We start from the raw sequence: 56,130 nt of genomic DNA, 5'->3' as shown, positions 1-56,130 counted from the left end.
CCGGCTGATACGGCGACGGCTCGAAGCCCGGGTGCCGGCGCTTCTGCACGATCATGATGACCAGACCCACGACGACACCCAGGATCGACGCCCACACGTTCGTGCGGAGGCCGAGGAAGACCTCGCTCGGGTCGATGCGGATGGACTCCCAGACGATGCGGCCGGCGGAGTACCAGATCAGGTAGAGGCCGAACAGTCGACCCCACTGCAGCCGGAACCGGCGACCGGCGGCAGCGATGATGATGACACCCATGACGTTCCAGATGACCTCGTAGAGGAAGGTCGGGTGGAAGAGCGTGCCTTCGGGCAGACCGGCGGGCCACGCGGGGTTCGGGTAGCTGATCTCGAGGCCCCACGGCAGATCGGTCGGCAGACCGTAGAGCTCCTGGTTGAACCAGTTGCCGAAGCGGCCGAACGCCTGCGCCAGCAGGAGGGCCGGAGCCAGCGCGTCCGCGAAGGTCCAGAAGCGGATGCCGCTCCACTTGCAGCCCAGCCACGCGCCGACCGCGCCGCCGATCAGGGCGCCGAAGATGGCGATGCCGCCCTCCCAGATGCGGAAGATCGCCCAGAGGTCCTTGTCCTCCCCGAAGTAGAAGCCGGGGTGCGTGACGACGTGGAAGATGCGTGCGCCGATGATCGCGAGCGGGACCGCGAGCAGGGCGATGTCGATGACGACCCACGGCTCCGCGCCGCGCTTGGTGAGGCGGCGGTTGGTCCAGAACGTGGCCACGACGATGCCCGCGAGGATGCACAGGGCGTAGAAGTGGATCGTCAGCGGGCCGAGCTGGAACGAACTGATCGGCGGGCTGGGGATGCTCGCGACGACGGAGAGGGCTGCAGAAGTCACGACGGCGAGTCTACGCGGTGACCGGCTGGGGTCCCGCGCCGCGGGACAGCTCCCGCGTCGTGGCGGCCAGGCCGTCCACCCCGCCGTCGCGGAGCGCGCGCACCAGGGCCGTGCCCACGATCGCGCCGTCGGCGTAGTCGAGGACACCGTCGACCTGATCGGCGGTCGAGATGCCGATGCCCACGCAGGCGTTCTCCACCCCGTGCGCACGGAGACGCTCGACGAGGGCGCGCGCCGCGGCATCCAGTTCGGCCCGCTCCCCCGTGATGCCCATCGTCGAGACGGTGTACACGAACCCGGTGGAGTGCTCGGCGATCATCTTGATGCGGTCGTCCGTGGACGACGGGGCGGCGAGGAAGATGCGGTCGAGCCCGGTCCGCTCGGAGGCGGCGATCCAGTCAGCCGCCGCGTCGGGCGTGATGTCGGGGGTGATGAGCCCCGCGCCGCCGGCGGCCGCGAGGTCGTCGGCGAAACGGTCGACGCCGTACTGGAACACGGGGTTCCAATACGTCATGACGACGATCGGCACGTCGACGCGCTCGGCGATCGCACGGACCGCGGTGAAGGTGTCGCGGAAGCGGAACCCCGCGGCCAGCGCAGCCTGCGTCGCCTCCTGGATGACGACCCCGTCCATCACCGGGTCGGAGTAGGGCGGACCCAGCTCGAGGATGTCGGCGCCGTTCTCCGCGAGGGCGACGGCGGCGTCGATGCTGGTCTGCAGATCCGGGTAGCCGATGGGCAGGTAGCCCACGAACGCTCCGCGACCGGACTCCTTGGCCGCGGCGATCGCGGCCGCGACGCGCGAGGTCACAGCTCCACTCCCTCACCGCTGCCGTGCTCAGGATCGGCCGGGACCTCGACCGGCTCCTTGTCGGCGTCGTAGAGCTCGAACCAGCGCGCAGCGGTGTCCATGTCCTTGTCGCCCCGTCCGGAGAGGTTGACGGCCAGGACCGCGTCCGGACCGAGCTCGCGACCGATGCGTAGCGCACCCGCCAGGGCGTGGGCGGATTCGATCGCAGGGATGATCCCCTCGGTGCGGCTGAGCAGACGCAGGGCTTCCATCGCCTCGGTGTCGGTCGCGGGGATGTACTGCGCGCGGCCGATGCTCGCGAGCCACGCGTGCTCCGGGCCGACGCCCGGGTAGTCGAGCCCGGCCGAGATCGAGTGCGACTCGGTCGTCTGCCCGTCCTCGTCCTGCAGCACGAACGTCTTCGCCCCGTGGAGGATGCCGGGACGGCCGCGCTCGATGGATGCCGCGTGCTTGGGCGTGTCGACGCCGTCGCCGGCCGCCTCGACGCCGTACAGAGCGACGCCCTCATCGTCGAGGAACGCATCGAACATGCCGATCGCGTTCGACCCGCCGCCGACGCACGCGATGACCGCGTCAGGGAGGCGCCCGGTCTCGTCGAGGAGCTGCTGACGCGCCTCCTCACTGATGACCTTCTGGAAGTCGCGCACCATCGCCGGGAACGGGTGCGGGCCGGCCGCGGTGCCGAAGATGTAGTTCGTCGTGTCGACGGAGGCGACCCAGTCGCGGTACGCCTCGTTGATCGCGTCCTTCAGCGTGCGCGACCCGGTCGTGACCGGCACGACCTCGGCACCGAGGAGCCGCATCCGCGCCACGTTGAGAGCCTGTCGCTCCGTGTCGACCTCACCCATGTAGATCGTGCACTCGAACCCGAAGAGCGCGGCCGCCGTCGCGGTGGCGACGCCGTGCTGACCCGCGCCGGTCTCGGCGATGACCCGGTTCTTGCCGAGCTTCTTCGTGATGAGCGCCTGGCCGAGCACATTGTTGATCTTGTGGGACCCGGTGTGGTTGAGGTCCTCACGCTTGAGGAAGACGCGCGCACCACCGGCGTGCTCGGCGAACCGCGGCACCTCGGTGAGCGCGGACGGACGCCCCGCATAGACGTTGAGCAGCCGTGCGAACTCGGCGGCGAAGGCGGGGTCGGTCTTGGCGTCCTCGTAGACCGCTGTCAGCTCGTCGATCGCGGCGATGAGCGACTCGGGCATGTACCGCCCGCCGAACTCGCCGAAGAAGGGACCGTTGGCTTCGCGAAGACTCATGAGCCTGCTTCCAGGAACGCGGCGAGGGTCGACACGGGGTCGCTCGTGACGAGGGCCTCGCCGATCAGGACGACGTCGGCGCCGGCGCCGCGGTAGTGCGCGACGTCGGCGGGTGAGAGCACGGCCGACTCGGCGATCTTGATGACGCCGTCCGGGAGCTCGGGAGCGAGCCGGCCGAAGAGGTCCCGGTCGAGCTCGAACGTGGAGAGGTTGCGTGCGTTCACGCCCACCAGGCGTGCGCCGATGTCGTTCGCACGAGCGACCTCCTCGGCGGAGTGCGTCTCGACGAGCGGCGTCATGCCGAGCTCGACGACGAGGTCGTACAGCTCGGCGAGCACCCGTTGCTCGAGACCGGCGACGATGAGGAGGACGAGGTCGGCGCCCGCCGCCCGGGCCTCGAACACCTGGTACGGCGTCGCGATGAAGTCCTTGCGGAGCACCGGGAGGGTGACGGCCGCGCGGACCGCTTCCAGGTCGGCGAGCGAGCCCTTGAACTTGCGCTGCTCGGTCAGCACCGAGATCGCGGACGCTCCGCCGTCCTCGTATCGGCGCGCCTGGAGCGCGGGGTCGGGGATGTCGGCGAGGTCGCCACGCGACGGGCTCGCACGCTTGACCTCCGCGATGATCTTGACGCGGTCGGCGGGGGCGAGGGCGGCCAACGCATCCATGGCCGCGGGCTGCGCGAGGGCGAGCTTCTCGACCACGGCCAGGGGGCGGACGGACTCCCGCTCCCGTGCATCCTCCACCGCGCCGGCCGTCAGGTCGGCGAGCACGTCAGTGCTGCTTCGAGACGGTCTTGGATCCGCCGACGCCGTAGCCCGCCTTGGTCATGATGTAGCCGACGACGAGGCCGATGACCAGCAGGACGACCGAGAGCCAGACCATGAGCGGCATCTCGAGGAAGAAGAAGACGGTGCCGATCGTCAGCGCGATGAGCATGATGACGACCGTCGTCCATGCCGCCGGGGAGTGTCCGTGGCCGGGGTCCTCGATGCCGCTCATTGTTCTCCTTCGCATGCAGGTTCGGGGGCGACCGGAGCCGCCTCACCAGTCTAGCGGGGTGGACACGCTCCCCCGCCCCGGACGCTCAGCTGGTCGGGTCCTCGCCGCGGGACAGATCGTCCCAGGAGTCGATGCTGTCCCGAGGGCCGGTCCCGGCGGTGCGCTCCGTGCGGTATCTGCGCCCGGATGCGCTCCACCGGTGGGCGGTCGCGAGGACGACCATGCCGCCCAGCACGATGAGGACGGATGTCACGGCCGTCACCGCAGGCCAGGGAGTCGCCGTGATCTCGGACACGATGCCGGCGATGCCCTGCTCGCCGCTGAGACCTGTGGCATCCGTCACCGGTCCCGCCACGGCGTCGACGGGACGCTGCGACGCAATGCGGAACGAACTCCAGCCGAGGCCGGCGCCCAGCCCGATCGCGATGACCGCGAAGGCGTACCGGAGCACCCGCCCGACGATTGTGAGCGCGAGGCCGAGGGCGAGCGCGGCGAGGCTTAGCGGAGCGAGCACAGCGAGGGCGTCCGCGCCGGGGACGGGGACCGCGAGCTCGGAGCCGTCGTTGAGCGTGGCGTTCAGCCAGGTCTGGGTCGACCCGATGATGCCGACAGCGCCGCCGAGGAGGATCGCCAGCACGGCGGACAGCCGCATCCGCCGGGCGGAGGCGTCGGTCACGAGAACTCGCCGACCACGGGGTCGAGGTCGTCGGCGTCGAAGCAGGTGCGGTCGCCGGTGTGGCAGGCAGCACCCACCTGCTCGACGGACACCAGGAGCGTGTCGCCGTCGCAGTCGAGGCGCAGGCCGCGCACGTACTGGGCGTGGCCCGACGTGTCGCCCTTGCGCCAGTACTCCTGTCGCGAGCGGGACCAGAACGTCACGCGTCCTTCGGTGAGCGTGCGACGGAGGGCTTCGGCGTCCATCCACCCCAGCATGAGCACCTCGCGCGTGTCGTGCTGCTGCACGATTGCAGGCACGAGTCCGTCCGCGTTGTAGACGACGCGTGCCATGCGCTCCTCGATCGACCGGGTCATCGCCGCACCTCCACACCCGAGGCCGTCAGGGCCTCTTTGACGTCTCCGACCGTCAGCTGTCCCGAGTGGAAGACGGATGCTGCGAGCACCGCATCCGCCCCGGCTTCGATCGCCGGCGCGAAGTGCGCCGCGTCACCCGCGCCGCCCGAGGCGATGACGGGAACCGACGAGACCTCGCGCATGAGGGCGACGAGCTCGAGGTCGAAGCCGTCCTTCGTGCCGTCCGCATCGATCGAGTTCACCAGCAGCTCCCCGGCGCCGCGTTCGATGGCCTCGCGCGCCCAGGCGAGGGCGTCGAGGTCGGTGAGCGTGCGGCCGCCGTGGGTCGTGACGGCGAAGCCCGACGGCGTGTGCGGCGCGCGCTTCACGTCGAGGGAGAGGACGAGGACCTGGGCGCCGAAACGGTCGGCGATCTCACCGAGGAGCTCGGGGCGGGCGATCGCGGCGGAGTTCACGCCGACCTTGTCAGCACCCACGCCGAGCAGTCGCGCGACATCCTCCGCGGATCGCACGCCGCCGCCGACGGTCAGCGGGATGAAGACCTGCTCCGCCGTGCGCTGGACCACGTCGTACGTCGTGTCGCGGGCGTCGACCGTCGCGGTGACGTCGAGGAAGGTGATCTCGTCCGCGCCCTGCTCGTAGTAGCGGCGCGCGAGGTCGACGGGGTCGCCCATCTCGCGCAGGTTCTCGAAGTTGACGCCCTTGACCACCTTGCCCGCGGCGACGTCGAGGCACGGGATGACCCGGCACACGAGCGACACGTCAGAGCCTCGCGTTGTGGATCGCCGTCACGAGGATCGCACGGGCGCCGATCTCGTACAGCGCGTCCATCACCTGGTTGACGGTCTTCCGCGGGCTCATGACGCGCACCGCCACCCACTCCGGGTCGCGCAGCGGCGAGATGGTCGGCGACTCGATGCCCGGCGTGAGCGCGACCGCCTGGTCGACGAGGTGCGCCGGGAGGTCGTAGTCGATGAGGACGTAGCGACGGGCGACCATGACGCCCCGCAGGCGCCGCAGCAGTGTCTCGGTGCCGGGCGCCTCGGTCGGGGCGCCGATGAGGACCGCTTCGGATTCGAGCAGGACCGGGCCGAAGATCTCGAGCCCCGCCTGCCGGAGCGTCGTCCCCGTCGAGACGACGTCGGCGACGGCATCCGCCACACCCAGCTGCACGGCGGACTCGACCGCGCCGTCCAGGGGCACGAGGTCTACGGCCACACCGTGCTCGTCGAGGTATCCGTCGACGAGGCCCGGGTAGGCGGTCGCGACGCGCAGGCCGTCGAGGTCGGCGAGCTCCGTGAAGCGTCCGGGAGGACCGGCGAAACGGAAGGTCGAGCCGCCGAAGCCGAGCTGCTCGATCTCGCGGGCACCCGGCATCCGCGCGTCCAACAGCAGGTCGCGGCCGGTGATCCCGACGTCGAGGGCACCCGAGCCCACGTAGGTGGCGATGTCTTTGGGACGGAGGTAGAAGAACTCGACGTCGTTGACGGGGTCGATGACGTGGAGGTCCTTGGGGTCGCGTCGACCGGTGTACCCGGCTTCGGCGAGCATCCCCGCCGTGGTCTCGGCGAGCATGCCCTTGTTGGGGACGGCGATGCGCAGCATGGGACGTCTTTCGGTGTGGAGGTGTGCGGACGGCGGGAGGGACCGATCAGAGATGTCGGTACACGTCCTCGAGCGTCAGTCCCTTCGCGAGCATCAGCACCTGCAGGTGATACAGGAGCTGCGAGATCTCCTCGGCCGTCTCGGCATCCGACTGGTATTCGGCGGCCATCCAGACCTCTGCGGCCTCTTCGACGATCTTCTTGCCGATGGCGTGGACGCCCCGGTCGAGCTGTGCGACGGTTCCGGATCCCTCGGGACGGGTCGCCGCCGTCTCGGTCAGCTCGGAGAACAGTCCGTCGAAGGTCTTCACACCCTCCAGGGTACCGGGCCGCCGCCCGCCGCCGGTTCCCGTGACGACGTGGTCAGTGCCGGTGAGCGGATGCCGCAGCAGAGCGGAGCGCGCTGATCGCCGCGCCGGGGTCGTCGGCCCCGAAGACGGCGGAGCCCGCCACGAAGGTGTCGGCACCGGCCTCCGCGGCCTGCGCGATCGTCGCCTCGCCGATGCCGCCGTCGACCTGCACCCAGACCTGCGAACCGCGGCGGCGTGCCTCGTCGGCGAGCCGGCGGAGCTTCGGCATCTGGTCGGCCATGAAGCTCTGCCCACCGAAACCGGGCTCGACCGTCATGACGAGGATCTGGTCGAACTCGTCGAGCACGTCGAACAGCTGCTCCACCGGGGTCGCCGGCTTGACCGCGACCCCGGCACGGGCACCGATGTCGCGCAGTCGTCGAGCGAGAGCGACAGGCTCAGCGGCGGCCTCGAGGTGGAAGGTGACGGATGCCGCGCCGAGCTCGGCGTACCCCGGCGCCCACCGGTCGGCGTCACTGATCATGAGGTGGACGTCGAGCGGGACCGGGCTCGTCGCCTGGATGCGCTCGACCATCTGCGGGCCGAACGTCAGGTTGGGGACGAAGTGGTTGTCCATCACGTCGACGTGGACGAAGTCCGCAGAGGCGATACGGGCGAGCTCCGCCTGCATGTTCACGAAATCGGCGGCGAGGATGCTGGGGTTGATGCGTACGTCGGAATCGGCCACGTGAGCCATTATCCCGGCGCGGGATCACGTTCGACGCCGGGTCAGGAGCGACGCAGCAGCCAGACGGACATCGCGTCGGTCGCGTGACGGTGCGGCCACAGCTGCGCGCGGCCGGATCCATCGGCCGGGACGGCGAGGTCGATGTCGCCGCCGGAGATCCCCCGGATCACCTCGCGCGCGTCGAGCTGGGTGAGGTCGGTGCCGAAGCGGCGCTCGATCTCGGCGACCACGCCCGCCGTCTCGGCGAGGTGAGGGGAGCACGTGACGTACGCGACGACGCCGCCCGGAGCGAGCGCCTCCACCGCAGCGGACAGGAGTTCGGCCTGCAGCTGGGTGAGCTCGGGGACGTCAGCCGGAGCCTTGCGCCAGCGCGCTTCGGGCCGCCGTCGGAGTGCGCCGAGTCCTGTGCACGGCGCGTCGACGAGGATGCGGTCGTAGACTCCCCGGCCGGCGCGCGTGCGGCCGTCCTCCTCGGACACGGGCACGTCGATCGGAACCGCCGCGACGGACTGGCGGACGAGTTTCGCCCGCGCAGGCGAGAGCTCGTTCGCCTCGAGCTGCGCCCCGTGGGCGGCAGCCTCTGCGGCAAGGACCGCGGTCTTGCCGCCGGGCGCCGCGCACAGGTCGAGCCAGCGCTCCCCTGCGCGCACCGGCAGCGCGCGCGACAAAGCGAGGGCCGCGAGCTGAGAGCCCTCGTCCTGCACGCGGACGGCGCCGCCCGACGCGCGCACGACGCGGTCGGGATCGCCGCCCGCGAGCCGGAAGCCGAGCGGGGAGAAGGGTGTGCGCTCGGCGTCCGCCGGGATCTCGCCGACACCGGGAAGGGCCGACAGGGTGACGGTGGGAGCGGCGTTGTCCGCCGACAGCAGATCGAGCAGCTCCGCCGCACGCCCTTCGGCCGCCAGCGCTCGCCGGAACGCCCGGATGATCCAGACGGGGTGCGCATACCGCACCGACAGTTTCTCGTCGTCGGACCGTGCGGCATCCTCGATGCGGGTGAGCCACTCCTCCTCGTCGCGCTCCGACACACGCCGCAGGACGGCGTTGGCGAATCCGGTCGCCCGACGCCCGGCGACCCGCCCCACCAGGTCCACCGTCTCGTGGACCGCGGCGTGCGCGGGGACCCGGGTCGCGAGGAGCTGATGAGTCCCGAGACGAAGCGCGTCGAGGACGGCGTCGTCGATCGTGGACACGGGGCGGGACGCGGCGATCTCGATCACAGCGTCGTACGTTCCGACACGGCGGAGGGTGCCGTACGTCAGCTCGGTGGCCAGGGCAGCGTCCGCAGTCGACAGCCGGGCACGCTCCACTTCCCGAGGCAGGAGGAGGTTGGCATACGCATCGTCCGCTCCGACGGCGTGGATGACGGCGTAGGCGACATCGCGCGCCGCGGTCACGACGACGCTCCCGGCAGGTCGGCACGCGGATCATCGGCCCGCAGGCCCCGCCACCAGTCCGCGGCGGGCATGGCACCCTTCCCCGCGGGCTGCACCGTGCGCAGGAGAACCGTCCCCTCCCCCGTCCCGACGAGGACGTCGCGTCCGACGAGCGCCAGCCTGCCGGGCTCGAGGTCGGTATCGGGCCCTCGCAGCGCGGAATGGACCTTGACCCGGGCCCCGGCGACGCTGAGGTGCGCCCCCGGCTCGGGTGTCGTGCCCCGGAAGCGGTCCACGACGCGGTCGGCGGGCTGTGTGACGTCCAGGGCGCCGTCCGCCTGTGTGAGCTTCGGCGCCAGTGTGGGCTCGCCGTGCTGGGGGGCCGCGACCGCCGTGCCGTCCGCGATCGCGTCGACGACACCCGACACGAGCTCCGCGCCGGAGACTGCGAGGTCGGCGAGCACATCGCCGGCGGTCGCCCCGCGCGGGACGTCGTACCGGAGCTCGGCGAAGACGTCACCGGCGTCGAGGGCCGGCACCAGCTGGAACACCGCGGCGCCCGTGACTCGGTCTCCCGCGATCAGTGCGTGCTGGACGGGCGCCGCCCCGCGCCACTTCGGGAGCAGCGAGAAATGGAGGTTGATCCAGCCGTGCCTCGGCGCAGAGAGCAACGGCTCGCGCACGAGTCCTCCGTACGCGACGATGACTCCGAGCTCGGCGTCGAGCGCGGTGATCGCGGCCGTCGCCGCGTCGTCCAGGCGATCGGCCTTGATGACCGTCAGACCCAGTTCCTCTGCCGCGACCGCGACGGGCGAAGGCGTCAGAACGCGCTTGCGGCCGAGCGGCGCGTCACGACGGGTGACGACTCCGACGACCTCGTGGGACGAGGCCGCGAGGGCGCGGAGCGAGGGGATGGCCGGTTCGGGTGTTCCGGCGAAAACGACGCGCATGGAGGTCCTCACAGATCGAGCTCGGGCACATCGAGCCGAACCCTGAGTGTAGTCCGCGGCCCCGGCCCCCGACGCCGACCGCGGACGGCGTCGGCGACGACCGAGGCGCGCAGCTGCTCGGCTGCCGCGCGCCCGTGCGCGTAGTCGACCCGCACGAGCGCCCGGGCGCCGTCGTCGGTCGGCACCGGCCCCAGCACGGTCATCGGGCCGAGTTCGGGGACCGCGTCGCGCAGCTCGGCGAGGGCGCGGTCGACGGACGCCGGGGCGCCCTCGACCGCGGCGATGCGGACGGTCGGCGGCATCATCAGCGGCGCACGGTCGGCGAGCTCCGCGCGGGCGTAGGCCGCTTGGGTCCAGGTCGCGAGGGCCCGCGCGACGGGCCCGGTGACACCGACCAGGTGCACGGGCGCCCCCGGGGCGGCGAGGGCGGCGGCGTTCGACCACCAGCGCAGGCACGACTCCCCGATCCGCAGTTGCTCAGCCATGAGCATCTTGTCGCCGTCGAGCAGGATGACAGCGCGGTAGCCACCCTCGGCGGGCGGCTCCGCGCCCCGGGTCGCGATGACGAGCGCCGGCCGCGCGTCGACCGAGGCGACGGGGTGGTCGCCGTCCGCGACGATGACACGGACGCCGGGGAAGGCCCGGCCGAGCTCGTCGGCGGTACGCTCGCTCCCCGAGGATGCCATGCGGAACCGCGTCCCCTGACAGTGCGCGCACGTCCAGTTCGGGGCCGATCGCCCGCACCAGCCGCAGTCGGGAGTCGCCCCGGGCCGACGGGCGCGGAGCGGACCGGAGCAGTGCCGACAGCGCGCCGGATGACGGCACTCGGCGCAGACGAGGACGGGCGAGTAGCCCGGACGCGCGACCTGGACGAGCACCGGACCGTGCTGCAGAGCCTCGCGGGCGGCGGCGAACGCCGCCGACGGCACTCGCGCGCCGCGGTGCTCCGCCTCGTGCGTGGCCGACAGGACCACGCGGGGGCTGGCACGACGCTGCGCGGTCACCTCGCGGACCCACCCGACCTGCACCAGGCGTTCGACGTCCGACGTGCGCGTGTGCCCCGCGAACACGAGCGACGAGTGTTCCTCCTCCTGGCGGACGAGGGCGGCATCCCGCGCGTGCACTCCAGGGCTGAGCGGCTCTGCGAGCAGCGGGTCGCCGTCATCCCACACCAGGACCGCGCCGACGTCGTGCGCCGGCGCGTAGACCGTCGACCGGTTGCCGACCACGATGCACGGCGCGGGGCTCAACAGTCGGAGGTAGGTGGCGAACCGCTCGGGTCCGGAGCGTCGCGCGTCGTCGCGGATGACGGCATCCGCCGGGACGAGCGCAGCGAGGGCCTCGAGGATCTGCGACTGATCGCGATGGTCCGGCACCACGACGAGCGTGCTGCGGCCGGTGTCCAGGACGAGAGTCGCCAGAGACGCGAGCAGGTCCGCCCACGCGCCGCGCAGGCGACCGGGCGACGGATGCGGCGGCGCGTCGACGGCCAGCCGCTCCCCCGACAGGACGGCGTCGGCGAGCCCCGGATAGACGTCGGCCGTCGCTCTGGCGCGGGTCGCGGCATCCGGATCCACCGTCGGCACCTCGGGCGGATCGGCGGCCACCCACGCCTTCTCGGCGCGGACCATCCGTTTGGGGACCGCCAACCGCAGGATGTCACTGGCCGAGCCCGCCGCACGGTCGGCCACCCGCCGCGCGAGACGGTACAGTGCGCCGGGAAGGATCGGGACGGCGGAGACCACCGAGGTCACCTCGGACAGAGGCCGTCCGCCCGGCTCGACCTCGGCACGCTCGATGATCCACCCCTCGACGGTGCGGCCGGCGCTGCGCAATGGCACCTTGACGCGCACGCCCGGAACGGCCGTGTCGCGGAGGGCGTCGGGGACCGCGTAGTCGAAGAGCCGGTCGAGCTGGGGCAGCGGCGAGTCGATGAGGATCCGCGCGACGTCGATCACGGCGGGAGTCAGAGACCGGCGGCGGCCCGCAGCAGGTCGACGCGGTCGGTCCGCTCCCAGGTGAACTCCGGCAGCTCGCGCCCGAAGTGTCCGTAGGCCGCTGTCTGTGCGTAGACGGGACGCAGCAGATCGAGGTCGTCGATGATCGCCTGCGGGCGCAGGTCGAACACGTCGCGGATCGCGGCGGTGATCGCCTCGTCGGAGACGTGGCCGGTGCCGAAGGTCTCGACGTAGAGGCCGACCGGCGCGGCGCGCCCGATCGCGTAGGCCACCTGCACCTCGAGGCGGTCGGCGAGTCCGGCGGCGACGGCGTTCTTGGCGACCCACCGCATGGCGTACGCGGCGGAGCGGTCGACCTTGGAGGGGTCTTTTCCGCTGAACGCGCCACCGCCGTGACGGGCGGCGCCGCCGTAGGTGTCGATGATGATCTTGCGACCGGTCAGGCCCGCGTCGCCCTTCGGCCCGCCGACGACGAACGGGCCGGCGGGGTTGATGACGTACCGCACGTCCGAGACGTCGAGCCCCGTCTGCGCGAGCACGGGGTCGATGACCTCCGCCTGCACCGCCGCGCGAAGGGCCGGCAGCGAGATGTCGGGGTGATGCTGCGTGGACAGGACGACGGTGTCGACCGTGCGGGGCGTCGTGCCGTCGTACCCGAGGGTCACCTGCGTCTTGCCGTCGGGGCGCAGGAACGGCAGCGCACCGTTGCGCCGCGCGTCCGTGAGTCGCTCCGCGAGACGGTGAGCGGTCCAGATCGCGGTCGGCATGTACTGCGGCGTCTCGTTCGTCGCGTAGCCGAACATGATCCCCTGGTCACCCGCGCCCAGCGCGTCGACCGGGTCCACGGAGCCCCCTTCGCGGTGCTCGAGCGCGTTGTCGACGCCGGCGGCGATATCACCGGACTGCTCGCCGATCGAGACCGTGACGCCGCAGGAGTCGCCGTCGAATCCGGTCTCCGAGGAGGTGTATCCGATGCGGTTGACGACGCGACGGACGATGCCCGGGATGTCGACGTAGCCGTCGGTGCGCACCTCGCCCGCGACGTGGACCAGTCCGGTCGTCACGAGCGTCTCGACGGCGACGCGGCTGCCGCGGTCGACCTCGAGGAGGGCGTCGAGGATGCTGTCGGAGATCTGGTCGCAGATCTTGTCGGGGTGACCTTCGGTCACGGACTCCGACGTGAACAGGCGCAGCGCGGTCATCGGTCCTCCAGAGGGCGGATCGGGGGTGTGCAAACCATCATGCCCGCGGTCCCCGACACGGGGGACTCGCGGGCATGAGGATGACGCCGTATGGCGTCAGGGGTCACGACGTCGAGGTCACTCTGCCGCGCGCAGGCGCAGCTTGTCCTCGTGGATCTCGTGCAGAGCGATCGTCAGCGGCTTGTCCTCGACGTTCGAGTCGACGAGCGGGCCGACGTTGTCGAACAGGTTCCCCTCGTGGAGGTCCGAGTAGTAGTCGTTGATCTGACGCGCACGCTTGGATGCGTAGATGACGAGCTGGTACTTCGAGTCGACCTTGTCGAGCAGTGCGTCGATGGGCGGGTCGATGATGCCCTGGTCACGGTTGGCCATGGTGGTCCTCCAGGATCGGTGAGGCGAGAACTCTGCACGGGCGCGTGTGCGCGCGGCCCGGCATCCCCCCAGTCTACAGGGCGCGCAGTCGCTCCGCCGCGCGCGGTCAGCGGCTGAGCAGCTGGCGCTTCGAGCTCAGAACCCCGGTGTCGAAGCCGGCGAGGTGCAGGCCGCCGTGGAAGCGGGCGTGCTCGATCTTCACACAGCGGTCCATCACGACCGACAGCCCCGCGTCGGCGGCGACCTCGGCGGCGCCCTCGTGCCAGGAGCCCAGCTGCAGCCAGAGGGTCGAGGCCCCGGCATCCACCGCCTCCTGCGCGACGCCGGGCAGGTCGTCGTGCTTGCGGAAGACGTCCACGATGTCGGGGGCCACCGGGAGCTCGGCGAGCGAAGCGTAGGCGGGCTGGCCGAGGATCTCGGTCGCACGCGGGTTGACGTAGTAGACGTCGTAGGGCGAGCTTCCCCGCAGGTACGTCGCGACGAAGTAGCTCGCCCGCGCCGGGTTGTCGGAGGCGCCGACGATCGCGATCGTCTTCGCCCGGCGGAGGATCTCGAACCGCTCCTGCGCGCCGGCCGACGGCCAGGTTCGGGTCTGCTCACGGTGGGGCGCCGCGGCAGGGGCCGGGAGGGCGCACGCGTTCGGATCGCTCATCGGCTGACTCCTGTCGCTCGGGTGAGGGCCTGGTCGAGGTCCCAGATGATGTCCTCGGGGTCTTCGAGACCCACCGAGATGCGGATGAGGTCGGCGGGCACGCCGGCCGCGATCAGCTGCTCCGCACTCAGCTGCTGGTGGGTGGTCGAGGCGGGGTGGATGACCAAGGTGCGGGCGTCGCCGATGTTGGCGAGGTGCGAGGCGAGCTGCAGGGAGTCGATGAGGACCTCCCCCGCCCGCCGACCCGCGGCCACCCGTTCGGCCTCGGTCGATGCGTCGTCGCCCGCCCTCACACCGAAGGCGAACACCGAGCCCGGCCCCAGCGGCAGGTACTTCTGCGCGCGGGCGTGGTGCGGGTGTCCCGGCAGTCCCGCCCAGGTGACGAACGACACGCGCGGGTCCGCGTCCAGCCACTCCGCGACGATGCGCGCGTTCGCGAGGTGCGCATCGATCCGCTGCGGCAGCGTCTCGACGCCCTGCAGCAGCAGGAACGCCGAGTGGGGGCTGAGCGCCGCACCGATGTCGCGCAGCTGCTCGCTGCGGAGCTTGGTGAGGAAGCCGTACTCGCCGAAGTTGTCCCACCAGCGGATGCCGCCGTACGAGGCGACCGGCTCGGTCATCTGCGGGAACTTGCCGTTCCCCCAGTCGAACGTCCCCTTCTCGACGACGACGCCGCCGAGGGTCGTCCCGTGCCCGCCCAGGAACTTGGTCACGGAGTGGATGACGATGTCGGCGCCGTGCTCGAGCGGGCGTGCGAGGTACGGCGTCGCGAGCGTCGAGTCGACCACGAGCGGGATGCCGGCGGCGTGGGCCACCTCGGCGAGGCCCTCGATGTCGGCGATCTCGCCCGACGGGTTGCCGATCGTCTCGACGTAGAGGACCTTCGTCTCGGGCCGGATCGCCGCGGCGTAGTCGGCGGGATCGCTCGAGCCGACGAACGTCGTGTCGACGCCGAATCGGCGCAGGGTCACGTCGAGCTGCGTCACCGTGCCGCCGTAGAGCTGCGCCGAGGCGACGACATGGTCGCCGACACCGACGAGCGCGGCGAACGTGATGAACTCCGCGCTCATCCCGGACGCGGTCGCGACCGCGCCGATCCCGCCCTCGAGCGAGGCGAGCCGCTCCTCGAGTGCGGCGACGGTGGGGTTGCCGATCCTGGAGTAGATGTTGCCGTACTTCTGCAGCGCGAACAGGTTGGCGGCATCCGTCGCGTCGTCGAAGACGAACGAGGACGTCTGGTAGATCGGCACGGCGCGCGCGCCCGTCGCGGCGTCAGGGGTCCCCCCGGCGTGCAGGGCGCGCGTGCGGAAGCCGAAGCGGTGTTCGTCAGTCATGTGTTCTCTCTCGGCAGGGTGATGCAGCGGGTCAGGCCGCGGCGAGGGCGGCGGCGATGCGCGCGACGGCGTCGGGGTTCTGCAGCGACGTCGTGTCGCCCAGTGGTGCGGGCTCTCGGCCGGCACGACGGTCCTGTTCGGCCTCCCACAGCTGGGCGAGCAGTCGCCGGAGGATCTTGCCGGAGCGCGTCTTCGGAAGGTCGGGGACGATCACGACGTGACGCGGCTTCGCGACCGGTCCGATCTCGCGCGCGACGTGTGCGCGGAGTTCGTCGGCGGCAGGCTCCACGGGACCGGACGGGACGACGAACGCGGCGACGGCGTGGCCGGTGACGGGGTCGGCGACGCCGGTGGTCCCCGCCTCCCCCACGGACCCGTGTGCGACGAGGGCGGACTCTATCTCGATGGTCGAGAGGCGGTGACCCGAGACGTTCACGACGTCATCGAGACGACCGAGGATCCAGATGTGCCCGTCCGCGTCGCGTGTCGCGCCGTCGCCGGCGACGTAGTAGCCACCGTGCTCGCCGTGACCCGCGTAGGCCGACCAGTACGAGTCCCGGTAGCGCGCCGGGTCGCCCCAGACGGTGCGGGCCATCCCGGGCCACGGCCGCCGGACGACGAGTGTGCCGGAGCGTCCCGGCTCGACCTCGCGGCCCTCGGCGTCGACGACGGCCGCGTCGATCCCCGGCAGCGGGACGGTCGCCGAGCCGGGTTTGAGTGTCGTCACGCCGGGCAGCGGTGCGATCATCGCCGCACCGGTCTCGGACTGCCACCAGGTGTCGACGACGGGGACCTCGTCGCGGCCGAACGCACGGCGGAACCAGGCCCACGCTGCCGGGTTGATCGCCTCGCCCACCGTGCCCAGGAGGCGGATGCTCGAGAGGTCGTGCCCGGCGGGCAGGTCCTCCCCGAACCACGTCATGAAGGTGCGGATGAGGGTGGGCGCCGTGTAATACACCGAGACGCCGTAGCGCTCGATGATCTCGAGGTGACGCTCACGGTGCGGTGCGTCGGGCGTGCCCTCGTAGATCACCTGCGTGAGTCCGTTCGAGAGCGGACCGTAGATCTCGTAGGTGTGCGCCGTCACCCAGGCGAGGTCGGCGGTGCACCAGTGCACGTCGTCGGGCTTCGCGTCGAAGTGCGCCCAGTGGGCCCAGCTCGCATGGGCGAGGTAGCCGCCCGAGGTGTGGACGAGGCCCTTCGGCTTCCCCGTCGTGCCGGAGGTGTAGATGATGAAGAGCGGATGCTCCGCCTCGAACGCGGCCGCTTCGTGGACCGGCGAGGCGGTGTCGACGAGCTCGTGCCACCAGAGGTCGCGACCGGGGACCCACGCGACGTCGTGGCCGGTGCGCCGTACGACGAGGACGTGCTCGAGGGCGGAGAGTCCGCTTGCGGCGGCATCCGCGGCGGATTTCACCTCGACCGCTCCCCCGCGACGGAACTGGCCGTCGCTGGTGACGAGGAGCTTGGCGCCCGTGTCCTCGAGACGGAAGCGCAGCGCTTCGGCCGAGAAGCCGCCGAATACGAGGGAGTGGACGGCGCCGACCCGTGCACAGGCGAGGGTGATCACGACCGTCTCGACGAGGACCGGCAGGTACACCACGACGCGATCGCCTGGACGGATGCCGAGGGCGACGAGTGCGTTCGCCGCCTGCGAGACCCGATGCTGCAGGTCCGCGTAGGTGACGCTCGTGCGGTCGCCGGGCTCGCCCTCGAAGTGCAGGGCCACCTTGTCACCGCGGCCGGCATCGACGTGACGGTCGACACAGTTGGCGGCGACGTTCAGGGTGCCGCCGTCGAACCACCGGGCAGCCGGCGCGGTGAGCTCACCGTCGGCGGAGCGGACGGGTGGCCGCCAGTCGAGCGCGGTGTGCCAGGGGGTCGCCCACTCGAGGCGGTGGGCCGCAGCCTCCCAGAAGCCGACGGGGTCTGCCGCCGCATCCGCGTAGGCCGAGGCGGTCACGTTGGCGCGGGCCGCGAACGCAGCGGGCGCGGGATAGGTGCGTGTCTCGACGAGACGTAGCTCGTCGACCCCCGGCGCCGTCACGACCATCTCCGCAGCACTCGACGCTGAAGAAGCGTGACGACGGCGTTCGAGAGGACGCCCAGGCCCGCGAGGACCACGATCGCGAGGAAGATTCGGTCGACGCGCCCCGTGCTCTGCGAATCGGTCAGGAGGTAGCCGAGCCCCATCGAGGCGGAGATGAGCTCGGCGGCGACCAGGAACAGCCACGACTGCGCCAGCGCGAGACGCAGGCCCGAGACGAGCGAAGGGACGGTCGCGGGCAGCTGTACGGTGCGGAAAAGCTCCCACCCGCGCAGACCGAAAGATCGCGCCATCTCGACAAGATGCGGGTCGACATGACGAAGGGCGCCGGCAACGGTGGTGAAGACGGGGAAGAAGGCGCCGATCGCCACCAGGGTCACCTTGGGCTCTTCCCCGATACCCATCCACAGCAGCAGCAGCGGCACGAGTGCCAGCGAGGGGATGGCGCGGAACGCCGCGAGGATGGGACTCAGGAGCACGTCGCCGGAACGGGTGAGGCCGACGACTGCTGCGACGGCGAGTCCGACGATCGACCCGGCCGCGAAGCCGAGGACCACCCGCTGAACAGAGATGGCGACGTGACGCCAGAGCGTGCCGTCCTCGGCCAGACGGACCGCCGCATTCACGACGTCGAGCGGCGCGGGAAGGCGGTAGGTCGGGATCAGCCCGAACGCCGTGACCGCCTGCCAGAGTCCGAGGAGCGCGAGCGGGACGACGAGACCGCCGAGGACCCGGACGCTCGTGCGGGACCAGAACGGCCGCACCGCCGCCGCGCCCGAGGGCGCCGCGGCGGTGGAGGTCGCCTCTGCGGAGGCCGTCATGATCAGCCCGCGGCCTTCTCGGCGAACGTCGGCTCGACGATCGTGTCGAGTGCCTCATCGACGGCGGCCTGCCCGCCGGTCACCGCGTCGGAGTCGACGAGGACCGGCGCGATCTTCTTCAGCACGGTCAGCTGCGCGTCACCGGGGATGCCGCTGACGTCGAGGTTCGAGCGCTCGGTGATCACGGTCGTGGCGACCGCGGGGTCGATGCCCGCCACATCGGCGAGGAGCGCGGCGGTCTCGTCGGGGTTCGCGAGTGCCCACTCGCGGGCGTCCTCGTACGCGTCGACGACGACCTGGGCGACGTCGGCGTGGTCGGTGAGGAACTCCTCCGTGGCGTTGAGGAAGCCGTAGGAGTTGAAGTCGACGTTGCGGTAGATCAGCTGGTCACCCGACTCCACCTCTGCGGCGGCCATGATCGGGTCGAGACCCGCCCACGCGTCGACGGAGCCGCCGTCGAGGGCGGACCGCCCGTCGGCGTGCTGCAGGTTCTGGACCTCGACGTCCGAGACGCTGAGTCCCGCCGTCTCGAGGGCCTGCAGGAGGAAGAAGTAGGGATCGGTGCCGCTGGTCGCGGCGACCTTCTTGCCCTTGAGGTCGGCTACTGACGTGATGTCACTGTCGGGGCCGACCACGATCGCCGACCACTCGGGCTGCGAGTAGACGTCGATGACCTTGATCGGCGAGCCGTTGGCGCGGGCGAGCAGCGCGGCGGAGCCGGCGGTGGAGCCGACGTCGAGCGAACCGGCGCGCAGCAGTTCGTTGGCCTTGTTGGACCCCGCGGACTGCGTCCACTCCACGTCGACGTCGTCGCCGAGCGCCTTCTCGATCAGACCCTGATCCTTCACGACGAGGCTGAGCGGGTTGTACGTCGCGAAGTCGATCGAAAGCGTGTCGGTCGACCAGTCCCCCGTCTCCTCGGACGTGGATGCGGCGTTCTCGCCCGCGAGGCAGCCCGTGGCCATGAGCATCACCGCTCCCGCCACGACGATCGTGGGGGCGGTGCGGCGGATGACGGTGCTCATCGGGTCTCCTGAAGGGTCGTGCGGTGGGTGACGACGCCGAGTCCGTCGAGGAGCTCGGCGCGGAGGTCCGTGAAACCGTGAGCGGCACGGTCACGGGGGCGGGTGCCGGGGACGTCGATGACGCGGGCGACAGAGGACTCCGCGGAATCGGCGTCGATCGCGCGCAGCTGCAGCACGCGGTCGGCGAGGTAGAGGGCTTCTTCGACGTCGTGCGTCACGAGGACGACGGTCGTCGGTTCGGCGGAGTGGATGTCGAGAAGGAGGTCCTGCATGCGCAGTCGGGTGAGCGCGTCGAGGGCGCCGAACGGCTCGTCGAGCAGAAGCACCTCCGGTCCGCGGGCGAGGGCGCGCGCGAGCGATGCGCGCTGCGCCATGCCGCCCGAGACCTCGCGGGGGCGACGCGCGGCGGCGGAGGTCAGACCCACGAGGTCGAGGAGCTCGGCCACACGGGCCTTCGCCGCGGCACGCGCGGTGCCGCGCGGCATCCCGAGCTCGACGTTCTCGGCGATGGTGCGCCACGGCAGCAGACGCGGCTCCTGGAACGCGACCGCGGTGCGCTCGTCGGTGTCGCGGAGCGGTGTGCCGTCGACGGTCACCGTTCCGGCGGTCGGCGTGTCGAGACCCGCCAGCAGACGGAGGAGGGTCGACTTGCCGCACCCGGAGGGGCCGACGACGGCGACGATCTCACCCGGCTCGAGCGTCAGGTCGATGCCGCGAAGAACCGGAACCGGGCCCTTCGCCCCCGCGAAGGTCCGGTCGACGCCCGACAGCGAGACGGCACCGCGCGGAGCCGGCGGCGTCGACGCACGCTGGGCGGCGGTCAGGACGGGGGACATGCGTCCAGCTTCCCGGACCGCCGTCGTCCCGCCTCATCGGCTGTAACGGTCTGAAACGAACCGCACCCTGCGGGTGTCAGCGGGCGAGGGTCGCGACCTCGGCTGCCGCCCGAGCGACGTCGTCATTCACGACCCGGTAGTCGAACTCGCCCTGCGAGGCGAGCTCGACGCGGGCGGTCTTCAACCGTCGAGCACGCTCCTCCTCGCCCTCGGTGCCCCGACCGACGAGGCGGTTAACAAGCTCGTCCCAGCTCGGCGGCAGGAGGAACACGAGCGTCGCGTCCGGCGCCGCGGCCCGCACCTGACGGGCGCCCTGGAGATCGATCTCGAGGAGGACCGTGCGACCCTCGGCGAGGGCGGCGTCGATGGGGCGCCGCGGCGTCCCGTACCGATAGGCGTTGTGGACGGTCGCGTGCTCGAGCAGCTCGCCGTCCCGGACCATGCGGTCGAACTCCGCGTCGTCGACGAAGAAGTAATGCTCGCCCTCGACCTCCCCCGGCCGCGGCGGACGCGTCGTCGCCGACACGGACAGCAGGATCTCGGGGTGGTGCTCCTTGATGTGCGCGGCGACCGTCCCCTTGCCGACGGCCGTAGGGCCTGCGAGAACGATCAGCCGGCTGCGCTCGCCGCGGGCTCGGGGCTCGGGCAGGCGCCGATCGAGGTAGTCCTGGAGGACCTGCCGCTGACGGATGCCGAGACCGCCGATCTTCTTCACCGGCGCGATCTGCAGGTCGGCGAGGATGCGGTCCCGCTTGCCCTCGCCGATCGCGGGGATCGCCGTCAGGAACTCCGTGACCCGCATCGCCGCGGCCGCGGACTGGGGCTCCGCCCACGCGCGCCGCAGCAGATCCTGCGGACTGATGACGCGCGTCGACACGTCGCGCTTGAGCGCGGCGCGCTCGCGGCGGGCGGCCACGGCGCGTCGCGACGCGGCGGCGCGATCGACCTCGGGAGGGGTACGGGAGTCAGGCATGTCGGGCGTCCTGGAGTTCGGAGTTGTGGGTGTCGATGGCCGCGCCGATCCCGTCGGGACCGGCACCGAGGATGCTGCGGCTCGCGCTGGCAAGCACCTGGGAGGCGAGCGGACCGAACCGTTCGCCGAGGTCGCGCAGGCGGGCGCCCTGCGCGCCGAATCCCGGTGCCAGGATCGACGCGCGGAGCAGCGAGGCATCCGACAGGCCGAGATCGGCGCGTTCCACTGTAGCCCCGACGACGAACCCGACCGGTCCGAAGCGGTCGTCCCCGACGACCGCCGACGAATTGACGGATCCGGCGCGCTGCGCGACCCAGTCCGCGACCGTCTGGCCCCGCTCCGCGTCGACCACGGTCACCTCGGCGGACTGCAGACCCGCCGCCTCCGGATTGCTCGTGGCGGCGAGGACGTACACGCCCTTGCCCTCGCGGACGGCCGTCGCGATCGTGCCTCGCAGGGAATCCGGGCCCAGGTACGGGCTCACGGTGACGGCATCCGACTCGAGCGGCGATCCCGCTGCGAGCCACGCCTCGGCGTACCCGTCCATCGTCGTTCCGATGTCGCCGCGCTTGGCGTCCGCGATCACGACGAGCCCCGCGGCGCGAGCAGTGCCGATGACCTCCTCGAGTGCCGCGAACCCCGCGGACCCGTACCTCTCGAAGAACGCCACCTGCGGCTTGACCACGCCCACTCGGCTGCGCGCGGCATCCACGACACGCAGGCCGAACTCACGGACGCCCTCAGCGGATGCCGGGAGCCCCCACGCGTCCAGGAGGGACGCGTGGGGGTCGATCCCGACGCACAGCCGGCCGCGGGCGTCGACCGCCGCGGCCAGCCGCGACCCGAATGAGGTCACACCGCCGCCTTCCGGTCCGCGGTGTACTCCTGCAGACTGCGGACCGCGAACCCTTCGCGCAGCACCGGCATCGCCGAGACGGCGGCGCCGAGCACGGCCATCGTGGTGAACAACGCCTTGTCGGCGGCCACGGCGGCGGCGCGGATCTCGTACCCGTCGGCGCGGGCGATGCCGCCCGAGGGGGTGTTCACGACGATGTCGATCTCCCCCGCGTTGATGAGGTCGACGACGTTGGACTCGCCGGAGTCCTGCGTCTCGGAGTACTTCGACACGACCTCCACCCGGATGCCGTTGCGCGCGAGGATCTCGGCTGTCCCCTCGGTCGCGACGAGGGTGTAGCCGAGCTCCTGCAGCCGGTGGGCGGGGAGGATGACGGCGCGCTTGTCGTCGTCGGCCACGGAGAGGAACACCGTGCCCGAGGTCGGCATCCCGCCGTACGCCGCCGCCTGGCTCTTGGCGAACGCGGTCGGGAAGTCGCGGTCGATGCCCATGACCTCACCGGTGGAGCGCATCTCGGGGCCGAGGACCGAGTCGACGGTCCGGCCGTCGGCGGTGCGGAACCGCTTGAACGGCAGCACGGCCTCCTTGACCGCGACGGGGGCGTCCAGCGGGACCCGCGAGCCGTCCTGCTCCGGCAGCAGCCCCTCGGCGATGAGCTCGGCGATCGACGCGCCCGCCATGATGCGGCTCGCGGCCTTGGCCATCGGGATCCCGAGGGCCTTGGACACGAACGGCACGGTGCGCGACGCGCGCGGGTTCGCCTCGATGACGTACAGCACGCCGGCCGAGACCGCGAACTGCACGTTCAGCAGCCCGCGTACGCCGACTCCCTCGGCGATCGCGTGCGTCGCCGTGCGGACCCGGTCGATCTCGCCGCGTCCGAGCGACATCGGCGGCAGGGTGCACGAGGAGTCGCCGGAGTGGATACCGGCCTCCTCGAGGTGCTCCATGACGCCGCCGATGTAGAGCTGCTCGCCGTCGAAGAGAGCGTCGACGTCGATCTCGACGGCGTCGTCCAGGAAGCGGTCGACCAGCAGCGGCGCGTCGTCGCGGATGATCGCCTGGTCGGCGATGCGGACGAAGTAGTCGCGCAGGCTCTCGGTGTCGTACACGATCTCCATGCCGCGACCGCCGAGCACGAAGCTCGGGCGGACGAGCACCGGGTATCCGATCTCCTCGGCGATCGCGATCGCACCGGCCTCGTCGGTGGCGGTGCCGTGACGCGGCGCCATGAGACCGGCGCGCTCCAGCAGCTGCGAGAACTGCTCGCGCTCCTCCGCGATGTCGATAGCGGCCGGCTTGGTACCGAGGATGGTGTAGCCGGCGGCCTCGATCCCCTTCGCGAGCCCGAGGGGGGTCTGACCGCCGAGCTGGCAGATGACGCCGACGATCTCGCCGGACTGCGCCTCGGCGTGCAGAACCTCGAGCACGTCCTCGAGTGTCAGCGGCTCGAAGTACAGCCGGTCGCTCGTGTCGTAGTCGGTCGAGACGGTCTCGGGATTGCAGTTGACCATGATGGTCTCGAAGCCGGCATCCGACAGCGCGAAGGACGCGTGCACGCACGAGTAGTCGAACTCGACGCCCTGGCCGATGCGGTTGGGCCCCGAGCCGATGATGACGACCTTCCGTCCCGCGCTGGGCGTGACCTCGGTCTCACGGTCGTACGAGGAGTAGTGGTACGGCGTGAGCGCCGGGAACTCGCCCGCGCACGTGTCGACCGTCTTGTACACGGGGCGCAGTCCGAAGCCGTGGCGAATGCCGCGCACGTCCGCTTCGCCGAGCCCGCGGAGCTCCGCGATCTGGGCGTCGCTGAAGCCGTGGTCCTTGGCGAGTCGCAGGACGTCCTCGGTGAGCTCGTCGGCCTCGCGGATGTAGTCGGCGACCTCGTTGATGAGGATCATCTGGTCCAGGAACCACGGGTCGATCGCGGTCGCGTCGAAGGCCTGCTCGAGCGTCGCCCCCTTGCGGAGCGCCTGCTGCAGCACGACGATACGACCGTCGGTCGGCGTCTTCGCGATCTCGAGCAGCTCGTCGACGGAGCGCGCCTCGGGTCCCCAGTGGAAGCTGGAGCCGCGCTTCTCGAGCGACCGGAGTGCCTTCTGCAGCGCCGTCGTGTAGTTGCGACCGATGGCCATCGCCTCGCCGACCGACTTCATGGTCGTCGTGAGGGTGGTGTCGGCGGCGGGGAACTTCTCGAAGTTGAACCGCGGCACCTTCACGACGACGTAGTCGAGGGTCGGCTCGAAGCTGGCCGGCGTCGCCTTCGTGATGTCGTTGGGCACCTCGTCGAGGCGGTACCCGATCGCGAGCTTGGCGGCGAGCTTGGCGATCGGGAAGCCGGTCGCCTTCGAGGCGAGCGCCGACGAACGCGAGACGCGCGGGTTCATCTCGATAACGATGATCCGGCCGGTCGCCGGGTCGACGGCGAACTGGATGTTGCAGCCACCGGTGTCGACACCCACGGCGCGGATGATGTCGATGCCGATGTCGCGGAGCTTCTGGTACTCGCGGTCGGTGAGCGTCAGCGCGGGTGCGACGGTGATCGAGTCGCCGGTGTGGACGCCGACCGGGTCGACGTTCTCGATGGAGCACACGACGACCGTGTTGTCGGCGGTGTCGCGCATGAGCTCGAGCTCGTACTCCTTCCAGCCGAGGATCGACTCCTCCAGGAGCACCTCGGTCGTCGGGGAGTCACGAAGACCCGCGCCGCCGATGCGACGGAGGTCCTCCTCGTTGTACGCGAAGCCCGAACCGAGCCCGCCCATCGTGAAGGAGGGACGGACCACAAGCGGGTAGCCGAGCTCGGCGGCACCGGCGAGCAGGTCGTCCATCGTGTGGGCGATGACGCTGCGGGCGACATCCGCGCCGGACTCCAGGACGAGCTCCTTGAAGACCTGCCGGTCCTCGCCCTTGCGAATGGCGTCCACCTTGGCGCCGATGAGCTCGACGCCGTACTTCTCGAGGATGCCGCGGTCGTGGAGGGCCATCGCCGCGTTCAGAGCGGTCTGGCCACCGAGGGTCGGGAGGATCGCGTCGGGCTTCTCCTTCGCGATGATCGTCTCGATGACCTCGGGGGTGATCGGCTCGACGTAGGTGGCGTCGGCGAAGTCGGGGTCGGTCATGATCGTGGCCGGGTTCGAATTCACGAGGATGACGCGCACGCCCTCCTCGCGGAGCACCCGGCACGCCTGGGTGCCGGAGTAGTCGAACTCGCAGGCCTGACCGATGACGATCGGGCCGGAGCCGATGACGAGGACGCTGTTGATGTCGTCGCGCTTAGGCATTCTGGGTCGTCTCCTGAGTGGCGATCACGAGGTCGCGGAAGCGGTCGAAGAGGTAGTTGGCGTCGTGCGGACCGGCGGCTGCCTCGGGGTGGTACTGCACGCTGAACGCCGGGATGTCGAGGGCGCGCAGGCCCTCCACGACGTCGTCGTTGAGGCCGACGTGGCTCACCTCGACGCGCCCGTAGCCGTTCGGGCTGTCGACGACGCCCTCGATCGGCGCGTCGACGGCGAAGCCGTGGTTGTGCGCGGTGATCTCGACGCGGCCCGTCGTCTTGTCGAGGACGGGCTGGTTGATGCCGCGGTGGCCGAACGGCAGCTTGTAGGTGCCGAAGCCCAGCGCGCGGCCGAACAGCTGGTTGCCGAAGCAGATGCCGAAGAAGGGCAAGCCGGCGTCGAGCACCTCGCGCAGCAGCGCGACGTGGCGATCGGAGGCCGCCGGGTCACCGGGACCGTTCGAATAGAAGACGGCGACGGGGTCGACCGCCTGGACGTCGGCGAAGGTGATCGACTGCGGCAGGACGTGGACCTCGAACCCGCGGGCCGCGAGGTTGTTCACGGTCGCCTGCTTCACCCCGAGGTCGAGGATCGCGAGATTGCCGATCTTCTCGCCGACGGCGGGGGTCACCTCCGCGGCGGGCACCGAGACGTCGGCGGACAGGTTCTGCCCGCTCATCTCGGGTGCCTCGCGCACGATGCGCAGCTGCTCGTCATCGGCGAGGGCTGCGGCATCCCCCGAGAAGACGCCGCCGCGCATGGAGCCGGCCGAACGGAGGACACGGGTCACGGCGCGGGTGTCGACACCGCTGATGCCGACGATGCCGTCTCGGACGAGGGCGTCCTCGAGCGAGTGGTCGGCGCGCCAGCTCGAGACGATGCGCGAAGGGTCGCGCACGACGTAGCCCGACACCCAGATGCGGCGGGACTCGTGGTCCTCGCCGTTCATGCCGGTGTTGCCGATGTGGGGTGCGGTCTGCAGGACGATCTGACCCGCGTAGGACGGGTCGGTGATCGTCTCCTGGTAGCCGGTCATCGCGGTGGCGAAGACGACCTCGCCGAGGGTGGTGCCGCGCGCCCCGTAGGCGTGGCCGGGGTGTCGGGAGCCGTCTTCGAGGACGAGGACGGCGGGTTCGGGAGCCTGGAATCTCTGAATGCTCATGCGTCGCTTCCGGGAGTCTGCTGGGGGGAGGTGGGAGTGGGGGTGGCGGGGAGGACCTGGACGATCGCGTCGGCGAGCGAGCGGGCCGAGGTGTCCTGCGGGCGGAGGTAGCTGTCGACGAGGGTGCCTTCCGGCGTCGTCCACGCGACCCGGACGAGCCCGTCGCGCTCGACGACCCGGTCGATCGCGACCGTGGCCTGTCCTGCGGCGACGAGGCGGTCCGCACCGAGGAAGACCCGCGGCTGGCCGGTGAGGTCGAGGGCGACGCCGCGGTCGGTGACGGTGACGTCGACGCGGGACCGGAAGGCCAGCCCGCGGATGGCGAGCCGCTCGAGCGGCTCGTCGTGACGCGTCGTCGCGACGTACAGTCCCTCGGACTGAAGCCGCGTCACCGCGCCGGCCGGAGCCTCGCCGACGGGAGCGGTCAGGCCCGCATCCCGCCGGGATCGTCGTCGCCACGCGAGGAGCCCCGCGAGGATCAGCACCGCGGCGACCGCCGCCATGACGAGGACGGCGGCCTCGCGGCTCACGAGGCGACCTCGTCGACGACGGCGCCGTCGGTCACGGTCTGACGACCGCGGAAGAACGTCGCGCGGACCTCGCCCGGCAGTTCCCTGCCGAGGTACGGCGAGTTGACGCTGCGGCCGCGCAGGTCATCCGTGCCGAACGCCCGGACCGGGGCCGCGTCGTAAAGGGTGAGGGATGCCGGCGCTCCGACGGCGAGCGGGGTGCCGGCGTCGGTGAGCCGGCCGATCCGCGCCGGGGCGGTCGACATGACGCGCGCGACGTCGGCCCACTCGAGCAGGCCGGTCTCGATCATGGCGGCGTGCACGACGCGGAGCGCGGACTCGAGTCCGACCATGCCGTTCGCGGCGGCCTGCCACTCGCACGTCTTGGCCTCGGCCGGGTGCGGTGCGTGGTCGGTGGCGACGATGTCGATCGTGCCGTCGGCGAGGCCCTCGCGGACGGCGAGGACGTCCTCGTCGCGCCGCAGCGGCGGATTCACCTTGAAGCGCGGGTCGTACCCGCGCACGAGGTCCTCGGTGAGAAGGAGGTGGTGGGGCGTCACCTCCGCGGTGACGTGGATGCCGCGCTTCTTCGCCCACCGGATGAGGTCGACCGATCCCGCGGTGGAGAGGTGGCACACGTGCAGGCGGGAACCGACGTGCTCGGCGAGCAGGACGTCGCGCGCGATGATCGACTCCTCGGCGACGGCCGGCCACCCGGTGAGCCCGAGCTCGGCCGACACGGTGCCCTCGTTCATCTGCGCACCCTCGGTGAGCCGGGGGTCCTGTGCGTGCTGAGCGACGACGCCGTCGAAGGACTTCACGTACTCCAGCGCACGCCGCATGATGAGCGGATCGAACACGCAGAAGCCGTCGTCGCTGAAGACGCGGACCCGGGCGCGTGAGGACGCCATCGCCCCGAGCTCCGCCAGACGCTCGCCCCTCTGCCCGACGGTGACCGCACCGATCGGCTGCACGTGGACGTACCCGGCCGATTCGCCGAGGGCGAGCTCCTGCTCCACGACACCGGCGGTGTCGGCGACGGGCGAGGTGTTCGGCATCGCGAACACCGTCGTGTAGCCGCCCGCGGCGGCCGCACGCGAGCCGGTGAGGATCGTCTCGGACGCCTCGTAGCCGGGCTCGCGGAGGTGGGTGTGCAGGTCGACGAGTCCCGGCAGAGCGATCAGGCCGTCGGCATCCACCGTCCGTGCTCCCGCGGCGCTGAGTCCGGACCCCAGCTCGGCGATGACACCGTCCCGGATCAGGATGTCGGCGGCGATGCCGCCGTCGATCCGCGCTCCGCGGATGAGGATGGTCTCGCTCATCGGGCCTCCTCCTGTGCGTGGTTCGTGGACCGCTCCCCCGCCAGGAGCAGGTAGAGCGCCGCCATGCGCACCGACACCCCGTTCGCGACCTGTTCGAGAACGGTCGAGCGTGGCGAATCGGCGGCGTCGGCGGAGATCTCCAGACCCCGGTTCATGGGCCCGGGATGCATGACAATGCTATCGGTCGGAAGCGCGGCCATCCGCGCGGCATCCAATCCCCAGCGACGCGAATACTCCCGCTCAGTCGGGAAATAGGCCGCGCTCATGCGCTCGAGCTGGATGCGCAGCATCATGACCGCGTCGGGGGCGTCGGCGATCGCCTGATCGAGGTCGTAGACGACCGTGACCGGCCAGGCCGACACGTCCTGCGGGACGAGGGTGGGCGGCGCCACGAGGGTGACGCGGGCCCCGAGGGTCGTCAGGAGCCACACATTCGACCGCGCGACGCGGGAGTGGAGGATGTCCCCCACGATCGCGACGTGCAGGCCCGACAGATCGCGTCCCCGGCTGTCGTCGCCGAAGAAGCGCTTGCGGATCGTGAAGGCGTCGAGCAGCGCCTGCGTCGGGTGCTCGTGCGTCCCGTCGCCGGCGTTCAGGACGCCGGCGGAGATCCAGCCGCTCGTGGCGAGCGTGTGCGGGGCACCGGACGCGCCGTGGCGGATGACGACCGCATCCGCCCCCATGGCCTGCAGGGTCTGCGCCGTGTCCTGGAGCGATTCGCCCTTCGAGACCGACGAGCCCTTCGCCGAGAAGTTGATGACGTCGGCGGAGAGCCGCTTGGCCGCCGCCTCGAACGAGATCCGGGTGCGCGTCGAGTCCTCGAAGAAGAGGTTGACGACCGTCTTGCCCCGAAGCGTCGGCAGCTTCTTGATCTCGCGGGACTGCGTGTCGCGCATGTCCTCCGCGACGTCGAGGATGCGGAGGGCGTCCTCGCGCGCGAGGGTACGGGTGTCGAGGAGGTGCCTCATGAGGCGATGGTCACCTCCTCGGCGCCGTCGACGTCGGCGAGGCGGACGTTCACACGCTCGTCGCGCGAGCTCGGCAGGTTCTTGCCGACGAAGTCGGGGCGGATCGGCAGCTCGCGGTGGCCGCGGTCGACGAGGATCGCGAGCCGCACGACGCCGGGACGGCCGATGTCCTGCAGCGCGTCCAGCGCGGCGCGGATGGACCTGCCCGAGAAGAGCACGTCGTCGACGAGGACCACGGTCTTCGCGTCGATGCCGTCAGCCGGGATCTCGGTCGGGCGGGGCGTGCGCGTCGGGTTCCGGTGCAGGTCGTCGCGGTACATCGTGACGTCGAGCGAGCCGACCGGGACGGTCACACCCGTGAACGAGGCGATGAGCGCTGCGATCCGTTCGGCGAGGGTGACGCCGCGGGTCGGGATCCCGAGGAGCACGAGCCCGTCGGGGCCCTTGTTCGACTCGAGGATCTCGTGAGAGATGCGCGTGAGTGCGCGGGCGATGTCGCTGTCGTGCAAGACGATGCGCGAGGTCATCCGCCGCTCCCTTCTCCGCCTCACAGGACGGTGTTAAAGGTTGCTTGTGTGCGTCCAGTCTAGCGGCGCGCGGGCGACCGCCGCGCCCACATGTCAGGATGAGCCGGGGGGATGAGATGGCACGTGGGCGTGAGGCGATCCTGGTGACCGGGACGGTGCTCGTCGTCCTCTACGCGCAACTCATGTACCTCGTCACGCAGGTCCTGACGCCGCTGTCCACGACGCCGGGGAAGACCCTCGCTGAGATCGCCGCGGCCGCGGACGCCGCAGGCGAGCCCGTCTTCACCCCGCTCGCCGTCGCTCTCCCGCTCGGCGGGGTCGCGCTCGCGGTGGCCGTACTCGTCACCGCGCTGCGGAGCCGGGCGTTCCGGTCGGAGTGGGTCGCCCTGGCGTACCTCACACTGGTGGCCTGCGGCCTGCCCGTCTACTTCGCCCTGGCCTTCGGCGTCGGCATGTCGCTGGCCGATCTGGGCGGCGTCCTGCCCGTCACAGGTGGCGACTCCGACGTCTGGCTCGTGCTCGCTAACGCGAGCTTCGCCGCCTTCTCCCTGGCGCTGGGCGTTAGTGCCGGACTCGTCGTGCGGCGCGCCGGGCGCGGCACGAGAACCCTCGTCGGCCCGCGCCCCGCGCGGTGATCCGACGGAGCGGGCTCAGCTTCGTGCGATGCGCGCCAGGACGCCGTGGACGAACGAGCCGGAGTCGTCGGTCGAGAACTCCTTCGCGAGTTCGACGGCCTCATCGATCGCGACCGCCGTCGGAACGTCGTCGTTGTGAAGGATCTCCCACACACCGATGCGCAGGATCGCGCGGTCGACCGCCGGCATCCGCTCGAGCTTCCAGTCACGGGCGTGCGTGACGATCTGCTCGTCGATCTCGCTCTGCGTGTCGATGACACCGTCGACGATCTCGCGGGCGTACAGCCACGACGCCTCACGCGCAGGCTCGCTGGCCGCGCGCTTCGCTTCGGCGGCGAGGGTGACGGCGAGGTCGTCGCCGCGGATGTCCGACTGGTACAGGATGTCGAGGGCGCGCTTGCGCGCCTTGCTCCGTGCGCTCATCGGTCGGTCAGTTCACGCGGCCGAGGTAGTCCCCGGTGCGCGTGTCGACCTTGACCTTGGTGCCCTGCTCGACGAAGAGCGGGACCTGGATCTCGTAGCCGGTCTCGAGGGTGGCGGGCTTCGTGCCGGCCGACGAACGGTCGCCCTGCAGGCCCGGCTCGGTGTAGGTGATCTCGAGGACGACCGACGCGGGCATCTCGACGTACAGCGGGTTGCCGTTGTTCAGCGCGATCTGGACCTGCTGGTTCTCGAGCAGGTAGTTCGCGGCGTCACCGACGACCGTCGAGGACACGCTCAGCTGGTCGTAGTCCGACACGTCCATGAAGACGTAGCTGTCACCGTCGTTGTAGAGGTAGGTGAAGTCGCGGCGGTCGACGTTCTCGATCTCGATCTTCGCGCCCGCGTTGTAGGTGCGGTCGACGACCTTGCCCGAGACGACGTTCTTGAGCTTGGTGCGGACGAAGGCACCGCCCTTGCCGGGCTTCACGTGCTGGAACTCGACGACGCTCCAGAGCTGTCCGTCGATGGACAGGACGACGCCGTTCTTGATGTCTGCAGTGGATGCCATGAGAGTGCGGTTTTCCGTTCGATGAGTTCAAGGGCCAGAGCGGCCGACGATCGATTCTACGGGATGCCGCGGCATCCGCCCCGGGAAGCGGTCAGTCCCCGAGCCGCGCGACGAGCGCGCGCGTGGCCTCCGCGTACCCCGCGACGCCACGCCCGACGACATGGACCACCGCGACGTCGGCGATGTACGAGTGGTGCCGGAACGTCTCCCGCGCCATCACGTCGGAGATGTGCACCTCGGCGACGGGCAGCGCGACGCCCGCGAGCGCGTCACGGAGCACGACCGAGGTGTGCGTCAGTCCCCCGGGGTTGATGACGATGCCCGCACAGTCGGTGCGTGCGGCGTGGATCGCATCGATGAGCACCCCTTCGTGATTGCTCTGCACGGCGCGCACCTCGTAACCCGCCTCTTCGGCGGTCCGCTGCACGAGGTCCTCGACGTCGGCGAGCGTCTCCGTTCCGTAGACCTCGGGTTCGCGGACGCCGAGGAGGTTCAGGTTCGGTCCGTTGACGAGCAGCAGGCGGCGGGGGGACGACACGTCAGCACCCTATCGGGCAGGCCGGTGCATCCGGATCTCGACACCGACCTCGACCTCGGTCTCGAGGCCGGTGGGCGCGAATCCGAGCCGGGCGTAGGCCGCACGGGCGCGCGCGTTGTCCGCGTGCACGTCGAGCGTCAACCCGTTCACCCCGGCGGCTTCCGCCCACGCGGATGCCGCGTCCACCAGCGCGTCGATGACGCCGCGCCCACGGTGGTCGGCATCGACGAAGACCCCGACGAGGTCGGCCTGCGGAACGTCGACGCGGCGTCCGAGCGTGTCGGTCGCTCCCGCCGCGCGCAGAAGCACCGTGACCGAGCCCACCCAGCGGTTCGCCACGACGGCGACGAACTGAGCGGCTCCCTCACCCATCGCGGCATCCGCTGTGCGCTGCTGCCAGAAGGCGTCGTCCTGACCGAGCGCCTCCTCGACGGTGGACAGGAACGCGATGGGGGCAGCGGGATCGCGCAGTGCGCGGAGGCGGAGGTCGCGGACCTCGCGCCACTCCTGCAGGCGCACCCGCCGGATGACGGCCTCGGTCACCCGGCGATCTCCTGGTACGCCGCGAACAGCAGGGACTCGTCGGGAGCCTGCATCACGGTCGGCTTGCCGACCGCGTCGAGGACGATGAATCGGAGCATCCCGCCGCGGGCCTTCTTGTCGCGCTGCATGACACCCAGCAGGTGCTGCCAGCCGTCCATGCGGTAGCTCGTGGGCAGACCGAGGACGTCGAGTATGCGGCGATGACGCGCGACGTCGTCGTCCGACAGACGCCCGGCGAGTCGCGACAGTTCGGCGGCGTACATCATGCCGATCGAGATGGCCGCCCCGTGGCGCCAGCGGTATCGCTCAGCGTGCTCGATGGCGTGCCCGAGCGTGTGACCGTAGTTGAGGATCTCGCGGAGCCCCGCCTCGCGGAAGTCCTCGCTCACCACCCGCGCCTTCATCTCGATGGCGAGTTCGATGCAGCGGCGGAACTCGGGCGTCGTCGGGTCGACGGCGGCCTCGGGGTCGCGCTCGACGATCTCGAGGATCTCGGGGAACCAGATGAAGCCCGCCTTGACGACCTCGGCGAAGCCGGCGACGGTCTCGTTGCGCGGCAGCGTGTCGAGGACGTCGAGGTCGCAGATCACCGACCGGGGCGCCCAGAACGCACCGACGAGGTTCTTCCCCTCGGCGGTGTTGACGCCGGTCTTGCCGCCGACGGCGGCATCCACCATCCCGAGCACGGTGGTGGGGATCTGGACGATCTGCACCCCGCGCAGCCAGGACGCCGCGACGAACCCGGCGAGGTCGGTGACGGCACCGCCGCCGAAGCCGATCACGGCGTCGGAGCGGGTGAAGTCGGCCTGTCCCATCACCTGCCAGCAGAAGGCCGCCACCTCGATGCGCTTGCCGTCCTCGGCATCGGGCACCTCGGCGGTGAGCACCTCCAGCGTCCCGTCGGCGAGGAGCGTCTCGCGCAGGTCCGCAGCCTTCGCGCCGAGCCTCGGCGTGTGCACGATGAGAACTTTCTTCACCGTGGGTGCGAGGTGGTCGCGGACGCCGGCGAGAAGGCCGCGACCGACGTGGATGTCGTAGGGCGTGCTGCCGGTGACGCTGATGGTGGTGTGGCTCATGCGCGGGCTCCGGGAAGGTCGGCGGAGGGGACGGCCCACTCCGCGATGGCGGTCACGATGTTCTCGAGCGGTCCGGACGAGGTGTCGAAGGTCGCGTCGGCCACCGACTCGTAGACCGGTCGCCGCTCGGCGTAGATGCGCTCCCAGCGGGCGATCGGCGTCTCGTCCCCCGCGGTCAGCAGGGGGCGCGTGGCCGCCTCGCCCAGTCGTCGTGCGACGACGCGCGGCGCGACCGTGAGCAGAGCGACACGGTGCGGTCGCAGTCGCTCCCGAGTGGTCTCGTCGAGGACGGCTCCCCCGCCGAGCGAGACGACCCCGCCCGTCTCGAGCGCCACGGCGACCGCGTCCCGCTCGAGCGCGCGGAAATGCGGTTCGCCGTGCTCCGCGAAGATGTCGGCGATCGGACCGTGCACACGGACGATCGCGGCATCCGTGTCGGTGAACGTACGGCCGAGACGCTTGGCCACACGACGCCCGACACTCGTCTTGCCGGCCCCCATGGGACCGATGAGCACGATCGCCTGGGGGTCAGGCGAGGTCATGTGCGAGAAGTGCCGCCTCCGACGCGGGAGTCGTCTTCAGCGTCTCCGGGATCGCCGCGAGGTAGGTCTCGAGGTTGCGCCGCGTCTCGCGCACGCTGTCGCCGCCGAACTTCTCGAGCACGGCGTCGGCCAGCACGATGGCGACCATGGCCTCGGCGACGACCCCCGCTGCGGGGACGGCGCAGACGTCGGAACGCTGGTGGTGGGCGGCCGCGGTGTCGCCGGTGGCGACGTCGACGGTGCGCAGCGCGTGCGGGACCGTGGCGATCGGCTTCATGCCCGCGCGCACGCGCAGCACGGTGCCGGTGGACATGCCACCCTCGGTGCCGCCGGCGCGGTCGGAAGCCCGGGTGATGCCGTCGGCGGTCGCGAACAGCTCGTCGTGGGCGGCGGATCCGCGACGGCGGGTCGTCTCGAAGCCGTCGCCGACCTCGACGCCCTTGATGGCCTGGATGCTCATCAGCGCCTGAGCGAGCTTGCCGTCGAGACGACGGTCCCAGTGGACGTGGGACCCGAGGCCCGGCGGCAGGCCGTAGGCGAGCACCTCGACGATGCCGCCGAGCGTGTCGCCGTCCTTCTTGGCGGCATCGACCTCCGCAACCATGCGCTCGGAGGTGGCAGCGTCGAAGCAGCGGAGCGGGTCGGCATCGAGCGTGTCGACGTCGTCCGGACCGGGGAGCACGGCACCCTCGGGCACCTGCACGGGACCGATCGACAGCGTGTGGCTGACGAGGCGGATGCCGAGCTCCGACAGGAACCCGCGGGCGATCGCGCCGAGCGCGACGCGGGCCGCCGTCTCGCGCGCACTGGCGCGCTCGAGGATCGGGCGAGCCTCGTCGAAGTCGTACTTCTGCATGCCGACGAGGTCGGCGTGGCCGGGGCGGGGACGCGTCAGTGCGGCGCCGCGGCCGCGCGACCGCTCCGTCATCTCGACCGGCTCCGGGTTCATGACCTCGACCCACTTCGGCCACTCGGTGTTGCCGATGCGGAGGGCCACCGGACTGCCGAGCGACAGCCCGTGCCGCACGCCACCGGAGAGGTGGAGTTCGTCCTCCTCGAACTTCATCCGCGAGCCGCGGCCGTAGCCGAGCTTCCGGCGGGCGAGGTCGGCGCGGATCGCGTCGAGCGAGACGGGTACGCCGGAGGGCAGACCCTCCATGATGGCGACGAGTTCGGGGCCGTGGGATTCGCCGGCGGTGAGCACGCGGAGCATTGCTCTAGTCTCCCACGAGCGCGCGCCGCATGACGGCCACCACCGCGTCCTCCCGGGGCAGGGGCTCGTCGACGTCGCCGGAGGCGAAGGCGCGGATCTGCAGGACCGCCTGGTGCAGCAGCATCCCCGCCCCGCCCTGCGCGGGTGCGCCGGTGCGATCCCACGCGCGCGACAGATCCGTCGGCCAGTGGCCGTACACGACGTCCATGAGGGCGCCGCCGGCGGCGGCGAGGCGATCGGCGACGCTCTCATCGACCGTCGCCCCGCCGGGCAGGGTCGCGATCGTCACATCCACCGGAGGGAGATGGGCGGCGTCGAGTGGGACGGCGTCCACGTCGAGGTTCAGCCTCGCTCCCAGGTCGCGCAGAGCTGCGGCCGCGTCAGGACGGCGCGCGGCGACCTGCACCTGCTGTGCGCCCATCTCCGCCAAGGCGACCAGGGCAGCGGATGCGGTCGCCCCGGCACCGACGATGCGCGCCCGCTCCGCGGCCACGACACCGGCCTCCGCCCACGCGGCGACGATGCCCCCGGCATCCGTGTGGAAGGCCTGCCAGCCCGCGGACGTCTGGACGAGGGTGTTCGCCGCGCCCGTGAGGGTGGCGCGGGCGTCGCGCTTCTCGGCGGCCGCGAAAGCCGCGTGCTTCAGCGGCATCGTCAGAGACAGCCCGCGGTACTCGGACCCCAAGGACGCGAGCTCGGCCGGGAACGATGCCTCGTCCACGCGACGTCGGCCGTACGTCCATTCCCAGCCGAGCAGAGCGTAGGCCGCCGTGTGCATCGCCGGCGACAGGCTGTGCTCGATCGGATCGCCCCAGACCTCCAGGGCGACCGGCATCAGGAGCAGCCTCCGTCGGGGTTGTCCCGGCACCACTGCTGGTACTGCGCGACGGCCTTCTCATGCTCGGCGAAGGTCGCGGAGAACACCGTCTCGCCCGTCTCGAGGTTCACGGTCACGAAGTACTGCCACGGCCCCTCTGCGGGCTCCACCGCCGCCTTGATGGCGAGTTCACCGGGATTGGCGATGGGCGTCACCGGCAGGCCGGGGTTGACGTAGGTGTTCCACGGGTTGTCGTCCTCGAGCTCCTCGGCGCGCGAGCTCGTGCCGCCCTCACGGTCGGCGAACGGGTACTGCGCGGTGGAATCCATCTGCAGCTTGCCGTTCGTGTCACTGATCGACGGGTCGAGGCGGTTCTCGATGACGCGCGACACTTTGTAGAAGTCGTCCTCGTAGCGGGCTTCCTTCTCGATGATGGATGCGACGGTGAGGATGCGCTCCCGCTGGTCCACCGGGACGCCGGCGTCATCGAGGGCTTTCACCGTGCGGTCCACCATCGCCTGGACGACCTGCGTCGCCGTGACGTCAGGGTCGAAGGTGTAGGTCGCCGGGAAGAGCCAGCCCTCCAGGCTCTGCGCCGTCACACCGTAGGCGGCCGGATCCTTCACGGCGGCCTCGACGTCCTCCACGGGCAGCCCGATCCCCTCCGCGATGCGCGGGACGGACTGCGCGACGGTGAGGCCCTCGCGCAGCTGAGCCGTGTACTCCTGCTTGTTCGCGGGGTCGAGAAGCGCCGAGAACGCCGCTTCGGAGGTCATCTTCTGCTGCAGCGAGTAGACGCCGGGCTTGAGGACGTTCGGGTCCTCGCCGCTGTCGATCAGGAAGGAGTAGAACGCGCCGGAGGTCTTGGTGACGCCCGCGTCGAAGAGCGTCTGCGAGATGTCGGCGCCCGTCTGACCCGAGACGATCGTGACGCTCGCCTCGCCCTCGGCGAGGCCGGCATCGAAGTCCTTCGGCTCCTCCCAACCCATGACGGCGCGGATCTGGTCCTCGTAGGTGTTCCAGACGTAGAAGCCACCTGCGGCCAGTCCGCCGAGGATCGCGAGGATCACCACGAAGACACCCCAGGCGGCGACGCGGCTCTTGCGTCGGTCACGATCGTGTCGCTTCGTGGAGCTGGAGGGCGCTGCCAGACCCCTCTCCTCGAAGAGGGCGTCGATCGGTGCCGTGGAGGAGACGGGTGCGCGCGGGGGCGTCTGCGGACGAGTCGGGGCGGGGCCGACCGTCGGTGCGACCCCGCTCGCCCCCTGCTGCGCCTGACGCGCAGCCCTGCGCGAGGCGGGTGCGCCGTTCGGACCGGCCGCGGGAGCTCCGTCCGCGGGGGCGCCGGAATGGTCGTCGCGCGAAGGCGTCTCGGGCATCAGTGGACTCCTGCGTCTCCTACAGCGCCGCACCGGCCGGGTTACCGGTGCTCTTCTCGACGTCGATCGCCTGCTGGAGGAGGACGACCGCGGCGATCTGGTCGACAATCCTACGAGATGACTTCTGCGAACGCCCGTTCTGCCGCAGGACGGCGTTCGCCGACACGGTGCTGAGGCGCTCGTCGACGAGGCGGACGGGCACCTCCAGCGCGGACTCGAGCGCGGTCGCGAACTCTCGGGCGTCCGTCGTCGACGCGGTCTCCGCGCCGCCGAGGCTGATCGGCAGACCCACGAGCACCTCGATCGCGTCGTACTCCCGCGCGATCTCGACGATGCGGGCGACCGAGGTCTCGGAACGCGGCACCGTCTCCACGGGAACCGCGAGCAGGCCGTCGGCATCGCAGCGTGCGACACCGACCCGGGCCCGACCGACATCGATTCCGAGGCGTACCCCGCGACGGAATCCGCTCACGCGGTCGAGCCCTCCAGCGCCGACACGATGCTCTGCAACGCCGCGGGCAGAGCCGAGGCATCCGTCCCACCGCCCTGCGCGACGTCATCGCGGCCACCGCCGCCACCGCCCAGGACACCGGCCGCGGAGCGTGCCAGCAACCCGGCCTTGGCGCCGGCGGCGCGGGCCGACTCGTTCGTTGCGACGATCACGACGGGCCGTCCGCCCACCTCGCCGCCGAGGGCCACCACCCCCGCATCGCTGCCGAGACGCTCCCGCACCTGCAGCGCGAGCGAGCGCAGATCGTCGGCGGACCCGACGGTGCCGACGGACTCCGCCACGACCCGGTGCGAACCGGCCTGGACGGCGGATGCCGCCAGCGTCGGCACACGCTCGCCGAGCGCCTTCGCCTCGAACTGCGCGATCTTCTTCTCCGCGGCTTTCAGGCTCGCCTGCAGTTCGGCGATGCGGGCAGGGAGCTGGTCTCGGGGGATCTTCAGGCCCGAGGTGAGCTGCGAGACGATCGCGCGCTCGGCCGCGAGCTCACGGAAGGCGTCCTGCCCCACGAGGGCCTCGACACGTCGGTTCGAGGCGCCGACGGAGGACTCCCCCACCAGATTGATCAGCCCGACCTGTGCACTCGAGGACACGTGGGTGCCCGCGCACAGCTCGCGCGACCAGGGCCCGCCGATGTCGACCATGCGCACGCGGTCGCCGTACTTCTCGCCGAACAGCGCCATGGCGCCGGCAGCCTTCGCCTCGTCGAGCGAGAGGACACGCGTGGTCACCTCGAGGTCATCCCGGACGGCGTTGTTCGCGATCTCCTCGATCTCGCTGCGCGTCTCGGGCGAGAGCGCCTGACCCCAGGAGAAGTCGAAGCGCAGGTAGCCGGCGCGGTTGAGCGAGCCCGCCTGCGTCGCGCCCTTTCCGAGTGTGTCGCGGAGGGCGGCGTGGACGAGGTGGGTAGCGGAGTGCGCCTGCGCGGCCGCGCGGCGGTTCGCGGCATCCACCACCGTCGTCGCGGCGTGGCCGACGGCGACCTCGCCCGTCGTGACCTCGACGGTGTGGCTCACGAGGCCCGGGACGGGCTTCTGGACGTCGAGGACCTCGAGCTCGTAACCGGGACCCACGATGACGCCCTTGTCGGCGACCTGGCCACCGGACTCGGCGTAGAGCGCCGTCTCGGCCAGGATCACCTCGGCGATCTGGCCCTGCGACGCACGGTCCGCCGGGGCACCGCCGACCAGGATGCCGAGCACACGGGACTCGGTCTCGAGGTCGGTGTACCCCGTGAAGACCGTCTCGCCGAGCGCGCGGAAGTCGCGGTACACACTCGTGTCGGCCAGCTGACCCTTGCGGGAGCGGGCGTCGGCCTTCGCGCGCTCGCGCTGCTCCTTCATGAGCGTGTCGAAGCCGACGCGATCGACGCTGAGACCGGCCTCCTCGGCGATCTCGAGGGTCAGATCGATCGGGAACCCGTAAGTGTCGTGCAGCAGGAACGCCTGCGAGCCGCTGAGCGAGGTCGACTGCGTCGCCTTCGCGGACTCGATCGAGGTGTCGAGGATCTCGGACCCGCTCGCGAGGGTCCGGAGGAAAGTGGCCTCCTCGGCGAGGGCGTACTGCGACAGGCGCGCGTAATCCGCCTCGACGACCGGGTAGGACTCCTTCATCGCGTCGCGCGAGACGGCGAACAGCTCGGCGAAGGTCGGCCCCTCCACGCCGAGCAGACGCATGGAGCGGATCGCGCGACGCATGAGGCGCCGCAGGATGTAGCCGCGGCCATCGTTCGCCGGCGTGACGCCGTCCGAGAGAAGCATGAGCGACGAACGGATGTGGTCGGCCACGACCCGGAAGCGCACATCGTCGTCGTGGTCGTCGCCGTACCGCTTGCCCGAGAGTTCGACGGCCTTGTCGAGCACCGGCCGGACCTGATCGGTCTCGTACATGTTGTCGACGCCCTGCTTGATGAAGGCGACGCGCTCCAGACCCATACCGGTGTCGATGTTCTGCGCCGGCAGATCGCCCACGATGTCGAACTCGTACTTCGAGCGGACATTCGTGATCTCGTACTGCATGAAGACGAGGTTCCAGATCTCCACGTACCGGTCGTCGTCGGTCGCGGGGCCGCCGTCGACCCCGTACTCGGGTCCCCGGTCGAAGAAGATCTCGGAACAAGGACCGGCGGGTCCCGGGAGACCCGTCGTCCAGTAGTTCGTGTCCTTGCCGAGGCGCTGGATGCGCTCCTCCGGAAGCGTGGAGTGCTCCAGCCAGAGCTGGATGGCCTCGTCGTCCTCTTCATAGACGGTGACCCAGAGATCCTTGGGATCGAAGCCGAGCCCACCCTCCTCCTCCGAGGTCGTCAGCAACTCCCAGGCGTAGCGGATCGCGCCTTCCTTGAAGTAGTCGCCGAAGGACCAGTTGCCGAGCATCTGGAAGAAGGTGCCGTGACGCGGCGTCTTGCCGACCTCTTCGATGTCGTTCGTGCGGATGCACTTCTGGTTGTCCGCGGCGCGCTTGTAAGGGGCGGGGACGTCGCCGGAGAGGTAGGGGATGAACGGGACCATGCCGGCGACCGTGAACAGCAGGGCCGGGTCGTCGCTGACGAGGGATGCCGAGGGCACGATCGTGTGCCCCTTCTTCTCGAAGTAATCCAGGTAGCGCCGGGCGATCTCAGCGGTCTTCATCGTGTGTCCTCAACTGCATGCGGGATCGGTCGCGTCCGCACGGGCGCGACCGGGAGATGTGGGGGTGGTCAGTCGTCGAGCTTGGCGGCCGCGGAGCGACCCGCGGCGGCGACGCCGTCGACGAGGTCGGATGCGGCATCCTTCACGTCGCCTGCGACGTCCGTGGCGACGTCCTTCGCGTCGGCGACGATGCCGTCGATCTTCGCCTCCTGCGCCCGGTAAGCATCCGCCATCCGGTCGGTGAACTCGGAGATCCGCAGGTCGACCTCGGAGAGGAGCTCCTGACCTCGAGGGTCCTTGTTGACCAGGTGCGCAGCGACGAAACCGCCGGCGATGCCCAGCAGGAACCAGAGGACGTTCTTCATGGGATCCATGTTAGGTGCAAAGCAGAAGGGGCGCCGGGTGAACCCGACGCCCCTTCTGGCGATGCTCCGCCTCGCTCAGCGCGCGGCGTAGTACTCGACGACGAGCTGGACTTCACAGGTCACGGGGACCTCGGCGCGCTTCGGGCGACGCTCGAGACGTGCCTGCAGCTTGTCGAGCTCGACCGAGAGGTAGCCCGGAACCGGCGGCAGAACCTCGGCGTGACCGCCGGCGGCTGCGACCTGGAACGGCTCGAGAGCCTCGCTCTTGGCCTTGACGTGAATCGTCTGGCCCGGCTTCACGCGGAAGGACGGGCGGTCGACGAGCTGGCCGTCGACGAGGATGTGACGGTGCACGACGAGCTGGCGCGCCTGTGCGGTCGTGCGGGCGAAGCCCGAACGCAGCACGAGGGCGTCGAGACGCATCTCGAGGAGCTCGACGAGGTTCTCACCGGTCAGGCCCTCGGTGCGGCGGGCCTCGTTGAAGGTGTTGCGCAGCTGCTTCTCGCGGATGCCGTACTGCTCGCGCAGACGCTGCTTCTCGCGGAGGCGGACGGCGTAGTCGCTGTCCTGCTTGCGCTTGGTGCGGCCGTGCTCACCCGGAGCGTAGGGACGCTTCTCGAGGTAGCGGGCGGCCTTGGGGGTCAGTGCGACGCCGAGGGCGCGCGAGAGGCGCACCTTGCGGCGGTCCTGGGACTTCGTTGCCACGAAATCTTCCTTCCATGACGTGGCCATGTCTTTCACGGCTCACGGGCGTATCGCCTTCTCTCGCCCTTTCGGACTGCACGCCGGGGCACGCCGGAAGGTGGGAAAGAGAGAAGAGGATGCCCGAAAACACGGTTTCGAGCCGGTCAAGTCTAACAGACGAGCCGGATCATCCCCGGTCACGTGCCAGGTCGAGGGCACCAGGAGGGTAGAACGGCATCGACTCCCTCGCCGCGTCATCCACCGGGTACCACCCGACGCTCGTCTCACCGTCGAGCACCGGCAGTCGACCGCCCCGCGGGAGTGCCTCCAACTCCGCGCTCCGGACGGCGAAGACATAGGCGATCTCGTGCCCGGCACGGCCTTCGTTGTCGAAGATGTTCTCGAGCACGCCGAGGAGCCGGGTCTCGGTGACGGTCGCGCCCAGCTCCTCGAGGATCTCGCGACGGACGGCGGCTTCCGCGGTCTCCCCCGGTTGCACCCCTCCGCCCGGGGCGCGCAGGAAGGCAGGGCGCGCCGATGTGGCGGCATACTCCTCAGCGAGGACCCGACCGTCCTGGATCACGACCGCGACCGCGATGACCCGGATCCGGGGGCGCGTGTGGAGCTCATCGGCGTAGGCGCGCAGGGCGCGACCGTACAGCGGCACGTCGCCTGAGAGCGCTCCGAGCGCGGTGCGGAGGGCACGCGCAGGTTTGTCGTCGTCGAAGAGCGCGAGTGCCTCGAATCCTCGGGCGGCGGGGGCCAACGGGTCAGACGGATCGATGGCCTTCAGCACCGCGATCGCGCCGGACGGGTCACCCACGTTCCGGAGCGAACTCGCGAGCTGAATGAGGGCTTGAGTGCGGAAGGGGGCGCCCAGACCGGCATCCAGCGCCCGCCGGTAGAGCGGGACAGCCGCCGCCTCCTCGCCGAGGAAGTCTTCGACCGACGCGCGCTCGAACAGCGCTCGCGGGTCATCGGCCGCACGGTGGGACAGCACGTCCTCCATCGCCGCGCGCAGTGCCTCGGGCTGCGCGTCTGCGGCGGCGTCCCACACATCCTGGACGCGCCGTTCCCACGCATCAGGCGCCTCCGGGCCCGTGGGAGGACTGATCAGGAGCGCCCGGATGCGACGCTGCAACTGGGAGAGCCGCGCATCGTCGAGAGGAGCACGGACGAATGCGCTCATGCCGCGGAGTGCGACGCCTGCATCGCTGAGCTCACCCGTCAGCAGGTGCTCGAGGAACTCAGCATCCGGCACCTCTCTCACCGTGCCTGACTCGCCCTCCCCCCACTCCGCCGGGCCTGCGGGGGCACAGTCGGCCGCGATGAGCACATGCTTCCGGCGCGTGGAGTTGGCTCCGCTCCACTCGGAACCCGCATGGAAGACCGCCGCGGGGGCGTACCCGGTCTCCTCCCGCAGTTCGCGAAGACCCGCCTCGCGAGGCGTTTCACCAGGGTCGACTGCGCCGCCCGGGATCTCAGCAAGCATCCGGCGAGGACCGACACGGAACTGCTCAAAGAGGACCACGGTCCCGTTCGCGGTGAATGCGACGACGGCGACGGTGTCATGCTGTTCGAGGATGTCCCACTGGGTCTGCGTGCCATCCGGCATCCGATAGGCGTCGCGTCTGATGCGAGCGAAACCCTCGTACGCGACCTGACTCGACTCGCGGGTCCATTCTCCTTCAGTCACCGAGGATCTTCCGGATCTTCTCGAGACGGGCGGAGATGTCGCGCTCGACGCCGCGCGAGGTCGGTTCGTAGTAGCGCCGGCCACGCAACTCGTCGGGCAGGTACTGCTGCGTCGCGACCCCGACATCGAGATCGTGCGGGTAGACGTAGCCTTTGCCGTGACCCAGTCGTTTCGCGCCCGCGTAGTGCGCGTCGCGCAGGTGCACCGGGACACGACCGAAGCCGCCGGCGCGCACGTCGGCGATGGCGGCGTTGATCGCGGTGTAGGCGGCGTTCGACTTCGCCGTCGTCGCGAGATACGCCGTCGCCTCCGCGAGCGGGATCCGACCCTCGGGCATCCCGATGAACGCCACCGCGTCCGCGGCGGCGACCGCGATCTGCAGCGCCTGCGGGTCGGCGAGACCGATGTCCTCCGCGGCCGAGATCACCAGGCGGCGGGCGATGAAACGCGGGTCCTCCCCCGCTTCGATCATGCGGGCGAGGTAATGCATCGCGGCGTCCGGATCGGATCCACGGATCGACTTGATGAAGGCGCTGATGACGTCGTAGTGCTCATCGCCCTGCCGGTCGTAGCGGAGGAGCGCTCGGTCGACGGCCTGCGCGACGTGTTCCGCGGTGATGACAGGCGGATCGCCGCCCGGTTCGGCCATGGCCGCAGCGGCCTCCAGCGAGGTCAAGGCGCGACGCGCGTCCCCGGACGCGAGATGGACCAGGGCGGCACGGGCCTCATCGGAGAGCTCGACGGCGCCGGCGAGACCGCGGGGGTCAGTCACCGCGCGATCGATGAGCATGCCGAGGTCCGCGTCGGTCAGCGGCTGGAGCGTGAGGAGAAGGGAGCGGGACAGCAGCGGAGAGATCACGGAGAACGAGGGGTTCTCCGTCGTGGCCGCGATGAGGATCACCCAGCCGTTCTCGACACCGGGCAACAGGGCATCCTGCTGCGCCTTCGTGAAGCGGTGGATCTCGTCGAGGAAGAGGATCGTCGACGTCCCGTACAGATCTCGTTGGGTCATCGCCTCCTGCATGACCTCGCGCACGTCCTTGACCCCGGCGGTCACGGCGGACAGTTCCACGAAGCGGCGACCCGACGTGCGCGCGATGGCCTGAGCGAGCGTGGTCTTACCGGTCCCCGGCGGCCCCCAGAGGATGACCGACACGGCACCGGTGGTCGCGCGTCCCGGGTCGGCGAGGGCGACGAGCGGTGAGCCGGGACGCAGGAGGTGCGTCTGTCCGGCCACCTCGTCGAGAGACGCAGGACGCATCCTCACAGCCAAGGGCGTCGCTCCACGGAAAAGCGCGTCACTCGGGGCCATCCTCCCAGGCTAATCGCCACCACCGACATCGTGACCGCGTCGGTTTGGAACGGATGCCGCGAACTGAATAATGTGCAGGGGGCTGCGCGGCAGAGCGCGGCACGGACGAAAGGGTCGCCGTGGCAGCGGGTAGGAGCAAGGGGCGTGACAGCGCGCAGGAGCGCGAGCGCGCCCGCGTGTACGAGGCTCGCCGCCGATTCCACGCATCCGTCGATCAGCGGCGGCGACGCGACAACCTGATCGCGGGCGTCGCGGGCGGTCTGCTCATCGTCGCTTTGCTGGGTGCTCAGGTCGCGTACTACACCGTCGGACCCGGTACCCCGGAACCCGCACCGACACCCACCGCGCCCGCTTCTCCGAGCGGGACACCCAGCCCCGACGTCAGCGGATCGCCGACGCCGTCCCCCTCGCCGTCGGACACACCGACCGCCTCTCCCACTCCGTGACCGCCGTACTAGGCTGAGTCACTAATCCGACCCCCATGCGGCGCATGCCGCCGACGAGGTGACCCCCGTGAGTTCCGCCACCCCTGAATCCGCCGAGACCCAGCCGTGGGGCCGCGTCGACGACGACGGCACCGTCTCCGTCCGCGAGGGCGACCAGTGGCGTGTCGTCGGACAGTACCCCGACGGCACGTCCGAAGAGGCGCTGGCCTACTTTGAGCGCAAGTTCGCCGACCTCGCATCCGAGGTCACCCTGCTCGAAGTGCGTCACCGTCGCGGCGGGGCGTCGGCCTCCGACCTCCGTGCCACGGCCCGAGCGATCCGCGAGCGCCTGGACGGCGCCGCCGCTGTCGGTGACCTGGCCTCGCTGGAGGCTCGAGTGACCGCCTTGGAGGGTGCCCTCTCGGAGGCGAGCGCGGAAGAGGCGCAGGCGCAGCGCGCTGCGGTGGATGCCGCCGTGGCCGAGCGCGAGTCGATCGTCGCGGACATCGAGGCGATCGCCGCCAAGGACCCGCGCTCCATCCAGTGGAAGCAGACGACGGCCGACGTGGCGGCGCTGTTCGCGCGCTGGCAGGAGCACCAGAGCACCGGCCCCCGCCTGCCGAAGTCGGTCGGCCAGCAACTCTGGAAGCGGTTCCGCGACGCTCGTGCCGTCATCGACAAGAACCGTCGCGAGTTCTACTCGAGCCTCGATGAGCAGCACAAGAGCGCCCGCGACGCGAAGACGCGCCTGGTGGAGCGCGCGGAAGCCCTCGCCCCTCAGGGCGAAGACGGCATCGCCGCCTATCGATCCCTGCTCGACCAGTGGAAGTCGGCCGGCCGCGCGGGCAAGAAGGCCGACGACGCGCTGTGGGCTCGATTCAAGGCGGCCGGTGACGTCCTCTACGGTGCCCGCATCGAACGTGAGAACGCCGACGTCGAGGCATCCAAGGAGAAGATCGAGGCCAAGCGCGCCCTCCTCGAGGAGGCTGCCGGGGTCGCGAAGGAGAAGGACAACACCAAGGCGCGCACCCTCCTCACGAACATCCAGCGTCAATGGGATGAGATCGGTCGGGTCTTCCCTCGCGAGACCGAGCGGGGGCTGGACGACCAGCTGCGCAAGGTCGAGAACGCGCTCAAAGCGCGCGAGGACGAGGACTGGAAGCGGAACAACCCCGAGACCAAGGCGCGTCAGAACGACATGACGAGCCAGCTCCAGGATGCGATCTCCAAGCTGGAGGGCGAGCTCGCCGCCGCGGAAGCCTCGAAGGACAAGGCGGCGATCGCGAAGGCCAAGGACGCGCTCGAGGCTCGCAAGGGCTGGCTGCGCGCCCTGGGCGGCTGAGCACTCTCCGCACATCGTCGGAGGGTGACGCGTTCTCCACAGAACGCCGGCACTGCCGTTCGGTCACGCCTGGTTGTCGCAGACTGCCGTCATGTGGCCGTTCCTGTACTTCTCGGGCGACCGTCTGTCGACCGCGGAACTGTCAGCGGCACGGCTCGACGGCCACGTCGTCGAGATCGGTGAGGCGTACATGCCCGCCGACGCCGTCGAGACCCGCGAACTGCGCGCGGCCTCGTTCCGCGGACTCACCGGCGCCCACCGCGCCGTCTCGCATGCCAGCGCGGCTTGGGTTCATGGTGCGATCCCCGATCCTCCCCTCATCCACGCCCTGCAACGCGCAGGGCGGACCCGTGGCGCCTTCCCCGTGGACGCTCGGATCCGCTTCCGGGACGTCGAGCTGCCGGCATCCGATGTCGAGATGATCAGCGGCGTCGCGGTGACGACCCCCGTGCGCACCCTCGTCGACCTCGTCCGCGACGCCGTCACCGTTGCCGCGCCGTCACGCGTGGTCGACGACGTGCTCGCGTGGCGGCCCGAGCTTCTGGGCGAAGCGATCGCATGGCTCGAGGCCGCCGGGCCGGTCCACCACAAGCGAGCCGCCGCCGCGGAGCTGCGCCGCCGTCAGGAGGATGTGACGCGGTAGACGTCGTACACCGCGTCGATGCGCCGGACCGCGTTCAGCACACGGTCCAGGTGCACGGTGTCACCCATTTCGAAGACGTATCGGCTGAGCGCGAGACGGTCGTTCGTCGTCTGGACGGATGCCGAGAGGATGTTCACATGGTGCTCGCTGAGCACACGCGTGATGTCGCTCAGGAGGCCCGACCGGTCGAGGGCTTCGACCTGGATGTGGACGAGGAAGACGCTCTTCGACGTCGGCGCCCACGAGACCTCGATCATCCGATCGGGCTGGTCACGGAGCGCGGCCGCGTTGGTGCAGTCCGCACGGTGGACGGACACGCCGCTGCCGCGCGTGACGAAGCCCACGATCTCGTCACCGGGCACCGGTGTGCAGCACTTCGCGAGCTTGACCAGGATGTCGGGGGCGCCGCGGACGAGCACACCCGAGTCGCCGCCTCGCGGTGCCTTCGAACGGCCGACGGCAGGCAGGTCGATCGGACCGGTGGAGGTGTCCTCCTCCTCCGAGCGCACCAGGGCCGTGACCTTCTCGATCACCGACTGGGTCGATACGTGCCCCTCGCCGACGGCGGCGTACAGGGCGGTCACGTCCTCGTAGCGCAGCTGGTGCGCGACCGCGGTGAACGAGTCCTGGTTCATCAGCCGCTGCAGCGGCAGGTTCTGCCGACGCATCGCGCGCGCGATGGCGTCCTTGCCCTGCTCGACCGCCTCGTCGCGGCGTTCCTTCGTGAACCAGCCGCGGATCTTGTTGCGCGCACGGGTGCTCTTGACGAACGCCAGCCAGTCCTGGCTCGGCCCGGCATCCGGGTTCTTCGAGGTGAACACCTCGACGACGTCGCCCGAGTGCAGCTCGGACTCCAGCGGGACGAGCCGGCCGTTCACCTTGGCGCCCATCGTGCGGTGACCGATCTCGGTGTGCACGGCGTAGGCGAAGTCGACGGGGGTCGCACCGGCGGGGAGTCCGATCACACGCCCCTTGGGCGTGAAGACGTAGACCTCCTTCGCGCCGATCTCGAAGCGCAGCGAATCGAGGAATTCGCCGGGGTCGGCGGTCTCGGCCTGCCAGTCCGAGATGTGGGCGAGCCACGCCATGTCCTGGTCGATGGCCTTGGAGTCCGCCTTGCCGCCGGCGATCTGCTCCTTGTACTTCCAGTGCGCCGCGACGCCGTATTCGGCCTGCTGGTGCATCTCGTGAGTACGGATCTGGATCTCGACCGTACGCCCGCCGGGGCCGATGACGGTCGTGTGCAGCGACTGGTACAGGTTGAACTTCGGGGTGGCGATGTAATCCTTGAACCGGCCCGGGATCGGCGTCCAGCGCGCGTGGATCGCGCCGAGCACCGCGTAGCAGTCACGCACCGTGTTGACCATGACACGGATGCCGATGAGGTCGTAGATGTCGTCGAACTCGCGACCGCGGACGACCATCTTCTGGTACACCGAGTAGAGCTGCTTGGGACGACCCATGACCCGCCCGCGGATCCGAAGATCGCGCAGATCGGTCTCCACGGCGTCGATGACCGTGTGCACGTACTGCTCGCGCTGCGGCGTCCGCTGCTTCACGAGGGAGTCGATCTCGGCGTAGAGCTTGGGATGCAGCACCGCGAACGACAGATCCTCGAGCTCGCTCTTCGCGGTCTGGATGCCGAGACGGTGCGCCAGCGGTGCGTAGATCTCGAGGGTCTCGCGCGCCTTCTTGGCCGCCTTCTCAGGGGGCACGAAGCCCCAGGTGCGCGCGTTGTGGAGTCGGTCCGCGAGTTTGATGAGAAGGACGCGGATGTCCTTGGACATCGCCACGATCATCTTCCGGACGGTCTCAGCCTGTGCCGCGTCGCCGTACTTGACCTTGTCGAGCTTCGTCACACCGTCGACGAGCATGGCGACTTCGTCACCGAAGTCCGCGGTCAATTGGTCGAGCGAGTAGTCGGTGTCCTCGACCGTGTCGTGCAGCAGCGCGGCAGCGATCGCGCGCGGACCGAGGCCGAGCTCCGCGAGGATCTGCGCGACGGCGAGTGGATGCGTGATGTACGGCTCGCCGCTCTGACGCTTCTGCGAGGCGTGCGCCTTCGCCGCGGTCCGATAGGCGCGCTCGACGATGGCGATGTCGCCCTTGGGATGGTGCACCCGCACCGTCCGCATGAGCTCCTCGAGCGCATCCCTCGACGGGGCGCGGGAGAAGATCCGCGGCACCAACCGCCGCAGCGACTGACCGCCCGTCGCGGTTCCTGTGGGAGTGACCGCTTCAGCCATGCGATCTCCTCCCCTCTGTCCGCACGCGCGTGGAACTGGAGGTCAATCCTACGCCCGCGCGCATCCGGCTCAGACCGCGGCGACGGCGGCCGAACGGGCCTCGATCACGCGCTGATCCCGTGCCTTCAGCTCGGACTCGTTCTCCCGCAGCAGCGAGTAAAGCGGGGCTGCGACGAACAGCGTCGAGTAGGCGGCGACGATCGTGCCGACGAAGATCGAGAGGGAGATGTCGGTCAGCGTCTGCGCCCCGAGCCACAGGGCACCGATGAACAGGATCGCACCGGTCGGCAAGACGGCGACGACGGTGGTGTTGATCGAGCGGACGAGGGTCTGGTTCACCGCGAGGTTGACCGATTCGCCGAAGGTGCGACCCGACTTCTCGCCGTCTTCGAACGTGTTCTCGCGGATCTTGTCGAACACGACGGTCGTGTCGTACAGCGAGTAGGACAGGATCGTGAGGAAGCCGATGACCGCCGCGGGCGAGATCTCGAACCCGAACAGCGCGTAGACCCCGACGGTGACGACGAGCACGTCGACGAGACCGATCATCGCGGCGACGGACATCTTCCACGTCCGGAAGTAGAGCGCCAGGATGAGGAACGTCAGAACGAGGAAGATGACGAGGCCCCAGAGGGACTGCCGCGTCACGCTCTCGCCCCAGCTCGGACCGATGAAGGACGAGCTGACGCTCTCCTCAGACACCCCGAACGTCGACACGAGCGCATCGGTGACTTCGCGCGTTTCCAGTTCACCCAGCTGGTCGGTCTGGATGCGCAGGCTGTCGTCGCCGACCGTCGTGACGCGGGTCGCGGCATCCGGGACCACTGACTGCACCGCATCGGTCGCGCGCAGCTGATCCGGAGAGGCGACGTCGTTGACGGTGAACTGCGATCCACCGGTGAACTCGATCGAGAACTGGATGGGACGGAAGACCGGAACGAGCGCCGAGCCGATCACGAGGATCGCGGCGATGAGGAACCACAGCCGCCGGCGGCCGACGAACGGGAAGGAGACCTTCCCGGTGTACAGGTCGTTGCCGAAATCGTTCATGGAACGCATCAGTCGTCCCCCTCCCCTGCCGAGCGGGTATCGCCGCTCTGTTGCGCGAGCTTGCGCTCGGCGATCGTCTGACGGCGCACCGCCTCGCTCCGCGATCGCGAGGAGCGCTTCTCGGCCTGCGACTTGCCGCCGGCGGCGACCGGTGCGCGGAACTGCGCACGACCGCGGTACACCGCGCCGAGAGCGGTCGGGTCGAGCCCGGACAGCTTGTGCCCGCCGCCGAAGAACTTCGTCCGGGCCAGCAGCTGCAGGACCGGGTGCGTGAAGAGCACGAAGATGAGCACGTCGATCACGGTCGTGAGACCCAGCGTGAACGCGAAGCCCTTCACCGTCGCGTCGGCGAGGATGTAGAGCACGACGGCGGCGAGGATGTTGATGGACTTGGAGATGTAGATGGTCCGCTTCGCCCGCGCCCACCCGTCCTCGACGGCGCTCGTGATCGACTTGCCATCGCGGAGCTCGTCGCGGATGCGCTCGAAGTAGACGATGAACGAGTCGGCGGTGAAGCCGATCGTCACGATGAGGCCCGCCACACCCGCGAGGGACAGCCGGAAGCCCATCCGCCACGCGAGGATGCAGAGCGTGATGTACGTGAGGATGCCCATCACCGCGAGCGACGCGATGATGACGGAACCGAGCGCGCGATAGACGACGAGCGAGTACACGGCGACGAGCGCGAGACCGATGAGGCCCGCGACGAGACCGATGAGCAGCTGCTGTGAACCCAGAGTGGCGGAGATCGCGTTGCTGCTCTGGACCTCGAAGCTCAGCGGAAGGGCACCGTACTTGAGCTGGTCGGCGAGCGTCTTCGACGTGTCCTGATCGAAGTTGCCGGTGATCTGCGGCTTGCCGTCGGTGATGACGGCGTTCATCGAGGGAGCGGAGATGACCTCGCCGTCGAGCACGAAGGCGAACTGGTTCTGGGGCGACTGCAGGTTGAACAGGCGCTGGCTGATCTCGCCGAAGGTCTCGGTCCCGGCGCTGTCGAAGACGATGTTGACGGCCCACTGACCGTTCTGCGAGTTCAGACCGTTCGTCGCGTCGGAGATCGCTGACCCATCCAGCTCGACGGGGCCCAGGAGGTACTTCGCCGAACCGTCGGCGTCACACGTGATGAGCGGCTCGCCGGCCGGCTGCTGCGCAGGGTCGTTCGCGGGATTCGCACAGTCGTATGCGAGGAACTCGGCCTGGACCTCTTCGGTCGCCCAGGACAGGTCGCTGCCATCGGTCGGCGACGGTGTGGGTGTCGCGTTCAGTGAGGGGCCCGGGGTCGGATACGGCGTCTCGTTGCCGTCCTCGCCCACGAAGGTGTTGCTCGGGGCGGCCGTGTACAGCACGGCGCGCAGCTGCATCTGCGCCGACCGGCCGATCCGGTCGCGCGTCTCCTCATCCGCGATGCCCGGGAGCTGCACCACGATCTGGTTGCCCGCCTGCGTGGTGATGTCGGTCTCGCCGACACCAGAGGCATCCACTCGCTGACGGATGATCGAGACGGCCTGCTGCATCTGATCGGCGGTGGGCTGTGCGCCGTCCTCCGTCTGCGCCTGGAGGATGATCTGCGTGCCGCCCTGCAGATCGAGCGCCAGTTCCGGGACCCAGGAACTCCGCTCGAAGAGGTACACGCCGGCGGCGTTCACGCCGAAGAGGACGGCCGTGAGGGCCAGGAGTCCGATCAGAGCGCGCCACGCGCGGCGGACGGGAGTGGATGAAGCCACGGAGGGAACTTTCGTGAGGGGCCGCCGGAGCGGGGAGGTCAGGCCTTGGGCTTGTCGTCCGCGTCGGGCGTACCGTCGACGGGACGGATCTCCGCATCGGTCTCGTCGCGCGAGACGATCACGTCGTCGCCGGGAACCTGCTCGGTCTCATCGACCTCCGGCTCCTCTTCTTCGACGGCGCGCAGGATCGCCTGGCTGTGGACCTCGACGACCGTTCCCGGGGCGAGCTCGACGTGGGCGGGCTTGGAGAGGTCGGTCGGGTCGTACTCGACGATCGTGCCGTAGAGACCGCCCTGAAGAAGGACCTTCACGCCGGGCACCATCTGCAGGGCCTTCTTCTCCTGCTCCTCCTTCATCCGCTTCGTGCGACGACGCGAGCTGATGAACATGAAGACGAGCAGACCTGCCAGCAGGATGAGCAGGCCGTAGTCCGTGAAGAAGTTGCCTCCGGTTGCCTGCGTGGTGTTCTGCTGGGAGAGAAGCAACATGAACGGGTGTCCGCCTTTCGGGTGGGCACGCCGCAGCGATGCGGCGAAGAGGGTGGGAGGCCGAAGCCTTCAGCGATTATAGGTCATCGAGGGTCAGCGCCCCGTCGTGGCGGGGGATGCCCAGGTGAGCGTAGGCCTCGGGGGTCGCGACCCGACCACGGGGCGTGCGCCCCATGAACCCGATGCGGACGAGGTAGGGCTCGACGACGGACTCGATCGTGTCGGCCTCCTCCCCCACCGTGACCGCGAGGGTGTTGAGCCCGACGGGACCGCCGCGGAAGCGTCGGACCAACGCGTCGAGGACGGCGCGGTCGAGTCGGTCCAGCCCCAGGTCGTCGACGTCGTAGAGGTCGAGCGCCGCTGACACGTCCGTCGTGGTCGCCTGGGTCGACGACCCCCCGTGCACGACGACGTAGTCGCGCACCCGGCGGAGCAGCCGGTTCGCGATGCGCGGTGTGCCCCGCGACCGGCGCGCGATCTCCGCACGGGATGCCGCCGGCAGATCGACATCGAGCATCACCGCTGAACGGGCGATGACCTGCTCGAGTTCGATCGGCTCGTAGTACTCGAGGTGGGCGGTGAATCCGAAGCGGTCGCGCAGGGGGTTCGGCAGCAGCCCCGACCGCGTCGTGGCACCGACGAGCGTGAACGGTGCGAGATCGAGCGGGATGCTGGTGGCCCCGGCTCCCTTGCCGACCATGATGTCGACGCGGAAGTCCTCCATCGCGAGGTACAGCATCTCCTCGGCCGATCGCGCCATGCGGTGGATCTCGTCGATGAAGAGCACCTCGCCGGGCACCAGGCTCGACAGAAGAGCCGCGAGGTCGCCCGCGTGCTGGATCGCCGGACCGCTCGACATCCGCAACGGACGCTCGCTCTCGTGCGCGACGATCATGGCGAGGGTGGTCTTGCCGAGACCCGGAGGCCCGGAGAGCAGGATGTGGTCCGCGGGCCGCTGCTGGATGCGAGCGGCGTCCAGCAGCAACTGGAGCTGTCCGCGCACCTTCATCTGGCCGATGAACTCGGCGAGCGATCCGGGGCGCAGCGCGCCTTCGACGGCGAGCTCGGTCTCGTCCTCGGGCAGACGCTGGTCGCGGGCGTCAGACACCGGTGCGCTCCGCCCGCGCCGGGCCGAGGTGGGCGAGCGCCAGCTTCAACAGCGCCGGCACGGAGGCACCCCCCGGCGCCTCCGACAGCACGTTCTCCGCAGTCTCGCTCGCGACGCGCTCGCTCCATCCGAGGGCGACGAGCGCGGCGGTGAGCTGGACGCCGAGTCCCGGAGCCGCGGGCGCGCCCGGCGTCGTGCGGGTCGGCGCCGTGAGCTTGCCCGCGAGTTGCACGACGATCAGCTTCGCGGTCTTCGGGCCGATACCCGAGACACGACGGAAGGGAGCGTCGTCCTCGTCGGCGACCGCGCCGGCGATCTGATCGACCGTGAGCGCCGAGAGCACGCCGAGCGCGGACTTGGGACCCACCCCGGACACGCTCAGCAGGTGCCCGAACACGTCGAGCTCGGATCGGTCCTCGAACCCGAACAGCAGCATGGCGTCCTCACGGACGATCATCGAGGTGTGGACGAAGACCTCGTCACCGAGGTGGAGCTGACGCGCGTGCTGCGCCGTTACGGCGACCGAGTACCCGACCCCGTGCACGTCGATGACGACCGAGTCCGGTTCGAGGTGCAGCACACGGCCGCGCAGCGAGGAGATCATGGGTCGAGCCTAGACGAGCGTTCGGACCTATGTTCGAGCGACACACCCGACACGGAGGACCCCCGCCGCGTCCGCCCTCAGCGACGCGACGCCTTCTCGGCGGCGGCCCACGCCCGCTGGGCCGGAGTGAGGGTCGCTGTCGCGGGCGCGGCGGACGCGCCGCGTCGCCAGGCGTGGCACAGGGCGAGCGCGAGGGCGTCGGCGGCATCCGCCGGCTGCGGCAGAGCGTCGAGCCGGAGCACGCGTGCCACCATCGTCTGCACCTGGAGCTTCTCGGCGTTGCCGTAGCCCGTGATCGCCGCCTTGACCTCCGAGGGTGTGTGGGTCGCGGCAGGCAGGCCGTGTTCGGCTGCGAGCAACAGGGCGATGCCGCTGGCCTGCGCCGTGCCCATCACAGTGCTGCGGTTCTGCTGGGCGAAGACGCGCTCGACCGCGAGCACGTCGGGACCGTGCTCGGCGATGACCGAGCGGATGCCCGCCGCGATGCTCGCCAGCCGCTGCTCGATCGGCGCATCCGGGGAGGACCGCACGACACCGACGTGCACCAGCGACGCGGACCGGTCGGCGCGCACGTCGACGACCCCCACGCCGCAGCGGGTGAGTCCCGGGTCGACCCCGAGGACGCGAAGAGCGGATGCCACTCCCCCACGCTAGGCGGGAGGTGCGGCATCCGCTCGTCGGCGCGCCTGTGTCGTCAGTCCTCGTCGTCGGTCTCGAGCTCGGCCTGGACCTCCGGCGTGAGGTCGAAGTTGGCGTACACGTTCTGCACGTCGTCGCTGTCCTCGAGTGCGTCGATGAGGCGGAAGATCTTGCGCGCGGTCTCGGCGTCGATCTCGACCTTGAGGTTCGGGACGAACTCGACGTCGGCCGAGTCGTATTCGATGCCGGCGTCGGTCAGCGCGGTGCGCACCGAGACGAGGTCGGATGCCTCGGTCACGACCTCGAAGCCTTCGGCGCGCGGCTCGATCTCCTCGGCGCCGGCCTCGAGTGCCGCCATCATGAGGTCGTCCTCGGTCGTCCCCTCGCCGGCGACGACGATGACGCCCTTGCGCGTGAAGTTGTAGGCGACGGAGCCGGGATCGGCGAGCGTGCCGCCGTTGCGGGTCAGCGCGGTGCGGACCTCCGCAGCGGCTCGGTTCTTGTTGTCGGTCAGACACTCCACCATGAGCGCCACGCCGTTGGGCCCGTAGGCCTCGTACATGATCGAGGTGTACTCGACCGACTCGCCGCCGATGCCTGCACCGCGCTTGATCGCGCGGTCGATGTTGTCCTTCGGGACCGACGTCTTCTTCGCCTTCAGGACGGCGTCGAACAGGGTGGGGTTGCCCTGCAGGTCGGCCCCGCCCAGCTTGGCGGCGACCTCGATGTTCTTGATGAGCTTCGCCCACGACTTCGCACGGCGGGCGTCGATGACGGCCTTCTTGTGCTTCGTGGTGGCCCACTTGGAATGTCCGCTCACGGGACTCCTCTCGGAAAAAGCGCAGGTGCCAGTCTACGACCGCGCCGACGGAGGGCCGCTACGCGTCACGGATGCTCGCCAGGAACATCTCGTGGAAACGCGTCTCGGCGTCGAGTTCCGGGTGGAAGGACAGACCGATGACCGCGCCCTGTCGGGCGCCGACGACCCGCCCGTCCGACAGGGTGGCGATCGCCTCCGCGGCAGGTCCGACGTCTTCCACCACGGGGGCCCGGATGAAGGTCGCGCGCACCGTCGGCTCGCCGATCGACGGCACGTCCAGCTCCGTCTCGAACGACTCGACCTGACCACCGAAGGCATTCCGGCGCACCGTCACATCCAGACCGCCGAACGTCTGCT

At 70.3% G+C, this 56,130-nt stretch carries 58 protein-coding genes (2 of these 58 only partly in view); 4 read left to right on the top strand and 54 right to left on the bottom strand.

Annotated elements, in window-relative coordinates:
* The 30 genes from lgt to pyrR all read right to left on the bottom strand — a co-directional run.
* Positions 1-847, bottom strand: partial view of a prolipoprotein diacylglyceryl transferase gene (lgt, locus tag M3190_RS09885; protein ID WP_251580825.1) — the 5' portion only. Its footprint begins 125 nt before the window's first position; 847 of the gene's 972 nt are visible here — the first part of the coding sequence; its start codon is at positions 845-847; its stop codon lies beyond the left edge, outside the window.
* 10 nt (positions 848-857) lie between these two features.
* The gene (gene trpA / locus M3190_RS09880) at positions 858-1,658 is read right to left on the bottom strand and encodes a tryptophan synthase subunit alpha (protein ID WP_251580817.1); all 801 of its coding nucleotides are present in this window, start codon (positions 1,656-1,658) and stop codon (positions 858-860) included.
* A complete protein-coding gene (gene trpB / locus M3190_RS09875; protein ID WP_251580815.1) occupies positions 1,655-2,914 on the bottom strand; it encodes a tryptophan synthase subunit beta in 1,260 nt (419 codons plus the stop codon). The genes trpA and trpB overlap by 4 nt, the downstream gene beginning before the upstream one ends.
* Positions 2,911-3,687 (bottom strand): indole-3-glycerol phosphate synthase TrpC, encoded by a 777-nt coding sequence (trpC, locus tag M3190_RS09870; protein WP_251580813.1) that lies wholly within the window; start codon positions 3,685-3,687, stop codon positions 2,911-2,913. Before trpC ends, trpB begins: the two co-directional genes overlap by 4 nt.
* 1 nt (position 3,688) lies before the next feature.
* On the bottom strand, positions 3,689-3,916 hold the full coding sequence (locus M3190_RS09865) for a DUF6704 family protein (RefSeq protein ID WP_251580811.1): 228 nt from the start codon (positions 3,914-3,916) through the stop codon (positions 3,689-3,691).
* A gap of 85 nt (positions 3,917-4,001) precedes the next feature.
* Positions 4,002-4,592, bottom strand: a complete 591-nt coding sequence (locus M3190_RS09860) for a Trp biosynthesis-associated membrane protein (RefSeq protein WP_251580809.1) — start codon at positions 4,590-4,592, stop codon at positions 4,002-4,004.
* The gene (gene hisI, locus M3190_RS09855; RefSeq protein WP_251580807.1) at positions 4,589-4,948 is read right to left on the bottom strand and encodes a phosphoribosyl-AMP cyclohydrolase; all 360 of its coding nucleotides are present in this window, start codon (positions 4,946-4,948) and stop codon (positions 4,589-4,591) included. Before hisI ends, M3190_RS09860 begins: the two co-directional genes overlap by 4 nt.
* Positions 4,945-5,709, bottom strand: coding sequence for an imidazole glycerol phosphate synthase subunit HisF (hisF, locus tag M3190_RS09850; RefSeq protein WP_251580805.1), 765 nt, complete (start codon positions 5,707-5,709; stop codon positions 4,945-4,947). The genes hisI and hisF overlap by 4 nt, the downstream gene beginning before the upstream one ends.
* A 1-nt stretch (position 5,710) precedes the next feature.
* Entirely contained in the window at positions 5,711-6,553 is an 843-nt protein-coding gene (gene hisG / locus M3190_RS09845; protein WP_064002054.1) for an ATP phosphoribosyltransferase, read from the bottom strand.
* A 46-nt stretch (positions 6,554-6,599) separates the two neighbouring features.
* Positions 6,600-6,863 (bottom strand): phosphoribosyl-ATP diphosphatase, encoded by a 264-nt coding sequence (locus M3190_RS09840; RefSeq protein WP_251580803.1) that lies wholly within the window; start codon positions 6,861-6,863, stop codon positions 6,600-6,602.
* A 52-nt stretch (positions 6,864-6,915) separates the two neighbouring features.
* Entirely contained in the window at positions 6,916-7,599 is a 684-nt protein-coding gene (gene rpe / locus M3190_RS09835) for a ribulose-phosphate 3-epimerase (protein WP_251580801.1), read from the bottom strand.
* 32 nt (positions 7,600-7,631) lie between these two features.
* The gene (locus M3190_RS09830; protein WP_251580799.1) at positions 7,632-8,987 is read right to left on the bottom strand and encodes an RsmB/NOP family class I SAM-dependent RNA methyltransferase; all 1,356 of its coding nucleotides are present in this window, start codon (positions 8,985-8,987) and stop codon (positions 7,632-7,634) included.
* A complete protein-coding gene (gene fmt, locus M3190_RS09825) occupies positions 8,984-9,916 on the bottom strand; it encodes a methionyl-tRNA formyltransferase (RefSeq protein ID WP_251580797.1) in 933 nt (310 codons plus the stop codon). Before fmt ends, M3190_RS09830 begins: the two co-directional genes overlap by 4 nt.
* A gap of 8 nt (positions 9,917-9,924) precedes the next feature.
* Positions 9,925-11,874, bottom strand: coding sequence for a primosomal protein N' (locus M3190_RS09820; RefSeq protein ID WP_251580795.1), 1,950 nt, complete (start codon positions 11,872-11,874; stop codon positions 9,925-9,927).
* An 8-nt stretch (positions 11,875-11,882) separates the two neighbouring features.
* The gene (gene metK, locus M3190_RS09815) at positions 11,883-13,076 is read right to left on the bottom strand and encodes a methionine adenosyltransferase (RefSeq protein WP_251580793.1); all 1,194 of its coding nucleotides are present in this window, start codon (positions 13,074-13,076) and stop codon (positions 11,883-11,885) included.
* A 117-nt stretch (positions 13,077-13,193) separates the two neighbouring features.
* Complete coding sequence (gene rpoZ, locus M3190_RS09810) at positions 13,194-13,448, bottom strand: DNA-directed RNA polymerase subunit omega (RefSeq protein WP_064002061.1); 255 nt, start codon at positions 13,446-13,448, stop codon at positions 13,194-13,196.
* Positions 13,449-13,554: 106 nt separating this feature from the next.
* A complete protein-coding gene (locus M3190_RS09805) occupies positions 13,555-14,100 on the bottom strand; it encodes a CoA-binding protein (RefSeq protein WP_251580791.1) in 546 nt (181 codons plus the stop codon).
* Positions 14,097-15,434 carry an O-acetylhomoserine aminocarboxypropyltransferase/cysteine synthase family protein gene (locus tag M3190_RS09800; protein ID WP_251580789.1) on the bottom strand — a complete coding sequence of 446 codons (1,338 nt, stop codon included), beginning with the start codon at positions 15,432-15,434 and terminating at the stop codon, positions 14,097-14,099. The genes M3190_RS09805 and M3190_RS09800 overlap by 4 nt, the downstream gene beginning before the upstream one ends.
* A 31-nt stretch (positions 15,435-15,465) precedes the next feature.
* A complete protein-coding gene (acs, locus tag M3190_RS09795; RefSeq protein ID WP_251580787.1) occupies positions 15,466-17,487 on the bottom strand; it encodes an acetate--CoA ligase in 2,022 nt (673 codons plus the stop codon).
* A complete protein-coding gene (locus M3190_RS09790; protein ID WP_251580785.1) occupies positions 17,478-18,302 on the bottom strand; it encodes an ABC transporter permease in 825 nt (274 codons plus the stop codon). The genes acs and M3190_RS09790 overlap by 10 nt, the downstream gene beginning before the upstream one ends.
* A 2-nt stretch (positions 18,303-18,304) precedes the next feature.
* Complete coding sequence (locus M3190_RS09785) at positions 18,305-19,327, bottom strand: aliphatic sulfonate ABC transporter substrate-binding protein (protein ID WP_251580783.1); 1,023 nt, start codon at positions 19,325-19,327, stop codon at positions 18,305-18,307.
* Positions 19,324-20,163, bottom strand: a complete 840-nt coding sequence (locus tag M3190_RS09780) for an ABC transporter ATP-binding protein (protein WP_251580781.1) — start codon at positions 20,161-20,163, stop codon at positions 19,324-19,326. Before M3190_RS09780 ends, M3190_RS09785 begins: the two co-directional genes overlap by 4 nt.
* Before the next feature lie 76 nt (positions 20,164-20,239).
* A complete protein-coding gene (gmk, locus tag M3190_RS09775; RefSeq protein WP_251580779.1) occupies positions 20,240-21,136 on the bottom strand; it encodes a guanylate kinase in 897 nt (298 codons plus the stop codon).
* Positions 21,129-21,992, bottom strand: coding sequence for an orotidine-5'-phosphate decarboxylase (gene pyrF / locus M3190_RS09770; protein ID WP_251580778.1), 864 nt, complete (start codon positions 21,990-21,992; stop codon positions 21,129-21,131). The genes gmk and pyrF overlap by 8 nt, the downstream gene beginning before the upstream one ends.
* A complete protein-coding gene (carB, locus tag M3190_RS09765) occupies positions 21,989-25,276 on the bottom strand; it encodes a carbamoyl-phosphate synthase large subunit (RefSeq protein WP_251580776.1) in 3,288 nt (1,095 codons plus the stop codon). The genes pyrF and carB overlap by 4 nt, the downstream gene beginning before the upstream one ends.
* Positions 25,269-26,432, bottom strand: coding sequence for a glutamine-hydrolyzing carbamoyl-phosphate synthase small subunit (gene carA / locus M3190_RS09760; protein WP_251580767.1), 1,164 nt, complete (start codon positions 26,430-26,432; stop codon positions 25,269-25,271). Before carA ends, carB begins: the two co-directional genes overlap by 8 nt.
* Complete coding sequence (locus M3190_RS09755) at positions 26,429-26,962, bottom strand: PH-like domain-containing protein (protein ID WP_251580764.1); 534 nt, start codon at positions 26,960-26,962, stop codon at positions 26,429-26,431. The genes carA and M3190_RS09755 overlap by 4 nt, the downstream gene beginning before the upstream one ends.
* A complete protein-coding gene (locus M3190_RS09750) occupies positions 26,959-28,263 on the bottom strand; it encodes a dihydroorotase (protein ID WP_251580763.1) in 1,305 nt (434 codons plus the stop codon). Before M3190_RS09750 ends, M3190_RS09755 begins: the two co-directional genes overlap by 4 nt.
* Positions 28,260-29,231: an aspartate carbamoyltransferase catalytic subunit gene (locus M3190_RS09745; RefSeq protein WP_251580762.1), complete on the bottom strand. Its 972-nt coding sequence runs from the start codon at positions 29,229-29,231 to the stop codon at positions 28,260-28,262. The genes M3190_RS09750 and M3190_RS09745 overlap by 4 nt, the downstream gene beginning before the upstream one ends.
* Positions 29,228-29,758 carry a bifunctional pyr operon transcriptional regulator/uracil phosphoribosyltransferase PyrR gene (pyrR, locus tag M3190_RS09740; protein ID WP_251580761.1) on the bottom strand — a complete coding sequence of 177 codons (531 nt, stop codon included), beginning with the start codon at positions 29,756-29,758 and terminating at the stop codon, positions 29,228-29,230. The genes M3190_RS09745 and pyrR overlap by 4 nt, the downstream gene beginning before the upstream one ends.
* Before the next feature lie 116 nt (positions 29,759-29,874).
* Here pyrR and M3190_RS09735 point away from each other — a divergent pair, with 116 nt between their 5' ends.
* The gene (locus M3190_RS09735) at positions 29,875-30,393 is read left to right on the top strand and encodes a hypothetical protein (RefSeq protein ID WP_251580760.1); all 519 of its coding nucleotides are present in this window, start codon (positions 29,875-29,877) and stop codon (positions 30,391-30,393) included.
* A 15-nt stretch (positions 30,394-30,408) separates the two neighbouring features.
* Here M3190_RS09735 and nusB read toward each other — a convergent pair whose 3' ends face one another.
* The 15 genes from nusB to M3190_RS09660 form a co-directional block, all read right to left on the bottom strand.
* The gene (gene nusB, locus M3190_RS09730; RefSeq protein ID WP_064002078.1) at positions 30,409-30,816 is read right to left on the bottom strand and encodes a transcription antitermination factor NusB; all 408 of its coding nucleotides are present in this window, start codon (positions 30,814-30,816) and stop codon (positions 30,409-30,411) included.
* Between the two features lie 7 nt (positions 30,817-30,823).
* The gene (gene efp / locus M3190_RS09725; protein WP_064002079.1) at positions 30,824-31,384 is read right to left on the bottom strand and encodes an elongation factor P; all 561 of its coding nucleotides are present in this window, start codon (positions 31,382-31,384) and stop codon (positions 30,824-30,826) included.
* A 91-nt stretch (positions 31,385-31,475) separates the two neighbouring features.
* Positions 31,476-31,922: a type II 3-dehydroquinate dehydratase gene (aroQ, locus tag M3190_RS09720; protein ID WP_251580759.1), complete on the bottom strand. Its 447-nt coding sequence runs from the start codon at positions 31,920-31,922 to the stop codon at positions 31,476-31,478.
* A 9-nt stretch (positions 31,923-31,931) separates the two neighbouring features.
* Complete coding sequence (locus M3190_RS09715; RefSeq protein ID WP_251580758.1) at positions 31,932-32,465, bottom strand: GNAT family N-acetyltransferase; 534 nt, start codon at positions 32,463-32,465, stop codon at positions 31,932-31,934.
* The gene (gene aroB / locus M3190_RS09710; protein WP_251580757.1) at positions 32,462-33,541 is read right to left on the bottom strand and encodes a 3-dehydroquinate synthase; all 1,080 of its coding nucleotides are present in this window, start codon (positions 33,539-33,541) and stop codon (positions 32,462-32,464) included. The genes M3190_RS09715 and aroB overlap by 4 nt, the downstream gene beginning before the upstream one ends.
* Complete coding sequence (locus tag M3190_RS09705; RefSeq protein WP_251580756.1) at positions 33,538-34,083, bottom strand: shikimate kinase; 546 nt, start codon at positions 34,081-34,083, stop codon at positions 33,538-33,540. Before M3190_RS09705 ends, aroB begins: the two co-directional genes overlap by 4 nt.
* Positions 34,070-35,296 carry a chorismate synthase gene (gene aroC / locus M3190_RS09700; protein WP_251580755.1) on the bottom strand — a complete coding sequence of 409 codons (1,227 nt, stop codon included), beginning with the start codon at positions 35,294-35,296 and terminating at the stop codon, positions 34,070-34,072. The genes M3190_RS09705 and aroC overlap by 14 nt, the downstream gene beginning before the upstream one ends.
* Positions 35,297-35,300: 4 nt before the next feature.
* Complete coding sequence (locus tag M3190_RS09695; RefSeq protein WP_251580754.1) at positions 35,301-36,131, bottom strand: shikimate dehydrogenase family protein; 831 nt, start codon at positions 36,129-36,131, stop codon at positions 35,301-35,303.
* Positions 36,131-37,492: an endolytic transglycosylase MltG gene (mltG, locus tag M3190_RS09690; protein WP_251580753.1), complete on the bottom strand. Its 1,362-nt coding sequence runs from the start codon at positions 37,490-37,492 to the stop codon at positions 36,131-36,133. Before mltG ends, M3190_RS09695 begins: the two co-directional genes overlap by 1 nt.
* A 19-nt stretch (positions 37,493-37,511) precedes the next feature.
* On the bottom strand, positions 37,512-37,964 hold the full coding sequence (gene ruvX / locus M3190_RS09685; protein ID WP_251580752.1) for a Holliday junction resolvase RuvX: 453 nt from the start codon (positions 37,962-37,964) through the stop codon (positions 37,512-37,514).
* The gene (alaS, locus tag M3190_RS09680) at positions 37,961-40,627 is read right to left on the bottom strand and encodes an alanine--tRNA ligase (RefSeq protein WP_251580751.1); all 2,667 of its coding nucleotides are present in this window, start codon (positions 40,625-40,627) and stop codon (positions 37,961-37,963) included. Before alaS ends, ruvX begins: the two co-directional genes overlap by 4 nt.
* Before the next feature lie 68 nt (positions 40,628-40,695).
* On the bottom strand, positions 40,696-40,992 hold the full coding sequence (locus M3190_RS09675; protein WP_251580750.1) for an ATPase: 297 nt from the start codon (positions 40,990-40,992) through the stop codon (positions 40,696-40,698).
* 75 nt (positions 40,993-41,067) lie between these two features.
* Positions 41,068-41,724: a 30S ribosomal protein S4 gene (gene rpsD / locus M3190_RS09670; protein ID WP_285876154.1), complete on the bottom strand. Its 657-nt coding sequence runs from the start codon at positions 41,722-41,724 to the stop codon at positions 41,068-41,070.
* 139 nt (positions 41,725-41,863) lie between these two features.
* Complete coding sequence (locus M3190_RS09665; protein WP_251580748.1) at positions 41,864-43,372, bottom strand: tetratricopeptide repeat protein; 1,509 nt, start codon at positions 43,370-43,372, stop codon at positions 41,864-41,866.
* Positions 43,365-44,684 carry a replication-associated recombination protein A gene (locus tag M3190_RS09660; protein ID WP_251580747.1) on the bottom strand — a complete coding sequence of 440 codons (1,320 nt, stop codon included), beginning with the start codon at positions 44,682-44,684 and terminating at the stop codon, positions 43,365-43,367. The genes M3190_RS09665 and M3190_RS09660 overlap by 8 nt, the downstream gene beginning before the upstream one ends.
* A 119-nt stretch (positions 44,685-44,803) precedes the next feature.
* Between M3190_RS09660 and M3190_RS09655 the strand changes: the two genes are divergently transcribed.
* The 3 genes from M3190_RS09655 to M3190_RS09645 all read left to right on the top strand — a co-directional run bounded on the left by M3190_RS09655 (position 44,804) and on the right by M3190_RS09645 (position 47,094).
* Positions 44,804-45,130, top strand: a complete 327-nt coding sequence (locus tag M3190_RS09655; protein ID WP_251580746.1) for a dioxygenase — start codon at positions 44,804-44,806, stop codon at positions 45,128-45,130.
* Positions 45,131-45,188: 58 nt separating this feature from the next.
* Positions 45,189-46,451, top strand: coding sequence for a DUF349 domain-containing protein (locus M3190_RS09650; RefSeq protein ID WP_439958022.1), 1,263 nt, complete (start codon positions 45,189-45,191; stop codon positions 46,449-46,451).
* Between the two features lie 91 nt (positions 46,452-46,542).
* Positions 46,543-47,094, top strand: a complete 552-nt coding sequence (locus M3190_RS09645; RefSeq protein ID WP_251580744.1) for a type IV toxin-antitoxin system AbiEi family antitoxin — start codon at positions 46,543-46,545, stop codon at positions 47,092-47,094.
* Here the strand turns inward: M3190_RS09645 and M3190_RS09640 are convergent.
* The 9 genes from M3190_RS09640 to pdxT form a co-directional block, all read right to left on the bottom strand.
* The gene (locus tag M3190_RS09640) at positions 47,073-49,340 is read right to left on the bottom strand and encodes a RelA/SpoT family protein (protein ID WP_251580743.1); all 2,268 of its coding nucleotides are present in this window, start codon (positions 49,338-49,340) and stop codon (positions 47,073-47,075) included. The two genes, M3190_RS09645 and M3190_RS09640, sit on opposite strands and share 22 nt — an antisense overlap.
* A 69-nt stretch (positions 49,341-49,409) precedes the next feature.
* Entirely contained in the window at positions 49,410-50,399 is a 990-nt protein-coding gene (secF, locus tag M3190_RS09635) for a protein translocase subunit SecF (protein ID WP_251580742.1), read from the bottom strand.
* Complete coding sequence (secD, locus tag M3190_RS09630; RefSeq protein WP_251580741.1) at positions 50,399-52,114, bottom strand: protein translocase subunit SecD; 1,716 nt, start codon at positions 52,112-52,114, stop codon at positions 50,399-50,401. Before secD ends, secF begins: the two co-directional genes overlap by 1 nt.
* A gap of 38 nt (positions 52,115-52,152) precedes the next feature.
* Positions 52,153-52,602 (bottom strand): preprotein translocase subunit YajC, encoded by a 450-nt coding sequence (locus tag M3190_RS09625; RefSeq protein WP_251580740.1) that lies wholly within the window; start codon positions 52,600-52,602, stop codon positions 52,153-52,155.
* A 76-nt stretch (positions 52,603-52,678) separates the two neighbouring features.
* A complete protein-coding gene (ruvB, locus tag M3190_RS09620) occupies positions 52,679-53,710 on the bottom strand; it encodes a Holliday junction branch migration DNA helicase RuvB (protein WP_251580739.1) in 1,032 nt (343 codons plus the stop codon).
* The gene (ruvA, locus tag M3190_RS09615; protein ID WP_251580738.1) at positions 53,703-54,314 is read right to left on the bottom strand and encodes a Holliday junction branch migration protein RuvA; all 612 of its coding nucleotides are present in this window, start codon (positions 54,312-54,314) and stop codon (positions 53,703-53,705) included. Before ruvA ends, ruvB begins: the two co-directional genes overlap by 8 nt.
* 77 nt (positions 54,315-54,391) lie before the next feature.
* On the bottom strand, positions 54,392-54,955 hold the full coding sequence (ruvC, locus tag M3190_RS09610) for a crossover junction endodeoxyribonuclease RuvC (RefSeq protein ID WP_251580737.1): 564 nt from the start codon (positions 54,953-54,955) through the stop codon (positions 54,392-54,394).
* A gap of 53 nt (positions 54,956-55,008) precedes the next feature.
* Positions 55,009-55,773 (bottom strand): YebC/PmpR family DNA-binding transcriptional regulator, encoded by a 765-nt coding sequence (locus tag M3190_RS09605; RefSeq protein WP_251580736.1) that lies wholly within the window; start codon positions 55,771-55,773, stop codon positions 55,009-55,011.
* A gap of 58 nt (positions 55,774-55,831) precedes the next feature.
* A protein-coding gene (pdxT, locus tag M3190_RS09600; RefSeq protein ID WP_251580735.1) for a pyridoxal 5'-phosphate synthase glutaminase subunit PdxT crosses the window boundary here: on the bottom strand, positions 55,832-56,130 show its 3' portion. It continues 292 nt past the right edge of the window; only the last 299 of its 591 coding nucleotides appear in the window; its start codon lies off the right edge, out of view — the gene reads right to left on this strand; its stop codon occupies positions 55,832-55,834.

The organism is Microbacterium oleivorans, from assembly GCF_023715745.1.
In the GTDB taxonomy this organism is placed as follows: domain Bacteria; phylum Actinomycetota; class Actinomycetes; order Actinomycetales; family Microbacteriaceae; genus Microbacterium; species Microbacterium oleivorans_D.
This window is presented reverse-complemented; position numbering and strand designations above follow the sequence as displayed.

Excerpts from the sequence above, each read along its gene's own strand:
- fmt (WP_251580797.1), bottom strand. The coding sequence starts at position 9,916 with ATGCGCGTCGTTTTCGCCGGAACACCCGAACCGGCCATCCCCTCGCTC.
- M3190_RS09790 (WP_251580785.1), bottom strand. The coding sequence starts at position 18,302 with ATGACGGCCTCCGCAGAGGCGACCTCCACCGCCGCGGCGCCCTCGGGC.
- aroC (WP_251580755.1), bottom strand. The coding sequence starts at position 35,296 with ATGCTCCGCGTGCTCACCGCCGGCGAATCCCACGGCCCCGAACTCGTC.
- pyrR (WP_251580761.1), bottom strand. The coding sequence starts at position 29,758 with ATGACCTCGCGCATCGTCTTGCACGACAGCGACATCGCCCGCGCACTC.
- mltG (WP_251580753.1), bottom strand. The coding sequence starts at position 37,492 with ATGCCCGAGACGCCTTCGCGCGACGACCATTCCGGCGCCCCCGCGGAC.
- M3190_RS09660 (WP_251580747.1), bottom strand. The coding sequence starts at position 44,684 with ATGGCCCCGAGTGACGCGCTTTTCCGTGGAGCGACGCCCTTGGCTGTG.
- M3190_RS09695 (WP_251580754.1), bottom strand. The coding sequence starts at position 36,131 with ATGCCGGTCGCCCTGGAGGTCTGGGGCGATCCGATCGAGCACAGCCTG.
- acs (WP_251580787.1), bottom strand. The coding sequence starts at position 17,487 with ATGGTCGTGACGGCGCCGGGGGTCGACGAGCTACGTCTCGTCGAGACA.
- rpe (WP_251580801.1), bottom strand. The coding sequence starts at position 7,599 with ATGGCTCACGTGGCCGATTCCGACGTACGCATCAACCCCAGCATCCTC.
- rpsD (WP_285876154.1), bottom strand. The coding sequence starts at position 41,724 with ATGGCCACGTCATGGAAGGAAGATTTCGTGGCAACGAAGTCCCAGGAC.
- M3190_RS09705 (WP_251580756.1), bottom strand. The coding sequence starts at position 34,083 with ATGACCTCGCCTGACCCCCAGGCGATCGTGCTCATCGGTCCCATGGGG.
- secF (WP_251580742.1), bottom strand. The coding sequence starts at position 50,399 with ATGCGTTCCATGAACGATTTCGGCAACGACCTGTACACCGGGAAGGTC.
- trpB (WP_251580815.1), bottom strand. The coding sequence starts at position 2,914 with ATGAGTCTTCGCGAAGCCAACGGTCCCTTCTTCGGCGAGTTCGGCGGG.
- metK (WP_251580793.1), bottom strand. The coding sequence starts at position 13,076 with ATGACCGCGCTGCGCCTGTTCACGTCGGAGTCCGTGACCGAAGGTCAC.
- hisG (WP_064002054.1), bottom strand. The coding sequence starts at position 6,553 with ATGCTGCGCATCGCCGTCCCCAACAAGGGCATGCTCGCCGAGACCACG.
- M3190_RS09805 (WP_251580791.1), bottom strand. The coding sequence starts at position 14,100 with ATGAGCGATCCGAACGCGTGCGCCCTCCCGGCCCCTGCCGCGGCGCCC.
- M3190_RS09675 (WP_251580750.1), bottom strand. The coding sequence starts at position 40,992 with ATGAAGAACGTCCTCTGGTTCCTGCTGGGCATCGCCGGCGGTTTCGTC.
- M3190_RS09640 (WP_251580743.1), bottom strand. The coding sequence starts at position 49,340 with ATGGCTGAAGCGGTCACTCCCACAGGAACCGCGACGGGCGGTCAGTCG.
- M3190_RS09745 (WP_251580762.1), bottom strand. The coding sequence starts at position 29,231 with ATGAGGCACCTCCTCGACACCCGTACCCTCGCGCGCGAGGACGCCCTC.
- aroB (WP_251580757.1), bottom strand. The coding sequence starts at position 33,541 with ATGAGCCACACCACCATCAGCGTCACCGGCAGCACGCCCTACGACATC.
- carA (WP_251580767.1), bottom strand. The coding sequence starts at position 26,432 with ATGAGCATTCAGAGATTCCAGGCTCCCGAACCCGCCGTCCTCGTCCTC.
- efp (WP_064002079.1), bottom strand. The coding sequence starts at position 31,384 with ATGGCATCCACTGCAGACATCAAGAACGGCGTCGTCCTGTCCATCGAC.
- ruvA (WP_251580738.1), bottom strand. The coding sequence starts at position 54,314 with ATGATCTCCTCGCTGCGCGGCCGTGTGCTGCACCTCGAACCGGACTCG.
- M3190_RS09750 (WP_251580763.1), bottom strand. The coding sequence starts at position 28,263 with ATGAGCGAGACCATCCTCATCCGCGGAGCGCGGATCGACGGCGGCATC.
- gmk (WP_251580779.1), bottom strand. The coding sequence starts at position 21,136 with ATGCCTGACTCCCGTACCCCTCCCGAGGTCGATCGCGCCGCCGCGTCG.
- M3190_RS09645 (WP_251580744.1), top strand. The coding sequence starts at position 46,543 with ATGTGGCCGTTCCTGTACTTCTCGGGCGACCGTCTGTCGACCGCGGAA.
- carB (WP_251580776.1), bottom strand. The coding sequence starts at position 25,276 with ATGCCTAAGCGCGACGACATCAACAGCGTCCTCGTCATCGGCTCCGGC.
- rpoZ (WP_064002061.1), bottom strand. The coding sequence starts at position 13,448 with ATGGCCAACCGTGACCAGGGCATCATCGACCCGCCCATCGACGCACTG.
- M3190_RS09800 (WP_251580789.1), bottom strand. The coding sequence starts at position 15,434 with ATGACTGACGAACACCGCTTCGGCTTCCGCACGCGCGCCCTGCACGCC.
- M3190_RS09780 (WP_251580781.1), bottom strand. The coding sequence starts at position 20,163 with ATGTCCCCCGTCCTGACCGCCGCCCAGCGTGCGTCGACGCCGCCGGCT.
- M3190_RS09785 (WP_251580783.1), bottom strand. The coding sequence starts at position 19,327 with ATGAGCACCGTCATCCGCCGCACCGCCCCCACGATCGTCGTGGCGGGA.
- hisI (WP_251580807.1), bottom strand. The coding sequence starts at position 4,948 with ATGACCCGGTCGATCGAGGAGCGCATGGCACGCGTCGTCTACAACGCG.
- M3190_RS09865 (WP_251580811.1), bottom strand. The coding sequence starts at position 3,916 with ATGAGCGGCATCGAGGACCCCGGCCACGGACACTCCCCGGCGGCATGG.
- nusB (WP_064002078.1), bottom strand. The coding sequence starts at position 30,816 with ATGAGCGCACGGAGCAAGGCGCGCAAGCGCGCCCTCGACATCCTGTAC.
- M3190_RS09625 (WP_251580740.1), bottom strand. The coding sequence starts at position 52,602 with ATGTTGCTTCTCTCCCAGCAGAACACCACGCAGGCAACCGGAGGCAAC.
- alaS (WP_251580751.1), bottom strand. The coding sequence starts at position 40,627 with ATGAAGACCGCTGAGATCGCCCGGCGCTACCTGGATTACTTCGAGAAG.
- M3190_RS09735 (WP_251580760.1), top strand. The coding sequence starts at position 29,875 with ATGGCACGTGGGCGTGAGGCGATCCTGGTGACCGGGACGGTGCTCGTC.